At 53.9% G+C, this 57,671-nt stretch carries 40 protein-coding genes and 1 riboswitch (1 of these 41 running past the window's edge); of the genes, 30 read left to right on the top strand and 10 right to left on the bottom strand.

Annotation, left to right across the window (positions count from 1 at the left end; genetic code table 11):
• Positions 1-296: the start of a zinc transporter ZupT gene (gene zupT / locus GX030_03895; protein NLV91521.1), read on the bottom strand. It extends 529 nt beyond the left edge of the window; 296 of the gene's 825 nt are visible here — the first part of the coding sequence; it begins with the start codon at positions 294-296; its stop codon lies off the left edge, out of view.
• A 314-nt stretch (positions 297-610) separates the two neighbouring features.
• On the opposite strand from zupT, the gene GX030_03890 reads away from it, so the two are divergent.
• From GX030_03890 to truA, 9 genes are all read left to right on the top strand, one after another.
• Complete coding sequence (locus tag GX030_03890) at positions 611-2,272, top strand: glutamine--tRNA ligase/YqeY domain fusion protein (GenBank protein NLV91520.1); 1,662 nt, start codon at positions 611-613, stop codon at positions 2,270-2,272.
• A 410-nt stretch (positions 2,273-2,682) separates the two neighbouring features.
• Complete coding sequence (locus GX030_03885) at positions 2,683-4,002, top strand: hypothetical protein (protein NLV91519.1); 1,320 nt, start codon at positions 2,683-2,685, stop codon at positions 4,000-4,002.
• Positions 3,999-7,067 carry an SMC family ATPase gene (locus tag GX030_03880; protein ID NLV91518.1) on the top strand — a complete coding sequence of 1,023 codons (3,069 nt, stop codon included), beginning with the start codon at positions 3,999-4,001 and terminating at the stop codon, positions 7,065-7,067. The genes GX030_03885 and GX030_03880 overlap by 4 nt, the downstream gene beginning before the upstream one ends.
• 137 nt (positions 7,068-7,204) lie before the next feature.
• Positions 7,205-7,675, top strand: coding sequence for a SoxR reducing system RseC family protein (locus GX030_03875; protein NLV91517.1), 471 nt, complete (start codon positions 7,205-7,207; stop codon positions 7,673-7,675).
• Between the two features lie 119 nt (positions 7,676-7,794).
• Positions 7,795-8,982: a pyridoxal phosphate-dependent aminotransferase gene (locus tag GX030_03870; protein ID NLV91516.1), complete on the top strand. Its 1,188-nt coding sequence runs from the start codon at positions 7,795-7,797 to the stop codon at positions 8,980-8,982.
• 90 nt (positions 8,983-9,072) lie between these two features.
• Positions 9,073-10,173: a Gfo/Idh/MocA family oxidoreductase gene (locus GX030_03865; protein ID NLV91515.1), complete on the top strand. Its 1,101-nt coding sequence runs from the start codon at positions 9,073-9,075 to the stop codon at positions 10,171-10,173.
• A gap of 43 nt (positions 10,174-10,216) precedes the next feature.
• Positions 10,217-11,023 (top strand): sugar phosphate isomerase/epimerase, encoded by an 807-nt coding sequence (locus tag GX030_03860; protein NLV91514.1) that lies wholly within the window; start codon positions 10,217-10,219, stop codon positions 11,021-11,023.
• 199 nt (positions 11,024-11,222) lie between these two features.
• The gene (locus tag GX030_03855) at positions 11,223-12,206 is read left to right on the top strand and encodes a glycerophosphodiester phosphodiesterase (GenBank protein NLV91513.1); all 984 of its coding nucleotides are present in this window, start codon (positions 11,223-11,225) and stop codon (positions 12,204-12,206) included.
• A gap of 56 nt (positions 12,207-12,262) precedes the next feature.
• Positions 12,263-13,021, top strand: a complete 759-nt coding sequence (gene truA / locus GX030_03850; GenBank protein ID NLV91512.1) for a tRNA pseudouridine(38-40) synthase TruA — start codon at positions 12,263-12,265, stop codon at positions 13,019-13,021.
• Positions 13,022-13,054: 33 nt separating this feature from the next.
• On the opposite strand, the gene GX030_03845 is transcribed toward truA, so the two are convergent.
• Positions 13,055-14,917, bottom strand: a complete 1,863-nt coding sequence (locus GX030_03845; protein ID NLV91511.1) for a cell division protein — start codon at positions 14,915-14,917, stop codon at positions 13,055-13,057.
• A gap of 612 nt (positions 14,918-15,529) precedes the next feature.
• On the opposite strand from GX030_03845, the gene abc-f reads away from it, so the two are divergent.
• Positions 15,530-17,293 (top strand): ABC-F type ribosomal protection protein, encoded by a 1,764-nt coding sequence (gene abc-f / locus GX030_03840; protein ID NLV91510.1) that lies wholly within the window; start codon positions 15,530-15,532, stop codon positions 17,291-17,293.
• A 76-nt stretch (positions 17,294-17,369) separates the two neighbouring features.
• Here abc-f and GX030_03835 read toward each other — a convergent pair whose 3' ends face one another.
• Both GX030_03835 and GX030_03830 read right to left on the bottom strand, forming a co-directional pair.
• Positions 17,370-18,437 carry a Gfo/Idh/MocA family oxidoreductase gene (locus GX030_03835; protein ID NLV91509.1) on the bottom strand — a complete coding sequence of 356 codons (1,068 nt, stop codon included), beginning with the start codon at positions 18,435-18,437 and terminating at the stop codon, positions 17,370-17,372.
• Between the two features lie 163 nt (positions 18,438-18,600).
• Positions 18,601-19,188 (bottom strand): glycerol-3-phosphate acyltransferase, encoded by a 588-nt coding sequence (locus tag GX030_03830; GenBank protein NLV91508.1) that lies wholly within the window; start codon positions 19,186-19,188, stop codon positions 18,601-18,603.
• Positions 19,189-19,389: 201 nt separating this feature from the next.
• Between GX030_03830 and GX030_03825 the strand changes: the two genes are divergently transcribed.
• Positions 19,390-20,199 carry a hypothetical protein gene (locus GX030_03825; GenBank protein NLV91507.1) on the top strand — a complete coding sequence of 270 codons (810 nt, stop codon included), beginning with the start codon at positions 19,390-19,392 and terminating at the stop codon, positions 20,197-20,199.
• A gap of 12 nt (positions 20,200-20,211) precedes the next feature.
• Here the strand turns inward: GX030_03825 and sdaAA are convergent, their stop codons facing one another.
• Complete coding sequence (sdaAA, locus tag GX030_03820) at positions 20,212-21,090, bottom strand: L-serine ammonia-lyase, iron-sulfur-dependent, subunit alpha (GenBank protein NLV91506.1); 879 nt, start codon at positions 21,088-21,090, stop codon at positions 20,212-20,214.
• Between the two features lie 18 nt (positions 21,091-21,108).
• Positions 21,109-21,792 carry an L-serine ammonia-lyase, iron-sulfur-dependent, subunit beta gene (gene sdaAB / locus GX030_03815; protein ID NLV91505.1) on the bottom strand — a complete coding sequence of 228 codons (684 nt, stop codon included), beginning with the start codon at positions 21,790-21,792 and terminating at the stop codon, positions 21,109-21,111.
• Between the two features lie 210 nt (positions 21,793-22,002).
• On the opposite strand from sdaAB, the gene dgoD reads away from it, so the two are divergent.
• The 5 genes from dgoD to gndA all read left to right on the top strand — a co-directional run bounded on the left by dgoD (position 22,003) and on the right by gndA (position 28,134).
• Complete coding sequence (dgoD, locus tag GX030_03810) at positions 22,003-23,151, top strand: galactonate dehydratase (GenBank protein ID NLV91504.1); 1,149 nt, start codon at positions 22,003-22,005, stop codon at positions 23,149-23,151.
• Positions 23,152-24,052: 901 nt separating this feature from the next.
• Positions 24,053-24,943, top strand: coding sequence for a fumarylacetoacetate hydrolase family protein (locus GX030_03805; GenBank protein NLV91503.1), 891 nt, complete (start codon positions 24,053-24,055; stop codon positions 24,941-24,943).
• Between the two features lie 42 nt (positions 24,944-24,985).
• Positions 24,986-26,308 carry a xylose isomerase gene (xylA, locus tag GX030_03800; GenBank protein NLV91502.1) on the top strand — a complete coding sequence of 441 codons (1,323 nt, stop codon included), beginning with the start codon at positions 24,986-24,988 and terminating at the stop codon, positions 26,306-26,308.
• 56 nt (positions 26,309-26,364) lie between these two features.
• The gene (locus GX030_03795; protein NLV91501.1) at positions 26,365-26,550 is read left to right on the top strand and encodes an alpha/beta-type small acid-soluble spore protein; all 186 of its coding nucleotides are present in this window, start codon (positions 26,365-26,367) and stop codon (positions 26,548-26,550) included.
• Between the two features lie 168 nt (positions 26,551-26,718).
• Entirely contained in the window at positions 26,719-28,134 is a 1,416-nt protein-coding gene (gndA, locus tag GX030_03790; protein ID NLV91500.1) for an NADP-dependent phosphogluconate dehydrogenase, read from the top strand.
• 113 nt (positions 28,135-28,247) lie between these two features.
• On the opposite strand, the gene GX030_03785 is transcribed toward gndA, so the two are convergent.
• From GX030_03785 to GX030_03775, 3 genes are read right to left on the bottom strand one after another with little or no spacing between them, the layout of a single operon-like run.
• A complete protein-coding gene (locus tag GX030_03785; protein NLV91499.1) occupies positions 28,248-29,045 on the bottom strand; it encodes an ABC transporter ATP-binding protein in 798 nt (265 codons plus the stop codon).
• A 2-nt stretch (positions 29,046-29,047) separates the two neighbouring features.
• Positions 29,048-30,112 carry an iron chelate uptake ABC transporter family permease subunit gene (locus GX030_03780; protein NLV91498.1) on the bottom strand — a complete coding sequence of 355 codons (1,065 nt, stop codon included), beginning with the start codon at positions 30,110-30,112 and terminating at the stop codon, positions 29,048-29,050.
• A complete protein-coding gene (locus GX030_03775; protein ID NLV91497.1) occupies positions 30,105-30,998 on the bottom strand; it encodes a cobalamin-binding protein in 894 nt (297 codons plus the stop codon). Before GX030_03775 ends, GX030_03780 begins: the two co-directional genes overlap by 8 nt.
• A gap of 173 nt (positions 30,999-31,171) precedes the next feature.
• A riboswitch (cobalamin riboswitch) is annotated at positions 31,172-31,370 on the bottom strand.
• A 158-nt stretch (positions 31,371-31,528) separates the two neighbouring features.
• Here GX030_03775 and GX030_03770 point away from each other — a divergent pair.
• The 11 genes from GX030_03770 to GX030_03720 all read left to right on the top strand — a co-directional run bounded on the left by GX030_03770 (position 31,529) and on the right by GX030_03720 (position 45,658).
• Positions 31,529-32,404 carry a DegV family protein gene (locus GX030_03770; GenBank protein NLV91496.1) on the top strand — a complete coding sequence of 292 codons (876 nt, stop codon included), beginning with the start codon at positions 31,529-31,531 and terminating at the stop codon, positions 32,402-32,404.
• A 154-nt stretch (positions 32,405-32,558) separates the two neighbouring features.
• The gene (locus tag GX030_03765) at positions 32,559-33,710 is read left to right on the top strand and encodes a hypothetical protein (GenBank protein ID NLV91495.1); all 1,152 of its coding nucleotides are present in this window, start codon (positions 32,559-32,561) and stop codon (positions 33,708-33,710) included.
• Positions 33,711-33,811: 101 nt separating this feature from the next.
• Complete coding sequence (locus GX030_03760) at positions 33,812-35,308, top strand: sugar ABC transporter ATP-binding protein (GenBank protein NLV91494.1); 1,497 nt, start codon at positions 33,812-33,814, stop codon at positions 35,306-35,308.
• Positions 35,308-36,264 carry an ABC transporter permease gene (locus tag GX030_03755; GenBank protein ID NLV91493.1) on the top strand — a complete coding sequence of 319 codons (957 nt, stop codon included), beginning with the start codon at positions 35,308-35,310 and terminating at the stop codon, positions 36,262-36,264. Before GX030_03760 ends, GX030_03755 begins: the two co-directional genes overlap by 1 nt.
• A 107-nt stretch (positions 36,265-36,371) precedes the next feature.
• Positions 36,372-37,340 (top strand): ABC transporter substrate-binding protein, encoded by a 969-nt coding sequence (locus GX030_03750; GenBank protein NLV91492.1) that lies wholly within the window; start codon positions 36,372-36,374, stop codon positions 37,338-37,340.
• Between the two features lie 141 nt (positions 37,341-37,481).
• On the top strand, positions 37,482-39,023 hold the full coding sequence (locus GX030_03745) for an ABC transporter substrate-binding protein (protein ID NLV91491.1): 1,542 nt from the start codon (positions 37,482-37,484) through the stop codon (positions 39,021-39,023).
• Positions 39,024-39,106: 83 nt separating this feature from the next.
• Entirely contained in the window at positions 39,107-40,045 is a 939-nt protein-coding gene (locus GX030_03740) for an ABC transporter permease (GenBank protein NLV91490.1), read from the top strand.
• A gap of 64 nt (positions 40,046-40,109) precedes the next feature.
• Positions 40,110-41,114 (top strand): ABC transporter permease, encoded by a 1,005-nt coding sequence (locus GX030_03735; GenBank protein NLV91489.1) that lies wholly within the window; start codon positions 40,110-40,112, stop codon positions 41,112-41,114.
• 72 nt (positions 41,115-41,186) lie between these two features.
• Positions 41,187-42,104: an AEC family transporter gene (locus GX030_03730; GenBank protein NLV91488.1), complete on the top strand. Its 918-nt coding sequence runs from the start codon at positions 41,187-41,189 to the stop codon at positions 42,102-42,104.
• 45 nt (positions 42,105-42,149) lie between these two features.
• Positions 42,150-43,124, top strand: a complete 975-nt coding sequence (locus tag GX030_03725; GenBank protein ID NLV91487.1) for an ROK family protein — start codon at positions 42,150-42,152, stop codon at positions 43,122-43,124.
• A gap of 101 nt (positions 43,125-43,225) precedes the next feature.
• Positions 43,226-45,658, top strand: a complete 2,433-nt coding sequence (locus tag GX030_03720; GenBank protein ID NLV91486.1) for an alpha-mannosidase — start codon at positions 43,226-43,228, stop codon at positions 45,656-45,658.
• A 134-nt stretch (positions 45,659-45,792) separates the two neighbouring features.
• Here the strand turns inward: GX030_03720 and nifJ are convergent, their stop codons facing one another.
• Positions 45,793-49,311 (bottom strand): pyruvate:ferredoxin (flavodoxin) oxidoreductase, encoded by a 3,519-nt coding sequence (nifJ, locus tag GX030_03715; protein NLV91485.1) that lies wholly within the window; start codon positions 49,309-49,311, stop codon positions 45,793-45,795.
• 465 nt (positions 49,312-49,776) lie between these two features.
• On the opposite strand from nifJ, the gene GX030_03710 reads away from it, so the two are divergent.
• The 3 genes from GX030_03710 (at position 49,777) to GX030_03700 (ending at position 57,484) form a co-directional block, all read left to right on the top strand.
• Complete coding sequence (locus GX030_03710) at positions 49,777-53,181, top strand: hypothetical protein (GenBank protein NLV91484.1); 3,405 nt, start codon at positions 49,777-49,779, stop codon at positions 53,179-53,181.
• On the top strand, positions 53,168-56,902 hold the full coding sequence (addA, locus tag GX030_03705; GenBank protein NLV91483.1) for a helicase-exonuclease AddAB subunit AddA: 3,735 nt from the start codon (positions 53,168-53,170) through the stop codon (positions 56,900-56,902). Before GX030_03710 ends, addA begins: the two co-directional genes overlap by 14 nt.
• A 162-nt stretch (positions 56,903-57,064) precedes the next feature.
• A complete protein-coding gene (locus GX030_03700; GenBank protein NLV91482.1) occupies positions 57,065-57,484 on the top strand; it encodes an MBL fold metallo-hydrolase in 420 nt (139 codons plus the stop codon).
• The last annotated feature ends 187 nt before the right edge of the window (positions 57,485-57,671 follow it).

Raw genomic sequence — 57,671 nt, 5'->3', positions numbered from 1 at the left:
TGTTCCGGGACAAACCGGTCGATCAGGGCAATTAGTGCCATCCCACCAAAAAACGCGGCAACGTTGACCCAACGCCCGACCACCGGTCCCAGTTCACTGATTAGTGCGGTCTCGGCCTTGACAAAGATTTCGATCATAGATACATAGATCATCACGCCGGCGGAAAAACCCAGCGCAACGGAGAGAAGAGCGGTATTAGTACGTTTGGTAAAAAAGGCCAAGGCACTGCCAATCCCCGTGGAGACACCGGCAAAGAGGGTAAGGGCAAAGGCAAGTAACGCATTATCTAGTTCCAAGGCAGCAGCCACCTCCAGGTTAGTAGTGTGGTATTTCCAATATTTTCTACCTCAAAATGCCGGGAGTTAAACCCCTAACGGCGTAGTGGGCAGGTAAATGCCAAGATGGTAAAGAAAACCTATTTATAGACGCACAGTGGGAAAATATGGGGTTGGAATGGCAATGGTCTTCATCCCCCCGGAGGCGCGTAGACACGGCAAGGTTTGGGTCTTTTACTCTCCGAGAGTTGTCGATAGAAGGGCAACGGGGACTAATATAAGTATATCGCAGGCGGGGAAAAGAAAGTCTAATAGAAATAGAAAGGTGAGCGCAGATGACAGAGAAGCCGACACCGTCTAACTTTATTCGGAACATCATGATTGAAGATCTCGAGTCCGGCAAACACGACCAGATCATTACCCGTTTTCCTCCAGAGCCCAACGGGTATCTTCACATCGGACATGCGAAGGCCTTGTCTGTAAACTTCGAGTTGGCAGATGAGTTTGGTGGCAAGACCTACTTACGCTTCGATGACACCAATCCCTTGAAGGAAGATCAAAAGTACGTAGAGGCGATCAAGGAAGATATTCAATGGCTTGGTTTTGAGTGGGATGCTCTATATTTTGCATCCGACTATTTCCATGAGATGTATGAACGGGCCAAGCTGTTGATCAGAAAGGGGAAAGCCTACGTCTGTGATCTCAGTCCCGATGAGATTCGGGAGTATCGCGGTACCCCAACGGAACCGGGCAAGGATAGTCCCTACCGAAACCGATCGGTGGAGGAAAACCTGGATCTTTTCGAGCGGATGAAGAAGGGCGAGTTTCCCGATGGGAGCCGAGTGCTCAGGGCGAAGATTGACATGAGTTCGCCGAATCTGAACATGCGAGATCCAGTACTGTACAGGATCCTCCACGCCACCCATCACAACACCGGCGATGAGTGGTGCATTTATCCGATGTACGACTATGCCCATCCTTTGGAGGATGCCATTGAGGGAATTACCCATTCTCTGTGCTCCTTGGAGTTTCAGGAGCATCGTCCCTTGTATGATTGGGTAGTTCAGGAATGCGAAATGGAAAGTGTTCCCCAGCAGATTGAGTTCGCCCGCCTGAACTTGACTAACACCGTCATGAGCAAGAGATACCTGCGGCAGCTAATCGAGGCTGGGGTAGTGGACGGATGGGATGATCCCCGTCTGCCCACTCTACGGGGATTGCGACGTAGAGGCTACACCCCCGAGGCCATTCGTGAGTTCTGCCGAGCTATTGGTCTGTCGAAGAACGAAAGCGTAGTCGACGTTCAGATGTTGGAGCATTTCGTGCGGGAGGATCTCAAGCTCAGGGTTCCACGAATGATGGCAGTCTTGCGCCCCCTGAAGGTAGTAATCACCAACTACCCCGAGGGTAAGGTGGAGATGTTAGAAATTGAGAACAATCGGGAGAACCCAGAGATGGGAACTCGCCAGATTCCCTTTTCCCGGGAGCTCTACATCGAGCAGGAGGACTTCATGGAAAATCCACCGAAGAAGTACTTCCGATTGTCGCCGGGTGCAGAAGTGCGGTTAATGCAGGCCTACATCATCAAGTGTGAAGAGGTCATCAAGGATGAGGCCGGCAATGTCGTTGAACTGCGCTGCACCTATGATCCCGAGACCAAGAGCGGTTCTGGCCAATCCACTCGCCGAGTGAAGGGAACGCTGCACTGGGTGGAAGCAAACAGTGCTGTGCCGGCACAGGTTCGATTGATTCAGTCCTTGTTGCTGGATGAATCCGAGGATGAGGAAGCTTCCGCGGAAGACTTCATGTCTCGAGTTAATCCCAACTCCATGGAAGTTTTGGAGGCCTTGGTGGAGCCGCAGCTGGGCGAGGCCAAACCCTACGATCGCTTCCAATTCATGCGCCAGGGATATTTCAGCGTCGATCCCAAGCTCAGTACCAGCGACAAACTGGTGTTTAATGAGATTGTTCCGCTAAAAAGCTCCTTTAAGCTATGAGGCAGCGACGATAAGCTGGGAGATACATCCAAAAAGAGAAAAGAGCCTTCGCTAACGGGCGCAGGCTCTTTTCCTTTTAGGGGTCAGGCTATTTCCGGTCTATCACTAACAGGGAGCGGGATAGACAGGCGGTAATCTTCTTGACCCGTTGGCGTTGCCGCCACCGAGCCAGGAACTTGAGCTTCATCGCTAGCACCTCTTTGCGTCAAGTTGTGAACTTGTCCTTCCAAGCCGCGGAATAATCACCAATGACTGGTATTTCAAGATATGCAACAGCTAAAGAAAAAAGAACGAACAAAATCGAAAAACCACGAAGGGTAAGCCTCGCTGCCCCTAGGCAGGAGGAGGCTCTGGCTGAAGCGAAGTTTGACTAGGCTTGTCACCAAGGGGAGAAGGGGAGTCTGTGCCAATTGATTAGCTTTGTTCACTGCAGTGATCTGCATCTGGGGTTTGCCCAGTACGGAGAAGAAACTCGGTTTGCCGACTTTGGGCGGGTCTTTGCCGATATTATTGATTACGCGATTTGCCACCAAGTAGACTATTTTCTCATTGCGGGAGACTTGTTTAATAAGCGAAACATTAACTCTCGCACCCTAAACCAAGCGATAACCTTGCTCCGGCGCCTGCGGGACGCGGGGATTTCGGTGATTGCCATCGAGGGAAACCACGATAAGGCTCCCTACGGTGAACAAGACTCATGGATGTGGTTTTTGAATCAGCAGGGATATTTGCATCTGCTCCAACCGGATTTTGTCGACGGTTGTCTGACCCTCACGCCCTACGATCATATCCGTGGTTCGGGTAGTGTGCTGGAGTTTCCGGGAATTCGGTTTGTTGGGTTGGGATATCAGGGCTCAATGATGCCCCGGCGGTTGCAGGAGCTAAGTGAGCAGCTGGAGGAGTTCCCGGGAATTACCGTTCTGCTGTTACATTCCGCCCTGGCCCGAATGATGCATTTGGGCGGGATTGCCTGGGAAGATATCGCGCCTTTGCGCTCCCGGGTGGATTATGTTGCTATGGGACATATTCATCGTCGCTACGAAGAGGATGGCTGGATATTCAACCCTGGGGCCCCGGAGTGCTGGGATTTGGGGGAAAGCCAGGCGGAAAAGGGATTTTACCATGTGATCTGGCCTGAGGAGAGCAAGGCAGCTCAGGTACGATTTATACCCAGCCGGAGAAGGCTGGCTAAGACCATCACCGTCGAGGTGGCTAGTTGTCAGTCGCCGGAAGAGGTCTATGAACGCTGCATAGGGGCAGCGGCGCAGCTGGCTCTGCCAGCGGAATCCGGGGCCATGCTCCGGTTAACTCTGCAGGGAAGCTTACCCTTTAACCCCTTGGCGCTCGATTTAGCCCATATTGAGTCCAAGGTACGGGCGCTGACTTGCTGCCTCGTGGTAGAGATTGAAAACAACTGTTGGGCAGAGCAGGTCAGCTTCAGCGGCAGTGAAGGCAGCCAATTGAGCCGAGAGGTTCTAGAGCGCCAGGTGCTGGCCGGTCTCTTTGCCCAGGATCCCCACCTCAAAGGTGCTCAGTCGACCTTGGTGGACTTGGCCCTGACCCTGAAGGAAGCAACGGCTAGCCAGGCCGATGATGCTGAATTGGCTAGAGCCATCGAGGAATTGGCCCAGCAATTGGTAGCGAAAGAGGAGGCAGGCCTAGTGGCGGTGCAGCAAGGCCAGGCGCAGACTGCCGCGGGGATCGAGGTGGAGGGGGAGAAGCAGGATTGAGAATTCTATCGGTGCGCTTGATCAACGTCAAGAGCTATGGGGATGAAACCATCACCTTTCAGCCCGGTGTTAACTTCATCTCCGGTGTGAATGGAGCCGGTAAGACAACGGTAATCGAAAGCATTGGCTTTGCGCTCTTTGACTATCTTCCATATTCCGCTCGGCAGTTTGTGCGAGAGGGGGCGCAAAGCGGTGAGATTCAGGTGGTCTTTGAGGCTAAGGATGAGCGGGTGTATCGGGTGATCCGCAAGTTTAGCCGCACCGCCAGAAGTGTCAAATGGGAAGTGTACGATGAGGAAACCAAGGCGGAGTTAAGTCAGTTGCATGGGGCGGCGGATGTATCTTTGTGGATCAAAGAGCACATCGGAATTGACCCCAGCGATGACCTAGGCAAGGTCTTTAGCCAGGTGATCGCGGTGGAGCAGGGACTCTTTTCTGCCCCTTTCTTGGAAACTCCAGCCAAGCGCCGGGATGTCTTTGAAGATATTCTCAAGGTAGAGGCCTATCGCCGGGCCTTTTCCCAAACCCTCTCACTAGTTCGGTATATCGAAGGGGAGATCAATGGGCTGCAGGCAGAGATCGCTGGTCTGGAGGAGACCGTCGCCCGGTTGCCCCAAGTGGAAGAGGAGTTGACTTTGGCTAAGGCAAGGCTGAAGGATGAAAGGGAGACCTTGGCCCGGCTGCAAAGGGAATTTGCAGGCCATAGGCAGGCAGAGACAAGACTGGCTCAACTGGAAACTGCCTTGCTGGCTAGGCGCGGTGAAAGGGAGCGGTTGCAGTCTACTATCGCCGGGCAAGAGAGGATGATAGCCAGTCTTGCCAAGCAAGCCGAGGAAGCCCATCGGGCTCGCCAGATAGTGGAGGCCAATTTGCCTGCCTTTCAAACCTATAAGCAGGCCTCGGATCGGCTGCAGCGGGTGGAAAGGGAGAAGGCCAAGCAAGAACAGGTGCAGCGGCGGTTGCAGGAAGTGAGAACCAGACAGGCTAGTTTGCAGGCCACCATCGAGACCGCCGAAAAGGACTGGATCCAGTCCCAAACTCAGCTTCAACAAGAAATCGAGGCAGCCACTAAGGCCTTAAGGACAGCGGATGAGAAGGCGACCGCCTTGGTGGAGGACGCCAAGCAGCTGGATAGTTGGCGCCAAGATCTGAGGGAGGCAGCGGTGCCCTTTCAACAGGCTGTGACCCTGATTGATACCTGGGAACGCTCTGCCTTTGAGGTATCTAGAGTTTTGTCCGATGCCGTCAATCGTTTGCGGCAGCTTGAAACTCGCAGGACCCAGCTGTTGGAGATTGTCAAGGGGCAAGGAGCACTAGAGACCGCCGAAAAGGAGCTGCAGTTAGAGGAAGTCTTAAGTGAGAAGGCCGCGGTTATAGCCAGCAGGCAAGCCCTCTTGCAGAATGCAGCCCACCTGCGGCAGGGGATTTGTCCCATTGTGCAGGATACCTGCCCCAGCAAGAAAGTAGCCGGTGATCTGAATCAGTTTCTGTCCCAACAGCTGGCTGAGTTTGAACAACAAATCGCGGAAATTGAGGTACGAGAGCGCCGAGAACGGGAAAAGCAGGACCGCTGGCAGCGGTTGCGAGAGGAAATTCAAGGTGCTCAGTTAGGCCTTACCGAGATCGAAGGGGAGCACGTCCGCTGTCATCAAGCTCTGCAGGCGGCGGCCCAGACCGCGGCCCAGTTTCCGGTTAAGACCCTCCGTGCATTGCTGGCAGCTGGCCAGAAGGTAAAGGGGTCAGCTGGAGATATTCTTTCAGCCGCAGGCAGCTGGATGAAAGAAAGACCCTGGGCAAGTGAGGAGGTAACCTGCCCACAGGTCGGCAACACCGACGTCCCAAGGGTGCTGTCAGGGGAAGCCCCGTCCCAGGAAGGGGAGGCAATCATCCACTGGCTTACTCAGTGGATGGGCCAATGGGAAGTAACGGCTGCCGGGGTGAAGGCCTGGGCCCAAGGGGCGGTGTCGGATCTTGAAGGGGTGCAGGCCTGGTTTGACCAATGCCTGCAGACCTTGAGTCTGCAGCGCAAAGAGGTACAGACCCAGGCAAAGACCGCCCAGGAGCAGCTGCGCCATTGTCAAGTGCGCCAGAAGAGTTTAGCCACCCGGAGGCAGGAGATAGAGAACTGGCGCCGTCAGTTACAGGACAGTGAGGCCAAGGCGATTGAGTTGACTCAGGCTTTGCAGCAATGGCAGGATCTAGACCAGCAACTGGCTCAGCTGCGATCCGCCTTGCAGACAACCCAAGCCGGTTACGAAGCCTATAGCGCCCATCTCCAGGCGGCACAGAAACTAGAGGGAATCACCGAGGAGCTGCGTCAGCTCCAGGCAGAGATGGAGGCTAATCAGCAGCATCTGAAGACTTTGCAAGGTGAAATTGCGCAGCTGGAAAAGGAGTATGACCCTAAGGTCCATGCTGAGGTGAAGGCGCAACTGCAGGAAGTCTATGGACAGGCCCAGTCCGTTGGGGTGAGCATCAAACATCTGGCCGATGACGTTGAGCGGTTGACCCAAGCACGCAAGGAACTGCAGGAAAAAGAGGAGGCGCTGGCAATCGTCCGGCGCAACCTACGGGTGAAGGAAAAGACCAGGGAGTTGGCTGTCAGTATCCGGCAGGTTCTTCGGGAGGCAGCGGATCCCATCGCTCAAGTTTACCGAGCCCACTTATCGGATTTGGCCAACCAAATTTTTCGGCAAATCACCAATGAGAATGTCCGCTTGGATTGGGCCGAGGAATACGATATTCAGTTGACAGACATGTTCCAGGGTAGGGAGCGGGTGAGAGTCTTCAAGCAATTGTCCGGCGGTGAACAGATGGCGGCAGCGCTAGCCGTCCGTCTGGCTTTGATGCAGGTTCTGTCCGACGTCAAGATTGGTTTTTTTGACGAACCTACCACCAATCTTGATGAAGAAAGACGCCACAGTTTGGCCCAGGCCATCGGAGAGTGTACCAAAGGATTCAATCAGTTGTTTGTGATCAGTCATGATGACGCCTTTGATGCCTTGGCCCAAAATACTATCACCGTTCATAAGGATCGGGGTGAGGGAGCGAAGGCCCAGCAATAGGGAGCTTGCTCCCTCATATTGCCGCCCCAAGAAAAAAGCTGCTCTTGGGCTTGTGGGCTAGGATTACGGGCATCGATACAGAAGTATTATAGGAGTGCGATGAAGACAACAGATTATGTATATATGGAGTGAACTTGATGGCGCAAAGAAAGACGGGACAGATCGTATCCCTAGAACCGACGGGGCATGTATTGGTGCAAATCTACCGTCAGGGGGGTTGTGGGGGTAACTGCGCCCACGGCCAAATCTTTGGACCGACCAACAGTGAGTTGACTTTGACAGCCACCAATGATATTAACGCTGCCGTGGGGGACTGGGTGGATATTGAGTACGACAGTAGTCTAGCTCTCAAGGCAGCCTTTGGCATCTACCTCTTTCCCTTGTTGGCGGGTCTGGCAGCCTATCTGATTAGTAATAGTCTGCTGGCTGCCGATAGCTCCTGGTGGGCTTATATCATCGCTGGCTTTGTCATTGCTGTCTCCTTTAACTACTGTACGAAATACTTTGGGGCACAGGACTACACCTACTCTGTGGTGGCCTACGCTGATGCCCAGGAATTGACCATTGCTCCAGGATGTCAGGGATGCCAATTTGTCCACGAGAAATAAGGTCAAGCCGGACCTGCTGCCGGGAGTGCCTGGGCCATAGCTGAGCTAGAAGGGAGCTGTTTCGGATGTACCGAGACAGCTCTTGCTATAATATACCTAGATGAGGTGGAGGTTTGGAGATGGAGTTCAATTTCGACCAGGTTATTGAACGCGTTGGAACTCGGTGCGTCAAGTGGGATTCTCCTCGGCAGCTTTACGGACGGGAGGACCTGATCCCCCTATCGGTAGCTGACATGGATTTTGTGGCGCCACCGGAAGTGACCCGGGCGCTGCTCAAGAGAATCCAACATCCAGTCTACGGGTATTCACTGGCGCCGACAGAGGCGATTGCTGCCCTGGTGGACTGGATCTGGAAAAGACATCAGTGGAAGGTTGAAGCCGAGTGGGTGCAGCTCTTGGGCGGTGTCGTGGATGGACTAGCCTTAGCCGTTATGGCCTTTACCAACCCCGGAGACAAGGTCATTGTCCAATCCCCGGTGTACAGGCCCTTTTACCAGGCGATTACCACTAACGGCTGTCATGTGGTGACCAATCCCCTCAAACTCGAGGCGGGTCGCTACGTGATGGACTTGGAGGACCTGGAGAAAAAGATTGACGGAAGAACCAAATTGCTGTTTCTCTGCAACCCCCACAATCCCGGCGGTCGGGTCTGGACCAAGAGGGAACTGGAAGCCTTGGCCCAGCTGTGTGCAAAGCATGGAGTAATTATTGTGTCCGACGACATTCATTCCGATTTTGTCTACACAGGTCATAGCTACACTCCCATTGCCTCCTTGTCCGAGGAAATCTCGCAGTTTACCGTCACCTGTATGGCGCCCAGTAAGACCTTTAACCTTGCCGGCCTGTCGACGGCAGCGGTAATTATTGAAAACCCAAAGCTTCGACAGACCTTTGCCAATAGGATGGAAGCCGTTGGCGCGCCCACCAATCTCTTTGGCATTGTGGCCATGGAGGCGGCCTATCGCCATGGCGAGCCTTGGCTGGAGGCATTGCTGAAGTATCTACAGGAAAACCGAGATTTCGTCGCAGCTTACATAGAAGAGTACATCCCTGGGATCAAGGTCATGCAGCCCGAGGGAACCTACTTAAGTTGGCTGGAGTGCAGTCAATTGAGCTTGGCCCCGGATAAACTTCATCGTTATTTTGTCGAGGAGGCCGGTGTGGTATTGAATGATGGTCAGTACTTTGGGCCCGGCGGGGATAATTACCTGCGACTTAACTTTGCTTGCCCCCGTCCGATCCTGCAGGAAGCTTTGGAGAGAATGGCAGCAGCGGCAAAGAAAGTGGACAATCAACAAGGAGACTGACCAAGACTGTCTAAATTAGACAATGGTTGCAACAACGTTACAGTCAAATGCAGTCCGAAGCTACTTAATACATCAAGGAGTTGATCAGTTGTGAGCAACAAGTACCGGGTGGGGGTAATAGGATTTGCCCACATGCACGTTAACGGGTTAATTGATTCCTTTGCCAAGAGGGATGACGTAGAATGGGTGGCCTGTGCCGATACAGTGCCCCTAGTTCCTTCATTGTCCGTTGAGCCGGGCACTCGTCGCGCTAACCTGGAGCGGGCCCTGGAGGACACCGGAATTCCCAAGGCCTATGACGACTACCGGGAGATGTTGGAAAAGGAAGAGTTTGATATCATCATTTTCTGTCCCGAGAACGCGCGGCACGGGGAAGTTGCCGAGGCCATCGCTGCCAAGGGGATCCACATGTTGACGGAAAAACCCATGGCTGCTAGTTTGTCTGAGGCGCTGCGGATGGTTCGCGCCGCTAAGAATGCTGGCGTCAAATTGGTGGTCAACTGGCCCGCTACCTGGTGGCCGGCAGTTCGCAAAGCGAAGGAATTAATCGACGCTGGCGAGATCGGCACCGTTTGGGAGGTCAAGTGGCGTAATGGCCCCTCCATGGGACCCCTGTCCTACGGTCAGCAGGTCACCGACGAGGAGAAGGGCGCCGAGTGGTGGCATCAACGCAAGCCCGGTGGTGGAGCACTTTTGGACTACTGCTGCTATGGTGCTTGCTTGTCCAGCTGGTTCCTAGGTGAGCGGGCAGTGGCGGCCACTGGTATTCGGGCTAATCTGCTCTCCCACTATGGCGATGCCGATGATAATGCAGTCATCACCGCACGTTTTTCTCGGGCCATCGCGATCCTGGAGGGTACCTGGACCACCTTCCATACCGGAATTCCAACAGGACCCATCATCTATGGTGAAAAGGGTACCTTAGTTATCGATGGTGGCAATCGGCTCTTGGTTTACACTGAGCGAGGCAGCAAGGAGCCCACACAAGTATTCGAAGATATGACCCTACCGGAGGGCCGGGCTGACATTGCCGAGGAAATGCTTCACCACTTGAGGACCGGTGAGCCCTTGCATCCTACCTTGGATCTGCCCCTTAACCTCGATGCCATGGCTCTGTTGGATGCGGGAATTCGCTCCGCAGATTCTGGAAAGGTCGAGTTGGTTAACGACATCAATTGGTGCATTGGCTAACTGCTAAGGAAGGCGATAAGTACGGGCAAAGGAGGGCCTGAGGATGGTTAAGTTAGGCTTGGTGCATTACAACTTTCCCGGTGACTTGGAGACATTCTTGACCTATGCCTCTGAGACTGGGTTTGAGTACACGGAACTGATGGCCTCAGATATTTGGGCCGGGGATGCATCCTATGCCGAGGCGGAGGCTCAAGCCCGTCGAGTCAAGGAAATGCTGGCGGAACGAGGGATGAGGTGTTCCGCCCTTGCCGCCCAAAACGATTTCCTCGTTACCAGCCCAGAGGAGATGACCCGCCAAGTAGAGCGGATGGAGCAAGTGGGGGCTTTAGCTTCGCTTCTCGAGGTGAAGATCCTGCGGGTCGACGGTGGTTGGCCCAAGGAAGGCGTTGAGGAATCCCAGTGGTTTGATCTGATGCTGGAGGGATTTTCTCGGAGTTTGCCGGCGGCCGAGAGGCAGGGCTTGCTCATGGCTTTGGATAACCATGGTTTGGTTACCAATGACGCGGACTTGCAGGTCAGGCTCTTTCAAGAGCTGGGCAGCGACAGTATCGGTGCCAACTTGGATACAATGAACTATCGCTGGGCTGGTCACTCCTTAGACAAGGTTAATGAGTTCTATGCCACCATCGCTCCCTACGTGCTGCACTGTCACTTAAAAGACGGACGGGGCAGTTTAGCAGACTACGTGGGCACTGCCCTCGGTGAAGGTGAAATAGACCTTCACTGGGCCGTCAAGTGTCTGCAGGATGTTGGGTATGATGGGGTTTGGTGTGTGGAGTATGAAGGTAAGACCGACTCCGCGGAAGGGTACCGCAAGGGCCTGGAGTGGGTCCGGCAGCACATCAAGTAGGCTTGAGAGCTTAACGTCCCCTCAAATCCAATGGGGACTTTGGTTGGTGGAGCACGAAGGGGGCCCATTCCTTCGTGCTCTCTCCGTTTGTGCAATCTGAAGGAACTAGCACTTCCCCGCAAGAATCCATGGTCCTGCAGACAATTAGGTAGGTGCTTAAGTCGAGGCACCGTCGGAAGTCTAGTCCTGTAAAGGCGGGATGAAGTTGAAGTATTTTCGGCGCTTAATTGCTCGGAAGAGGTTTTGGGTAATCCTCTCCCTAATTTTAGTGATCTACCTCATCAATGCTTCTTGGTTGGTGAGAACGGGGGACAAGAAGCCCTTCCTGTTGGCCCATCGGGGACTGGCGCAGACCTTTCCCATGGCTGGTATTACCAATGAAACTTGTACTGCCAAAGGCATCTATCCACCGGAGCATCCGTACCTGGAAAATACTATTGCATCTATGCAAGCAGCCTTTGACCATGGTGCAGACATCGTCGAGCTTGATATCCAGCTGACAGCGGACAATGAGTTTGCAGTGTTTCACGACTGGACCTTGGAGTGTCGAACCGATGGTCAGGGGGTTACCCGGGAGCACACTCTGGCGGAGCTGAAGGAGTTAGACATTGGCTACGGCTATACTGCCGATGGAGGCCAAACCTACCCCTTTCGAGGAAAGGGCGTGGGGCTGCTTCCTTCCTTGTCAGAGGTTCTAGATGCCTTCCCCGATCGGCAGTTGCTGCTTAACATTAAGAGCAATGATCCGGAGGAAGGAGCTAGATTGGCAGAGTTCTTGCTTCAACTGCCCTCGGAGCGGTTGGAAACTTTGGCGGTCTATGGTGGCGATGAACCCATTGCCGCTCTCAAAGAGGCGATACCCCAGCTGCGGGTGATGTCCATGGCCACGCTAAAGCGGGCTTTGTTATCATATCTGGCCGTTGGGTGGAGTGGGTATGTTCCCGCCGCGATGAGAAATACCCAACTGCACATTCCTGAGAAATTTGCGCCCTTTCTTTGGGGCTGGCCCCATCGGTTTCTTCAGCGGATGGAGGCCGTCGATACTCGAATAATTCTGGTGGCCGGGAGCGGTAAATTCTCGGAAGGCTTTGATAGTGCCGAGGATCTGGCCCGGATTCCCAAGGGTTATAGCGGAGGAATTTGGACTAACCGCATTGATAGGCTGGCTCCCTTGGTGAAATAGCAAGCAAGGATGTCTCCCGGTTCTGGGATGGAAAGGATTAGGGGTGGAGGGCTGGTATGCGCAATCTGAAATTGATCATCGAATACGATGGCGGAAGATATTTGGGGTGGCAGCGCCAGAACAAAACGGAGCGAACTATCCAGGGGAAAATAGAAGCTGTCCTGTCGAGAATGGTGGGAGTCCCGGTTGAGGTCGTTGGCTCGGGACGCACCGACGCTGGAGTCCATGCCCTGGGTCAGGTGGCCAATTGCCGGCTGGACACCGATTGGACCTTGGAGGAGATCCAGGAATATCTCAATCACTACTTGCCCGAGGATATCGTAGTGAAGGAGTTAGAAGAGGCTGAGGACCGGTTTCACGCACGCCACAACGCCCAGGGTCGCAGGTATGTTTACCGCATCTGGAATCACCGGGTGCCATCGGCTCTCGAGCGGCGCTATAGCTACCACGTGCCTCAACGCCTTGACCTTGATTCAATGCGCCAGGCTGCCGCCAAGCTGGTGGGAACCCATGACTTTATCGCCTTTTCCTCCCTAAAAAAGCGGAGAAAGTCCACAATTCGCCACATTGACCGCGTTGACATTGAACGGGAGGGCCCTTGGGTGACAATCAGCATTGTTGGTAACGGGTTCTTACGCCACATGGTAAGGATTATCGTAGGTACCTTGCTGGAGGTGGGGTTGGGCAAGGAGCCTCCCGAGTATGTCGACGAAATCTTTCTCGCGGGACATAGGCGGGAGGCGGGGTTTACCGTACCGCCGCAAGGGCTATTTCTGGCGGAAGTCTACTATCATGATCAGCTAGAGAAGGGATAGGCGTCACGAAGGGGATGTCAGGTCCCTTGCAAGCTATCTCCAGAGAAAGCGAATATCGTCGCCGTCAACTATTGGAGTGACAAATCCAGCAATCTCCCCGTTTACCTGGATGGTCAAGGTGCCGTTCTTGCGCCGCTGCTCCGCGGGATTGTGATGGGGGAAGATGTCACTGACGATAAAACGATGTTTCCGCTGCGAGGTCTTGGCCTCCAAGATCAAGGGGGTACCGTTGACGGTAACGGTGATGGAATGCAGCTGCTTTTGTGGTTCCGACTTCCTCTCCCTTTCCCTTGGCGCCTCGATGAGAATCTCTTCGCCATTTTGCAACCTCGTTGAGGGACCCGCGGGTCTGCCATTGACCAGCACTTGAGCATCGGGCTGCAACGCAGGCTCCTCTCGTAATAGATCGGCGACGGTGACTTCCCGTGGGGAGCCGTTAATGGGCTCGGAGATCTCCAGGTGATCCCCTGAAGCGACGGGATCCTGTAGACTGCACTCGATGCCATTCTTGGTGATTTGGGCTGGCTGTCCCATACTGCCGGGAAAGACCCGTTTCTTGCCATTGATGGTCACCGTTAAGGATTCCCCGGGGATTCCCAACAGTCGCGTCAGGCTGATTCCAGCGCCGATGACGGCATCCTTCACAGTACGAGTAGCGCTTTTTAGTAACTTGTACTCTTGGCGGCCATTAATGGTGAGATCAAGAAAGGGCGAAGCATTCTCACTGCTGGCCAGCAGGGCAATGCCCAAGGGGGTAACGGAGGCGGGACCAAAGAGCTCTTCTTCGCATCCCGCAATCTTCGACACCCCGGTGCGGTCTCGAAGGGCCACGCGATTTTCGGGCAGGCCCAGGTGCTTGGCCAGCTGCTTCGTTAACCCGGGGGTGAGTGATCCTCCACCGACACACATCACCGCTTGGGGACAGGTGTCATGGTTGAGCCTCAGGATTTCCTGGGCCAGTTGCTCCGCCAATTGGTTCACCACTGGGGCAATTTCTCGGCAGAGCTCCGTGGCCGGTAGGGAATGGGTTAGCCCGAGGACATCGACAAACTCAATTACCTCTGTCGCTACCAGCTGCCTTTTTACCCGCTCCGCTTCGGGAAAATCCAGGAGGTATCGCTCCATAATCAGGGAGGTAATTTCATCGCCTGCCGCAGTGACCATTCCATAGGCGACGATGGACTTATTTTTGGTGATGGCGATGTCCGAGGTACCGGCACCGACGTCCACCAAGGCCAAGTTCAGGGCCCGCATACTGGGGGGAATGGCGACGTGCAAGGCAGCGATGGGTTCCAGAGTCAAGGAGCTCATCTTTAGGCCGGCAGCGGCTAAGGACGCCGATAGGGAGTCCACCACCACTCGGGGCAGAAAGGTGGCGATCACCTCGACACCGATTCGGTTCCCCCGCTGGCCAACTAGGGACGCAATGCGATCTCCGTCAAGCTCATATTTGGTGACGGAGTAGGCAACAAACATATAGGGGTTGGGGCCGACGGTAAAGGAGGTCCGATTTTGTTGCCGCAGTTGGTTTCTGGCGTCCATCACTGCTTCCATTTCAAGACTGTGGATCAGTTCTTGATCAATGGGATCCAGCGGTGATACCTCCAAAGAAGCCGTTCCTAACTGCGTACGCAGGGCTCTACCGGCAGCTGCTACGGCGGCGGAGGTGAGCTTGAGGCCCCTTTGGTTCTCAATCTTCTGCGTAACCTCTTTGATTACGTTGCTGACCCCGGAAATGTCGTGGATTTGACCATCTTCCATGGAACCTACGCCTTGCTCAAGCACTACGGCATCGACAATCTCCGGTGCTTCAGCGGCGTTGCCTAGGAGAATTCCTGCCACTTTCCGAGTCCCGATATCCAAAGCGTAGATGTAGTTGGTGTCACGTCCATTCATTTCCCTTCACACCTCCCAGGGTAAGCCTGTCCTGCATATTTCTTCCACACAAGGGGGGATTGGCCCTGCCAAGAAGTTAGGTGATCACCTGGGGCATGAAGGTATTTGCCATTGCGGTCCTTTTTTAATCAGGATTGTAGGTTCGGGCTCCAAGGAGAACAAGAGCTAGGGATAGATGATTGGCCCTAGGCCGTGTGCCTCGAATTCATCCTTAAGACCAAAGTACTCATGGAACTTGTGATGAGGCGGAAAATCCGGTATACTAAGGGTGCAGCAGGGAGATATTGTTCTTTGCTGGGCTTTACAGCCATTTCCGAAGGGATTCTTGAAAGGAGACGAACATGCGAATTCAGACTGCGACCGATAACCTAGTTACATGCTAAGGTGAGACTGACAGGTTGCCGTCTATCTACGCGCATGCGGTTCTCGCGAAGGGGCGGGAAAACCCTCCTTCGAACTATTGACAACTGCTAATTTTTTCGTGGGCTTTGCCCGTTGGTGGCGCGGTGACTGGCGTTAGTCAGCGCGCTTTTTGTGTTTGTCGTTACCGGCAGGACGGCTCTGTCTCAATCGGTATGTCTCACCCCCAATTTGTCTGAAGGGGGATTTTTTGTGTCCAGACCATTAGTGCAAATTACCGGCTTATCCAAGGATTTTGGCTACCATCAGATTTTTACCAATGTAGATTGGCTCATTAGAGAAGGGGAGAAGATTGGATTTGTCGGTGCCAATGGCGTCGGCAAGAGCACAGTGCTCAAAATTATCGCTGGAGAAGATACACCCTCTAAAGGGTCTATCATCTATTACCAAGATTTGCTGCAGATTGAATACGTTCCCCAAAACCCGGTTTTTCCCGGTGAGCTAACACCGCAGCAATTACTGACTCACCGCTGTGAGAGGCTGGGTGCGGCGGCACAGGCTGGGGTCCTAGAAACCCTAAGTCGTTTTGGCTTTGCTGAGAGTGAAAAGGCTCTTTTGATCGCCAATCTCAGCGGCGGACAAAGAACCAGGCTGAGCCTGGCTCAAGCGTGGTTGTCCTGTCCTGGACTCCTGTTGCTTGACGAGCCCACCAATCACTTGGATCAGGAGGGACTAGCCTGGCTGGAGGGATTTGTCAAGGACTACCCCGGTACAGTGGTAGTAGTCTCCCATGACCGCTACTTTCTAGATCAGGTAGTTGACAGAATCGTGGAGTTAACCCCTAAGGGTGCCAAGGAGTTTGTCGGAACCTACAGTGATTACCGCCAGGCAAAGGCAGCTGCCTATCAGCAGCAGTTGGCCAGATACGAGGCGGCGCAAAAGGAAGTTAAGCGGATTGAGGCCGCCATCTCGCGGCAGATGGAATGGGCTGATCGGGCTCACCGTGATTCCCGGAAAAAAGGCGAGGGTCGGATGGGAGTCAAGGAATACTATCGCAAGAAGGCCAAGGGGATGGCCCGGAGGGCAAAATCTACCATCAAGAGGCTGGAAGCGATGAAGGAGACCCAAGTGGAGAAGCCCCAAAGAGAAAGGTCCATTGCTGCACTGAATTTTCAAGAGAGTGCCGGGGGCAGAAGAATGATCCTGGGCAGAGGGTTGGCAAAGTCCTTTGCCAAGGAATTGTTCACCGCCAGCGACTTCACTATCCTGCGGGGGGACAAGGTAGGCGTGGTTGGCGCCAACGGCGCCGGTAAGACTACCCTGGCTAAGATGATTCTAGGAGAAGAACAGCAGACCGAGGGAGAGTTGTGGGTGTCGCCGGGGGCTCACATCGGGTACTTGGACCAGGAACTGGAGACCCTCGATCCCACGGCTACCATTCTGGAAGGGGTGCTGGAGGTGTTTCCCCAGCAGACTCCGGAGACTATCACTTGGGTAAGAACGATGCTGGCTGGATTCCTGTTTGCTGCGCAGGATCTGGAAAAATCCATCGCGATCTTAAGTACCGGAGAGAGGAAACGGGTGGCGCTGCTGCGCTTGCTGCTGTCGGAGTATAACCTCCTCATCCTCGATGAACCAACGGAGCACCTGGATTTACCTTCACGGGAAAGGCTCGAGGATGCCCTGGTGGACTACTCCGGAACCTTAGTGTTGATCTCCCATGATCGCTATCTGCTCCGCCGAGTTGCCACCAAGATCCTAGCCATCGAGAGCGGCAGGATCCATACCTATGATCAAGGATTTGAGCAGTACCATGCCAGCCGGAACAGGACAGAGGAGCCAAAGGGTAATGGCGGTGAGTCGGATCCTGAGATCTCTGTCGAGGAGAGGCTGTTGTGGCAGAACCGCCTGGCAACCCTGAATTCTCAGTTGGCCTTTATGGATAGGGCAGATCCGGAGTATTCGCAGCTGGAGGCAGAATTTCTGGAGCTATCGAGGAAGCTGAGAAAAGGGTAAGAACAGGAAGGGAAGCCCAAGGGGGTTGCCCGGCAAGATTAGGTTAATTCCTTGCTGGGCAACCCTTTAGATTCTCTTAGAGGATGGGAAGGGGGTTTTGCCGGTGACATTCCTCCATCACTGCGATTTGCTGCCGTACTTCCTGGGGTGTGATCTCCAAGGGGACATTTTCCGTCAGGGTTTTGTACAACATCTCGTAGAAGGATTGGGCCATGGTATGGAATAGGTCTCGTTGTTGCTCCTGGGGAACATCCCAGCAATCTTCATGCAAGATCAATTCCTCTCGGCAATATGCCGGGGTGCCATCGGGTTTGGAGATGGGCTCCCGAATAAGGCGCTGTTCCGGCGCTTCTGAGGGTAGGTAATATTTCCACTCTAAGTGAGTAGTGGTGCCCTTGAGCCCACCATAGGTTCCCTGCACATTATAGGTGAAGCTGGGGTAGGCACAGCAGGAGGAGATCTCGACGTCGATGGTGGGCCGGCCATGACCGTGAAGCAGGAGCTTGACATAATCCTCGGCATCACCGAAGGTGTTGGCCCGATCCATAATACAGGTCACCTGTGGCATGATGTCGGTTCCAAAGAGCTGCAGAGCCTGATCGACGGGGTGGGGACCGGTGTTGAGCAGATTGCCACCGTTATACTCCTGGAGGGTTTGCCAGTCCCAGCGGCGGGCAAAGCCGTTGTAGGCAATACTAATCTGGACGATTCTACCCAAGACCCCGGAATCGATTACTTCCCTTAGCTTTCGAAAGGCAGGGGCATAGCGAGACTGTTGAAAGATCGCCAAGATTTTGTCGTTTTCTTGGGCGGCGGCAATTAGTGTATCGACCTCTGCCGCCCTTCGAGCTAGGGGTTTTTCACACAGGACATGGTATCCGTGGTTGAGACAGTCGAGGGTAATGGGAACATGCATGTGGCTATAGCTGGCGTTGATGATCAGATCGATGTCGTCCCGCTGGAAAAGCTCTCTGTAGTCAGCGTAGACGTCACATCCCAGTTCCTCTTTAGCCCGAATTCGCCGTTCCTCGAGGAGGTCGACTACAGCGACAACCTGGTATTTGTCCGGCATTTTTCCCAGGGAATAGGCATGGATATCCCGTCCGCTGCGTCCTTGCCCAATGATCGCCACCCTTTGTACCATGGTAACCACCTCTCAATTGATCAATCTGAATCCTAATACATGGTTACCCACGGAAGGGAAGATACCTTTGCAAATCCGCTGACCCTTCTAGCGAAAAACAAAGGGGACAGCAGCTCGCTAGGCCGCTGTCCCGGATCCAATCTAAATTCAACCTATGGTATAGCTACACAGGCACCTGTCTCTGCCTCCGATGGCTGAATCGCTTCTCTAGGATGCTTTGGATCCTGCGGGCGCCGATGGCCACACTGGAAGTTCCGTAGAACACTAAAGAGGGGCTGGAGACACCCAACAGCAAAAAAGCTAGGGGAGCGGCAATACAGGCCACCAAGGCACTACGATCATGGTCCTTGATCAGTAGGAAGGATAGGCCCCAAATCAGGACGGCAATAATTGTTCCCGAGAAATTCCTGGTAGCCAAACTACCACCGATGAAGGTAGCTAAGCCTCCACCGCCCTTGAATTTGAGCCAAATGGGCCAATTGTGACCGACGATGGCCACCGCAGGCATTAGGGCTCGCACCCAGCGAATGGGGCACAGATCGGCAAGTAGCCCAACGGCTACCCCTTTGCCAACGTCGCCAATCATGGTCAGCAATCCAGGCAACCAGCCAACATTGAGCATTACGTTAGTGGTGCCAACGTTTTGGGAAGCGATCCGGCGAATGTCGGAGCCGGAGCTCAGTTTAGTGAACACATATGCGAAGGGAATTGAGCCTACTAAATAGCTAAGCAATAGATAGTAGAGAGCCATCCCTTTCCCCCTCTCACTCAGCCGAGAGTCGACTGCCTGCAAAGTACTTGTCAGCCAGGCAACAGGGAATTGCCTTGTCCACGTTGAAAAATAGAAGGACTCGAGGACATTGTGTAGGCATATTCTCCTGCTATAATAATTCGGCATTGAGTGAAGGGGTTCCTCCTAAGGGCCAAATGACGCAGAAGGACTGATGGACGAGTGCAACTGGGAATAGACGTAGGTGGCTCTTTGACTAAGGTTGTTTTGGTAGATGAAAGGGATAATCAGTACTTTACCTTTGAACCGCAGCAAGACGAGGGTCTGGATCAGCTGCTGGAGCAGTATCCCAACACGCCTATTTGCGCCACAGGCTGCGGCGCACCGCTACTTCAAGCTAAGTACCCCGACAGGGTAACTATCACCGATGAACTGGTGAGCTTCTGCACCGGTTCTCGCTACTATGCTGGTCAGCTGGCTTGGAAGCAGCCCTATATCCTGACCAGTCTTGGGACCGGCACATCCATTTTCTTGGTCTCTGATGAGGGAAGTCATCGAGTTACCGGCACAGCGGTGGGCGGCGGAACCATCACTGGTCTGGCCTCCTTACTCCTTGGAACCAGGGATTTTGCCCAAGTTGTGGAGATGGCCAGGAGGGGAGACCGGCGCCGGGTGGACTTGATGGTGTCAGACTTGTATCCCGACGCGCAGGATTCGCCGGTACTAAGCTCCCTGACCGCGGCTAATTTCGGTAACACAGCAATTGCTGCCGCAACACCGCCAGACCTTGCCGCGGCAATCCTGCAGCTTGTAATGGAGACGGTGTCCCTGTTGTCAATCCAAGCAGCCAAGACCTGTGGCACTGAACATATACTTATCGCCGGATCTCCTACAAAGAATCCGCTGATCAAGGATGGACTAGTGGGAGTGGGGCGGCAACTGGGGCACGACTTCACTATCCTCGACCATGGCCCCTATTTCGGAGCCATGGGTGCAATCCTGTTGTGTAACCAGCCCCAGGACAGGCTGTGAGCCTACCTTGGGCTATCTGTCGCCAAAAACTTCCTGAGCGATTCTTCGACCCGTTGGCGTAGCGGCCAGTCCACCTTCTGCCGTTTCCCGCAGAGCCGCGGACATTAATTGGCCCACGGAGCCCATGGCATCGATGACTTCATCAACGGGGATAACACTGGTAATGCCGGCTAGGGCTAGATCCGTTGCCACCAAAGCGTTGGCAACACCGATGGTGTTGCGTTTGATACAGGGAGCCTCTACCAGGCCGGCTACTGGATCACAGACTGAGCCCAGGATGTTCTTCAAGGCGATGGCACAGGCATGTCCCGCTTGGGTTGGGGTTCCACCCATCATTTCCACCAATGCCGCTGCGGCCATGGCAGCGGCACTGCCGCATTCAGCCTGGCATCCGCCTTCCGCGCCGGAAATAGTGGCTCGGGAGGCGATGACCATGCCAATTCCTCCCGCGGTAAACAGGCCCATTACTCCTTTTTCTAGCGGCAAATCCTGCTCCTCAAGGATAGTCAAGATGGACGCGGGTAGAATGCCGCAGGCTCCGGCGGTGGGCGAAGCGACAATTCGCCCCATACAGGCGTTAACCTCCGTTACTGCCAGAGCAGTGACCAATGCCTTTCCCAGCACCCTCCCGCCGACGGTCTTCCCGGCCCGCAGGGCCGCGTCCATCTTGTTGGCATCGCCGCCGCTCAGTCCGCTGGGTGAGCGCTGTGTCAGGGCTTTTCCCTCGCTGGCCGCCTGGCGCATGGTAGCCAATTTACCTGCCATCCGCTGATAGATCTCCTCCGAGGAGCTTCCGAGTTCTTCGACTTGCTGGGCCAAAACGATCTGGCCAATTGTCTGCTGTGAATTTTCTGCTAATTCGATGAGTTCCTGTACAGAAGTAAATTGCACTTTGAGATTACCCCCTAATCAAACGGGATTGACTACCACTGATCTAGTGACGTGTTCGAGCCTGTCAATCTGTTCCTGCAAAGTATTGTCGATCCCCTCATCGGTTTCCAGTACGATCATTGCCTGTTTGCCCCGTCCGGCCCGGTAGACCTTCATCTGGGCAATGTTGATTCGGTGTTGGGACAACAAACTGGTGACAGCGGCCACTACCCCGGGAGCATCACGATGGGGAACCAACAGGGTAGTATATTCTCCGGTAAAGTCTACATCAAGGTCGTTAACCCGGAGGATCCGCACCTTGCCGCCGCCCACGGAGGAACCAAGGACTCGGACGGATTTCCCCCCTCTACCAGTTAGCTCAATTAGGGCAGTATTGGGATGGAAGTCCCCTAGATCCGTCGGTTCAAAGTGGTATTCTAATCCCGCATCCTGGGCTGCCCTTAGGCTGTCCCGGATCCGTAGATCATCGGAGTCGTAGCCCAAAAGACCACCGATGAGAGCTTTGTCGGTACCGTGTCCCCGATAGGTGCGGGCAAAGGAACCGTGTAAGCGAATATGGGCCACCGCTGGTATGTCGGCTAAAATCACCCGCGCTATTTTCCCCAGCCTCGCTGCGCCGGCCGTATGGGAGCTGGAGGGACCAACCATAGTGGGCCCAATGATTTCAAAGATATTGGCCAATGACACAACCTCCCCGACCATGGATCATACCCATGGCATAACTTCTCCAACAGCTACCATGTTCATTGTACCGTTTATTGGGGCATTGCACCAGGCTTGGGCCCCGTTCCCTGACTTTTTAGACAAGATGGGATCCCTGTCGCCAATGAAGAGGCTATCGGGGAAAGGAGAGCAGCAACAAACAGCGAAGCTAGAGGATATTCCACTAGTTGGCAGGAGGCGTGCTTTTCGATGAAAATCACCAAAATGGAAACCTTCTTGGTTAAGCCCCGTTGGTTGTTCTTGCGGATTGAGACAGATACCGGGTTAGTGGGATGGGGGGAACCCGTCGTTGAAGGGAGAGCGGCGACGGTGGAAACTGCGGTTCAGGAGCTGTCGGAGTACTTAATTGGTAAGGACCCGCGGCCTATTGAAGATCACTGGCAGGTGTTGTATCGAGGAGGGTTCTACCGTGGTGGACCGATACTGACCAGCGCCCTGTCGGGGATAGAGCAGGCCCTGTGGGATATTAAGGGAAAGTTCTACAACGCCCCCATTTACGAGCTTTTGGGAGGCAAAGCTCGGGACAAAATACAAGTATACAATTGGATCGGTGGGGATCGTCCCTCGGCAGTGGCGAAGGAAGCCCAAGAACAAATTGCCGCGGGATTCACCGCGGTGAAGATGAATGCGACAGAAGAGATGCATTATGTCGATTCCTTCGCCAAGGTGCAGGAGGTAGTAGATCGGGTAGCAGCGGTTAGGGAGGTTGGTGGAAAGGATCTGGGGATCGGCATCGACTTTCATGGTCGGGTGACTAAGACGATGGCGAAGGTATTGGCCAAAGAGCTTGAACCTCTGCACCCGATGTTCATTGAGGAGCCCGTACTTCCAGAAAACAACGAGGCGCTGAGGGATATCGCCAACTTGACTTCCATTCCTATCGCTACCGGTGAGCGGATGTTTACCCGGTGGGATTTCAAGCATTTGTTGGCCCAAGGATATGTCGATATCATTCAACCGGACGTGTCCCATGCCGGAGGAATCCTAGAAGTGCGAAAGATTGCTGCTATGGCCGAAGCCTACGACGTGGCCTTGGCCCCTCACTGTCCCTTGGGGCCCATTGCCCTTGCCGCCTGTCTCCAAGTGGATGCTTGCAGCCCCAATGCCTTCATTCAGGAACAGAGCTTGGGTATTCACTATAATGAGGGCAGCGACCTATTAGATTACCTAATGGATCCCGCGGTATTCCGTTACAGTGGTGGATATGTGCAAATCCCAGAAGGTCCTGGCCTGGGGATCGAGGTCAATGAAGAGCGAGTCAGGGCCGCAGCCAAGGAAGGGCACAATTGGAGAAACCCCGTATGGCGGCGTCACGACGGTACCGTCGCCGAGTGGTAAAGTTGGGCAGTAGGACAAACAAAAAGCGGCCTCACATTGTGAGGCGCGCCGGAGGTGTTTAGTAGTAAGCAAACGTGCCCAACAGGAGCAGAATTAGAATCAAGAAGATGATAAAGGTAAACCCGTCGTAGATGCCCTTGCCCTTGGCTTCTACCACAGCGCACACCTCCCTGTGTCAAGAGTAACTGTATCACTGTTACGATATGCCTGGGCGGGTAGGTTGATATAGTCTCTTGTTCCTATTTTCCGTGGGCAAGGGCGAAATCGGCAGAAAGCTCATCGAGGGCAAAAAAAGAGGCCAGATCCGGTAATTTGGCACTCATTTCGGTCTTCACATCCTTGTGAAAACCGATCATCCGTCAATGGGAGTAACCACGATACCGCCGGAAGTGGCGGCAGAACCCTAATTCCGTGGTTACCTGTGTTCGGATATGCTTCCAAAGGACTGGACTTTGGAAGGAGTTTGCCGGATCTGACCTCACTGGTATTGTGCCCGGCGGCTTCGCTAGTATGCAGCCGATGGGCTGGTAAGTACTGCCTTTTTCCTAATTTGCTTGGGGTAAGGGTGGAGTCGGAAGGAAGCTCATCGAGGGCAAAAAAGAGGCCAGATCCGGTGATTTGGCACTCATCTCGGTTCACATCCTTGTGAAAACCGATCATCCGTCAGTGGGCGTAACCACGATACCGCCGGAAGTGGCGGCAGAACCCTAATTCCGTGGTTACCTGTGTTCGGATACGCTTCCAAAGGACTGGACTTTGGAAGGAGTTTGCCGGATCTGACCTCACTGGTATTGTGCCCGGCAACTTCGTTACTATCCAACTAAGTCGCTGGTAATTACTCCCGATCTTGCAGATGCTGGGCTCGGGTCCTGGGCCACAATATTGGTGGGGAGGTCACAAGTTGTATTTCTTGACATATCGGTACGAAGGCAGTGAGCGCATTGGGGTGTATTGTCCCCAGCGGCAGAAAATACTTCCCTTGACGGCGGTATCTGAGCTGGATATTCCTGAGGGGATGCTGGATTTTATTCGCGGCTTTAACAGTGACGCCATCGGTATCATCAATGCATATTTGACCAAGGGGGAATCCCAGAATCAATTCCTGTCGCTATCGGAGGTGGAGTTGTGCGCTCCCATCCCGAGACCCTTGCGAAACATTATTTGTTTGGGATTAAACTACAAGGAGCATGTGGCAGAATCTCAGTCTGTGGCTGATAAGTCAAAACTACCGTCAGCTCCGGTGTTTTTCACCAAATTGGCCACCAAGATCATCGGGCCCGATGGGGAAATCGACAGCCACAGGGATATCACTTCCGAACTGGATTACGAGGTGGAACTGGCGATTGTCATCGGTAAGTCCGGGAGCAATATTCCCAAGGAAGAGGCTGCCGATTACATTTTCGGATACTCCGTGTTTAATGACATCACAGCTAGGGATTTGCAGCGGCGACATGGACAATGGCTAAAAGGAAAGAGCCTGGATACCTTCGCAGCCATGGGGCCTTACATTCTCCATAGTTCCGCCGTGCCCTTGCCCCTGGAGCTTGAGATCTGCAGCAAAGTTAACGGCGAGCTGCGCCAGCATTCGAATACTAGACACCTAATCTTTGACATTCCCACTCTGATCAGCGAGCTGTCGGCGGGATTGACCCTAGAGGCTGGGGACATCATTGCCACCGGCACCCCTGCAGGAGTGGGCATGGGAATGGATCCCCCCACATACTTAAGACCCGGCGATGTTGTTGAGTGCAGCATTGAAGGGCTGGGAACCCTGCGTAACGTTGTGAAGTAATAGGCCCAATTGGTCGGAAAAATACTAGAGAGGTGAGGACAAATGACTGAGTTTTTCCCGGAGGTCCCACAGAAGATTCGGTACGAAGGAAAGGATTCCACTAACCCATTGGCCTTTAAGTACTACAACCCCGACGAGGTGATTGGCGGGGAGACTATGCGGGAGCATCTCCGGTTTTCCGTAGCCTATTGGCACACCTTTACCGCCGAGGGAGTGGACCCCTTTGGTGCCGGCACGATGCTTCGTCCCTGGAGCGATGTGACATCTCCCATGGAAAGGGCGAAGACGGTGGCCAGAGCTGCCTTTGAGTTCATGGATAAGCTTGATGTTCCTTACTTTTGTTTCCATGACCGGGACATTGCGCCGGAAGGCGCCACCTTGGAGGAAACCAACGCTAACCTCGATGAGATTGTCGCCCTAATCCAAGAGTTGATGGAGGAAACGGGAATCAAGCTGTTGTGGGGAACGGCAAATCTCTTTAACCATCCCCGCTTTGTTCACGGCGCTGCCACCTCACCTAACGCCGATGTTTTCGCCTACGCTGCTGCTCAGGTGAAAAAGGCGATGGAAGTGACCAAGCAGCTAGGCGGGGAAAATTACGTGTTCTGGGGCGGCAGAGAGGGCTATGAGACCCTGCTAAACACCGACATGGAACTGGAACTGGACAATTTTGCCCGGTTTCTCCACATGGCGGTAGATTATGCCAAGGAGATTGGGTTTACCGGTCAGTTCTTGATTGAACCCAAGCCCAAGGAGCCTACCAAGCACCAGTATGACTTTGATGTTGCCAGTGTCTTGGCTTTCCTGCGCAAGTACAAGCTTGATCCCTACTTCAAGATCAACATTGAAGCAAACCATGCCACTTTGGCAGGTCATACCTTCCAGCATGAACTGGCGATGGCCAGGATCAACGGGATGTTGGGTAGCGTGGACGCCAATCAAGGGGATATGCTCCTGGGTTGGGACACCGACCAATTTCCCACCAACCTGTACACCACAACCTTGGCCATGTACGAGATCCTCAAGGCCGGTGGCCTGGCACCGGGTGGTCTAAACTTCGATGCCAAGGTGCGGCGAGGCTCCTTTGAACCCATCGATCTGTTCTACGGCCACATCGCCGGTATGGATAGCTTTGCCCGGGGTCTGAAGGTGGCCCACAAACTCTTGGAGAGCGGAGAACTGGAAGAGTTTGTTGCTAAACGATACTCCAGCTATTCTACGGGCATCGGTCAGAGAATCGTCAATGGAGAGGTTGGCTTTAGTGAACTAGAGGAATATGCGCTGCAAAATGATCAGATTTCCAACGCCTCTGGACGACAGGAGCTGTTGGAGATCATTCTCAACCGGTATCTCCTGGAGGTCTAGGATTGGGCAGTTAGTTATCCCTCTCAGAGGGGACACTAGACCTGGGAGTGATGTTCATGCCGCGGAGGCGTAAAGTCATGTCTGACCGATTGAAGTACGAGTTGGCCCAAGAACTCGGGTTCTATGACAAGGTCAAGGACGGTGACTGGGGTAACATCACAACCAGAGAGGCAGGCTCCTTGGTTCGGGCTGCGATTCAGCGGGCTGAACGTATGCTAGCAGGGGAGACTGACTCTAGTTAGTGAAAACGGACGGGTTCTCCCGTCCGTTTCCGGTAGAGGATTTTGCTTTCTCGACCTAGAAATGGTGTCAGGGTTTCTAGGGAAATCCTGGATAGAATGTTATTTTTGCAACCCTTGGGGTATATTGCATGTGATCGGGGTCGGGATTTTAGAATGGAGAGGATTACTATGGTCGAAAAAGCAGATATTGGCTTAGCCGGATTGGCGGTGATGGGGCAAAATCTGGCGCTAAACATGATGAACAAAGGCTACAGTGTGGCGGTGTGGAACCGCAGCCAGGGCACTATGGAGCAATTTGTCGCCGAGAGGGCGGCAGGTAAGCCCGTAATCGGGGCAAAAACTTTGGAAGAGCTGGTGCAATCCTTGAAGCGGCCGCGCAAGATCATGTTGATGATTAAAGCCGGTGCCCCCGTCGACGGCGTCATCGAGCAACTGGTGCCCCTTTTGGATGAAGGAGATTTGATTATCGACGGTGGTAACTCCTATTTTGAGGACTCTATCCGTCGTGACCGAAAGCTGCGGGAAAAGGGAATTCTGTACATGGGGGTCGGAGTTTCCGGGGGAGAAGAGGGGGCGTTACATGGTCCCAGTATCATGCCCGGGGGTCCTAAGGAAGCCTGGGATATGGTGGGCCAGATTTTCCTCGACATTTCAGCCAAGACCGCTGATGGTTCGCCCTGCTGCACCTATCTAGGCACCGATGGGGTGGGTCACTTTGTGAAAACGGTGCACAATGGGATTGAGTACGGTGATATGCAGCTGATCGGAGAGGCCTATTATCTGATGCAGCAGCTTCTGGGGATGTCGGCTCCGGAGATGGCTGAGGTTTTCCAACAGTGGAATGAGCGGGAATTAGAGTCCTATTTGATTGAGATCACCGCTGACATCTTGACCCGGATGGACCCGGAAACCAATCGTCCCTTGGTAGATCTCATCGTTGATGAAGCGGGACAAAAGGGTACCGGCAAATGGACGGCCCAAGAGGCTTTAGAACTAGGGATTCCTGCTCCGACCATTGCCGAAGCTGTCTTTGCCCGGTCCATGTCCGCGATCCGGCAGGAGCGAATTGCCGCATCCTCGATCCTTACTGGACCGGAGCCCAGTTATTCTGGCGATCCACAACAGTTGATTGAGTGGATCTTTGATGCTTTGTACGCCTCCAAGATTTGCTCCTACGCTCAAGGTTTTGCGCTCCTGAGGGAAGCTGGTCAGGAATATGGCTGGAAGGACATGGATCTAGGGAAGATTGCCCTGATTTGGAGAGGTGGCTGTATTATTCGGGCCCAATTCCTCAATCGGATCAACGAAGCCTATGAGCTCAACCCAGATTTGGCTAACTTGATGCTGGATCCCTACTTCAAAACCGCTTTAGAAGAAGCTCAAACAGGATGGCGCAAGGTAGTAAGTCTTGCCGCTGAAGCGGGGATTCCAGTCCCAGGCTTTAGCTCGTCCCTGGCTTACTACGACTCCTATCGTCGCGGGAGACTGCCGGCCAACCTGCTTCAGGCGCAGCGAGATTATTTCGGTGCCCATACTTACCGGCGGTTGGATAAAGACGGGGATTTCCATACGGAATGGGTGTAGTGTCAACGATCCAAGCTGTGGGACTGTGGTGCCTAGCGAGGGGATCAAAATAGGTTAGGACATAGTGAGGGCGCCTTTGGCAAAATAGATTGCCAAAGGCGCCTACTGCATTACTACGAAGGATTTGTCAGAGCATAACGGGGAACGGGCTGAACCTGAGGCTTTCCGGTCAGTTGGTGGCGACCCATTACCAAGGGACAGCCATAGGCCTGTTGCAAAACCGGAAGCTGGTACACATCCTCCACGCTGCCATGGGCCTGCAGCCGGCCCTGCCTTAACAGGATCACCCGGTCGCAATATAACGCTGCCAGGTTCAGGTCGTGGAGAACAGAGACAACGGTCAAATTACTTTCTTGATTCAGCTGCTTGATCACGTCCATAATTTGGATTTGGTGGTTGATATCCAGATGATTGGTGGGCTCGTCCAAGAGCAGCAGCTTGGGCTCCTGGGCCAAGGCTCTCGCGATGGCTGCCAGCTGTTGCTGACCGCCGCTGAGGGTGCGAAAGCTGCGGCGGGCCAAGTCCTTGGTCCCCGTCAGGCTCAAAGCGTGGTCCACGATGGCCAGATCCCTTTTCGTTTCCCGGGCAAAGCGCCCCAGGTGGGGAAGCCGTCCCATCAGGACAAAGTCCGCCACCGTGAAGTCGAAGGATAGTATTGTCTGTTGGGGAACGACGGCCATCATCTGGGCCGAGGTGCCGGCAGTCATCTCTCTGTATAGATCCCGGTGATTGACCACCACTTGACCGGCCCGGGGAGGCAGTGCCCGGGATATTGTTCGCAACAGGCTGGTTTTTCCGGCTCCATTGGGACCGATAATCCCCAGCCACTGGCCCTGGGGCATGGCGAAATTAACTTCCTTCAGGACTAGGGCTTCACCTAGTTCTACCGTCAGATCCGTTACCTGCAGCATATTCAATCTCCTTCGACAAAACTACGCCGACGTTGCCGGAGAATAAAGAGGAAGAAGGGTCCGCCAAAGAAAGCGGTCACCACTCCCACGGGGATCTCCACAGGCGCCAGCAGGGAGCGGGCCAAGGTGTCGGCAAGGATTAGGAAGGCGGCTCCTGCCACTAGGGCCGCGGGCACCAGTCGGCGGTGATCCGGTCCCTGCAGCAGCCGCACCATGTGGGGGATAATCAGTCCGACAAATCCAATCATTCCACTGACTGCCACGGCACAGGCCGCCAGTAAAGAACTGATGGTCAAAAACAGCACCTTTCTAGACTCCACGGGCACTCCCAGATGGAGGGCAGCTTCCTCCCCGAGAAGGAGGGCGTTTAAGTCTCGAGCAAAGACAAGGGCTAGGCCGGCAGCGATGGTCACATAGGGGGCTACCAATTTCACATAGCTCCAACTGGCATGGGAAAGTCCACCCATCATCCAGAACATGATACCCCTTAGCCTCTCCTCGCTAAATAGGACCAACGCCGAGACCAGGGCTGACAAGAACGCGGAAACGGCAATCCCAGTCAAGAGGAGGGGCAGGATGGGTAAACGACCGTTGACTCCTGCCACCTTATAGACCAAAAGCATCGTGGCAATGCCTCCGGCAAAGGCCATTGGCACTATCGGTCCCATCCCAAAAAAGGGAAGCCGCAGGGATAGCATCATCGCAGCCACGGCGCCGAGGGCAGCCCCAGAGCTGACTCCAATCACATAGGGATCAGCCATTGGGTTCCGGAAAATCCCTTGATACACGGTCCCCGACAGGGCAAGGCAGGCACCGATTAGGCCTGCCAAGAGAACACGGGGCAACCGTACCTGGAGAAGGATCACCTCGTGCCAGGCCGGCCAGGTCGGTTCTCCCTGGATGCCGGGTATGGTATTTAGCAGAATCTTGACTATCTCGTCAAGGGGTAAGTAGACGGAACCGATGGCCAGTCCCAGGGCCATCGAGATTGCCAACACAATTAGCAAGACTGCCAGACTATGGGAGCGAAACAAGGTTACTAGGTTGAAATTGATTGATTTACTCATGAGCCTCCAACGCCTTTGGATGGATCATAGCTGCAATGGCTTCGAGGCCGTCGACGATGCGAGGTCCAGGCCGGCCGATAATGTCGGGATCGATGAGATAATACCTTCCGTTTCTAACCGCAGAAAGGGTCTGCCATTGGGGGCGGGCCCCGCTGTCCAGGTCCGCAATAGTTTGCTCAAAGGAAGTAATGATCACCTGGGGATCTCGCTGGATCAGGCTTTCAAGACTGAAGGTGGGCCAGGCACTGGCTGCATCCTCGGCGATGTTGCGGCCACCGGCCAGCTCAATCAATTCCTGAATAAAGCTACCGGGACCCGCGGTCATTAGGGGATCGTGCCACACTTCATAAAACACGGGAACCGCTGGCAGACCACTGGTTGCCTCGATGACCGCGGCAACTCTGGCTTGCATCTGCGAAATCAGCTCTTCTGCCTGGGCATCGCATCCGGTAACGGTTCCCAAAGTCGCAATAGTCTCGTAGGTCTCTGCCATGCTCTGGGCTTCCAGGGCCAGCACCGGAATCCCTAGATCCGTTAAGCGCTCAATTACCCCTTGGTTCTGATGACTGGTAAGGACCAGAACCAGATCCGCCTGCAGAGCTAAGATCATTTCATAGTTGATACCGTTAAGATTTCCCACCTGAGGCTTGCTTTGTGCGGCCTTTGGCCAATTACTGTACTCATCAACGCCCACGACTTGGTCATCGGCTCCCAGGGCAAACAAGATCTCGGTATGACTGGGTACCAGACTGACGATTCTTGTTGCGGGGCGCGGCAGGATCACCTCTCGATTCAGGTCATCGACGATTCTGATTGAAGCGGGACTGCCAGCAGCAATCGTCGCTGGGAAAAGGACTAGGATTGCCAGTAACAGCAGGAACTTCATCCAAGGATTTTTCATAGTCAGCGGCACGGTAACGGGTGAGCGTGCCTATCCTCCCCTCAATTCATTCTGCACTGTTGGGACAAAAAATACCTCCCGCCTATAGGCAAGGAGGTAGAGTTCAAGGAACATTGAACCTTGAAATAAGGAAACTTCACCTCTCTTTCACCCGAAGAGCGTGGTGCCCATCCGCCGGCAGGTCTCCTGACTTACAGCCGAAGCAACCCTCCCTTTCCTTCCCATCGCTTTGGCGACAGTGGATTGTCTTAGAGAGGGCCAGACTGATCACAGTGGCGGGACCGTTTCGGATTTGCACCGAATTCCCTATTCTCCCCATGGTTGAAAACCTGGGGCACCGGCGGACCAATAATATGATATTGTGATTTCGGGAAACCCGTTAGTTAAGCTTGATGTTCCTTCCACAAAAATGGGGAGTTTCCCTGCCTGACAATTTGAAATAAAGAATCCTCGCTTTGGTTGATAATGGGGAAAAAAGCAGTTAAACTATCGATAGATAAAGGAGGAGAGCTAGTATGGCTAATTTCGTACTGATCACCGATTCTGGTTGTGATTTACCGGCCGGTTTTATTGAGTCCAACGATATCGCAACGGTGAGTCTGGTCTACGCCCTCGATGATCAAGAGTACTTTGATGATTTTGGTCGCTCCCAGGATCACAGATCCTTCTACGATGCCATGAGGAATGGGGCGATGACCCGCACTTCTCAAGCCAGTGCATCTACCCTCATTGATCTGTTTCGCTCTTACGCTGCCGATGGACAGGAGGTATTATACCTGTGTTTATCCTCGGGCCTAAGTGGTACATATAATACTGCCTTGTTGGCTCGGCAGACGGTCTTAGAGGAATATCCAGATGCCGGGATCAGCGTGGTCGATTCTCTCTCGGCGTCCTTAGGTCAGGGCTTGTTGGTGAAGGAGGCCCAGCGGCTGAGAATGGAGGGTAAGTCTCGGGAAGAGACGGCCCAGTGGCTGACGGAGCACCGACTAAAACTTAATCACTGGTTTACGGTCGAGGATTTGGAGTATCTCCGGAGAGGAGGCCGGTTGTCGGCTCTGAAGGCTGCAGTTGGCGCTATACTCAACGTCAAACCTATCCTTCATGTGGATGACGCAGGACACTTGATTCCGGTATCCAAAGTCAGGGGTCGGAAGAAGTCTATCTCGGCTCTAGCCGATGAGGTGGTGGCTCGAGGCGTCGATCTTGCGGGACAGGAGATTGGCATTAGCCATGCCGATTGCCCCGATGATGCCCAGCAGCTGGCTGCCTTGATCCAAGAAAAGGCCCAAGTGGACAGAGTGTTTATCAGCCAGATCGGTCCCGTTATTGGCGCTCATGCTGGACCAGGCACCCTGGCAGTGTTCTTCTATGGGCAGGATCGTCAGGCCTAGGGAGTTGTTGTTGAGATAGTCGAAGGGGCCAAAGAGGAGCCGCCTCCTGTGAGGTAGCTCTTTTTTGCTGTGGGCAGGATTTTGTTTTAGAGGTAATGAACTCTATTTAGGTTTCTAGGCAAGACTCTTCTGCTTATCGTATGGAGAGCAATCTTTGGCAGCTTGCTACTGCTTGGAGTTTTTGGAGGGATTGACGCTGACGGAGTCATCGATACAATTGTGGCAACGAATAAATAGCTGTGAGAAAAGAGAGCGAACCGCTATCCTTGACGAGATTCTCCGGCGGGGTGATGAGGTTCGACCTGTCCTAGATAAAGCTTTACAGGAAGAAAAATGGTATGTCAGGGAGATGGCAGCAACGGCCCTGGGGCAAATCGGGCAGCTGGCTGATTTATCTGCCCTGTATCCTTTACTGTCCGATAGCAACGCAGAGGTGCGTAAGGCTGCCATCAAGGGCTCTGTGGCAATTCTGCTGCGCAATGAAAACATGGCCAGTGACCAGCTGCCAATTACCATGTCGGATTTAGTATTTGGCTGCTTGCCCCAGACCAATGTCTCAGCCCGGGAATGGCTGGAGGAGCATGCCAGCCCAAAGGAACCCATGGATTGGGTGGTGCTGGGCGCGCTGTATCTGGAAGAGTCCTTGGCAGAAGAGGCCTTTGATGCAATGTATTGTGCCTATCGCCTGGAACCAGGGGTTTTTGCCGACGATCGGTACTATTACCTGTGGGAGCAGATTCACTACCTGGCAGGTCTGACCCACGAATGGACAGGGGAGGAGCGGGATATTGCCGGTGCAGCACTGCAGATTATGCTGGAGCTGCGGCCCGATGACGGGATGGTGTTGCTCAACTACGGCTCCTATTTGGCCTCAATCGGTGATTTCAGCGGAGCCTATTTGATCTATCGTCGGGCCCTGGTGTTAAATCCCAACGACCATTTTGTGTCCGCTAATTTGAGGGCCTTGTCATTGCCGGCGGCGGAGCGGCGCCGACTTGATCGCTTGATTTTCGGAGACAATGTCCGATTCTTTCCGCCTCGGCCAAACCTAGGTTCCGATGGGGTGATGTCTTATCGGGGATATCTCATTCAAATTCAAATCCCCAACCCACCCTTCGACCATACTCCGGAAACCGATGACGAGTTGCTAGGCCGGGTGATAGTGAATTTCCTGCGGAATCAGGGTATTGCCCCCACGGAGTTTGAAATCTACCAGGTTCAATTAATCGATCTATCGGAGGGGGCTCCATCGCTGCTGGTGGATGTGGTCCTGCGGGAAGAGCCTACACCCAAGGGCTCCATCTAGAAAAGGATGATGCTGGGCAATCTTGCCAATTGTGGAGGTTTTCCTCTTTGAGTGTGGTAGTACTATGGTGGCTATGATCTGCCGGAAGAGAGGTAAGGTCTGTGGCAGAAGTATTGGTGAAAACTCAGGGAATCAGTAAGGAGTTCTCGGGAGTCCGGGTCCTCAATAATGTTAGTGTCGAGATTTACCGGGGAGAGATTTTCGGACTGATCGGTGAGAACGGAGCGGGAAAATCAACCTTCATCAAGATTCTCAATGGAACCCATCGCCCCACGGAAGGTGAGGTTTTCTTTGAGGGGAAAAGGGTAAATATCAGTGGTGCCGCAATGGCCCAGGCCATTGGCATCAGCACGATTCCCCAGGAATTCAACCTAATCAACCACCTTACTGTGTACGAGAATATCTTTTTGGGCAAGGAGTATCGCAAGGGGTGGTTCCTGGACAAGAAAGCAATGGTTCGCCGTACCCAGGAGCTGATGCAGGAGCTGAACACAGTCATTGATCCCGAAGAGAGGATCGAGAATCTCAGCGTCGCCCAGAAGCAGATGGTGGAAATTGCCAAGGCGATAGCCTATGACTCAAAGCTTCTAATTATGGATGAGCCTACGACCGTTTTGACCCCTGTCGAAATCGAGATCCTATTTAGGTTGATGAAAAGGCTGCGGGATGCAGGAGTTACTATTATTTATATCTCCCACAAGCTCGATGAGGTCAAGGAGATCTGTGATAGGGTGATGATCCTGCGGGATGGCGAGGTAGTCAGTATTGATTCCACGAAATCCCTTACGGAACACGAGATGGCTACCAGAATGGTGGGGCGAGAACTCTCGCAGATTTTCCCCGCTAAAGGTACACCGGGTCAGGAAGAGGCATTGTCCGTTGCAGGGCTGACCGTTCCAGGAGTTATCGAGGACATTTCCTTTACCCTGCATCGAGGCGAAGTCCTGGGCTTTGCTGGGTTGGTGGGAGCGGGACGGACGGAGATGGCTGAGGCCTTGATGGGGCTGCGGCGAGTATCAAAGGGTCGCATCGTCATCGACGGTAGGGAGAGGGTGATTCACTCACCGGCTCAGGCTGTCAGCAACGGATTAGCCTACCTATCGGAGGACCGGCAGGGAACGGGGATTCTCACCGGTTTTGATGTCACCAGTAACACCACCTTGGCGTCCCTGGAAAAGTATGTCAAGGTGCTGATCAATCACCGGAAGGAAAGGGAAACGGCACAATCTTATGTCGATACCTTCAATATCCGGATTAATTCCCTGCGGGACAAATTGGAGCACCTCAGCGGCGGGAACCAACAGAAGGTATCCTTGGCCAAGTGCCTTGATACCGACCCGCAGATTCTGATTATCGATGAGCCAACCCGGGGCATCGACGTCAATGCCAAACGGGAGATTTATCGATTTATCGCTGAATTGGTCGCTACCGGAATTTCCTGTATTCTCATTTCTTCGGAAATGGAGGAGATTCTGGGACTGTGTCACCGGGTGGTGGTGATGCGATCGGGGAAAATCGCCGGTATCTTAGACCGAGACGAACTCAGTGAAGAGAATATCATGCTCTATGCCACGGGTTTGAAGGAGGGAGTTGCCTAATGGAAAAGGCTCGCAGCTTTCTTCGCAGAATCGACGTGGAGAAGTATGGAGCGTTATTTGCTTTAGCAGTCTTATTTATCATCTCAGCACTAGCGAGTCCATACTTTCTTCGAACCCGAAATCTCCTGAACATTCTGCGACAGGTTTCTTATACCGGTATTATTGGATTGGGTATGACCTTTGTGATTATCTCCGGGGGCATAGACCTGTCAGTGGGGTCAATGACCGCGCTGGTGGGTGGAGTGATCATTCTCGCTCTCAACCATTTTGGGGGCGGGGTGTCGGCAATTGTTCTTGCCGGTATCATTGGACTGCTCTTTGGAGCAGTGTTGGGAGCGATCAATGGACTGATCATCACCAAGGGTAAAGTGGCTCCCTTTATCGTCACTCTGGGAACGATGTCGCTGTTTCGTTCCATCACCCTGTACATCAGTGGTGCCGGGGAATTTCGTTCTACCAGTAATCTCTATCCCCAATTGGGGATGGGATACATATGGGGTCTACCGGTTCCTGTTTGGATCTTTCTTCTGCTAGCTGTTTTGTATGCTGTAATTCTGAACAAGACCCGGTACGGGCGGTATGTCTGTGCCGTGGGATCCAATGAGAGGGTGGCCCAATACGCCGCGATCAACGTTGATCGGGTCAAATTGATTTCATATATCATTACCGGAATCAGTGTGGGGATCACCGCCATCTTACTGAGTTCACGGCTTAACTCAGTGAGCTCCTCTAACGCAGGTCTCAACTATGAGCTGGATGCCATCGCTGCGGTGGTCATCGGCGGCACCGCCATGTCTGGAGGTGTCGGTACCATCAGTGGCACGGTGATCGGTGCTGTTATCTTGGGGATTATCAACAACATGCTCAACATGTTGGGAGTTTCTCCCTACCTCCAAGGCGCAGTCAAGGGCTTGGTGATCATCGGCGCTGTCTTGATCCAGCGTAAGAAACGCTGAGCCTTGTCAAGAAATATCTCACCTAAAGGAGGCGATGGATTCACTCTGCGGAGAGATCTTAAAACCGGGTTCTACGAGTAATTGAAAAGTACGGGAGGCGGATTAGAATGAGAAGATTTAGCTCTGTATTAGTTCTCTTCCTAGTAGTATTTCTCACGTTGAGTGCTGGAGCCTTTGCCAAAGGTCTGCACATCGGGGTCGCGATCCCATCGGCTGACCACGGATGGACCGGAGGCGTGGTCTATTGGGCACAGAAGGCCATTGCAGATTGGGAAGCGAAGAACCCAGATCTGCGGTTCTCGCTGGTTACTGCCAACTCTGCCGCTGAGCAGGTTGGTCAAGTGGAGGACTTGATGGTTAAGGGTATCGATGCCCTAGTCATCCTGGCCCATGAATCGGCTGCCTTGACTCCAATTGTTGAGGAAGTCAGAAAAGAGGGTATCTACGTTGTTTCCGTTGACCGAGGTCTAACCAAGGATGTGCAGAACGTTTATATTGCCGGTGACAATCCGGGAATGGGACGGAATGCGGCACAATGGCTGGCCCAAAAGCTTAACGGCAAGGGCAAAATCGTGGTTTTGGAAGGGATTCCTGGCGTAATTAACAGTGAGCGCGTTGATGCCTTCAACGCGGTCATGGCTGATTATCCCGGAATCGAGATCCTAGACTCGCAGCCGGCATACTGGTCGACCCAGCGGGGTCTAGAAGTGATGGAGAACTACCTGCAGAAGTATCCTGAGATCGACGCGGTATGGACCGGTGACGACGACGTGCTCAAGGGAGCACTCCAAGCTTACCGTGAGTCTGGTCGCAGAGATATCAAGTACTTCTTTGGCGGTGCCGGGTCGAAGGATATCGTCAAGATGATTCTCGATGGTGATGAGTTGGTCCAAGCCAACGTTACCTATCCACCCTCAATGATCGCCTCTGGTATTTCTCTAGCGGTATATGGGGCTTCCGGGGAGCCGCTGCCAGGCTTCTATCAGCAGGAAATTCCAGCTCGGATTATCCTGGCTGCTGAGTTGATTACCCAGGAAAATGCAGAAGATTACTACTTCCCAGATTCCGTTTTCTAAGGGTAGCCCTACGTGCTAGGAGGATTGGGAACGGGTCTGGCGTCTGCCAGGCCCGTATTCCTTATTTATCGTGTACACGGTGTAGTTTGTAGCCCCAGGTAGGTTTGACTTATCAGGTACCAAAATCTTGGGAGGGGTATTGTGCGAAAGCGATTTTTGACCTTAATGGTATTGACGCTGGTTGCTATTGTGACCATGGGAGTTACCGCAGTCAACGCTAAGACCCTAACTATTGCACTCCAAGATGAACTCAGTGATTTGGACCCTGGTTTTGGTTCCACCATCGCGGTCAACGAAAAGGTGATCAACCTGATCTTCGATGGCCTGGTGGAGTACGGTGAAGGTTTAGAGCTAATTCCTGGGGTGGCTAAGTCCTGGGAGATCAGTGAAGATGGCACCATCTACACCTTTTATCTCCGTGAGGGAATTACCTTTCACAACGGACAGCCCCTAAGGGCAGAGGATGTTAAGTTTACCTTTGAACGAATCCTTGATCCCGATGCCGGCTCCGGACAGCGAGCCAAGGTGCAGTTGATTGACAGGATCGAAGTGATTGACCAGTACACCGTCCGCTTCTACCTGCAGGAGCCCTATTCTCCGTTCCTGTTGGCGATGACCTTTGGGATCGTCCCCAAGGACTATGTGACTGAAGTGGGCAGAGACTACTTTGCTCGCAACCCCATTGGTTCCGGACCCTTCAAACTGACGGAATGGCGCTCAGGGGATCGAGTGGTTCTGGCGGCTAACCCCGATTACTACTTGGGTAAGCCCAATTTGGATACCGTAGTCATTCGACCCATTTCCGAGCCCACGGTCCAGGCCATCGAACTGAAAAGCGGTGGAATTGATGTCGCCACCCACCTGGGAGTGCCTCAGCTTGAGGAGTTGTCAGCGGATTCGAGGTTTGAGGTCGTCTCGGCTCCAGGAACCTCCCTGGATTTCATCGGGTTTATGAACACGCTGCCTCCCTATGACAACGTAGATCTGAGGCGTGTTCTTTATATGGCAACCCCCTTCACTCAAGCTGTGCCCTCGATGTACAACAACATTGGGGTTCGGGGCTATTCTTGGATTTCCCCAATGCTTTGGCCCGATGACTCGGAGTATATGAAGGCCCACGCGCTGGAGTATAATCCCGGGGAAGCAAAGCGATTGTATGAGCAGTTGAAGGCCGAAGGGGTTGTGGCCGATGATTTTGTGGTAGACGTTTGGGTGGCATCCTCCTCAGGACCGCAACTGCGGTTGGCGGAAATCATGGTCACCTCTTTGCAGCAAATTGGCATTAGAGCCAGGACCCAGGTCATTGAATTTGGCACCTTGATGGATAAGATGGCTGCAGAGGAGACCGGGGTCTATTTCTTCGGGTTTGGTTCCGATGCGGATCCAGATTTCTGGTTGTATCGCTGGTTCCATTCCGAAGGCTCCCTCAATTTCTCAAAGTATGCTGATCCCGATGTGGATCGGTGGTTAGATGAGGCCCGAGCGGTCACCGATCAAGAACAGCGGGGAGAGTTGTACAAACAGGTGTTGAGGCGGGCGTTGACCGAGGACTATATCCACATTCCCTACGCTTTCCTCAATGATACACTGGTGTACAACAAGCGAGTCACAGGACTGAGAGCCGGGTTCCCTGGACACATCCTGTTGATGAGCCCAATTGCCAATGTCGATGTAGTCGAATAACCCTAGGATTTAGTTGTGTTGAAGGCAATGGCCCTCCCGCGTAGTCGGCGAGGGTCACTGCCTATCTGGGGGGAGGTAAACCTGTGCTTAGGTATGCGCTAAAACGCTTGTTGTGGTTGATACCGGTGCTCTTAGGCATCTCGGTGATCCTGTTCATCGTCTTACAATTGACCCCAGGAGACGCCGCTACCCTTCTCTTGGGACAAAATCCCGATCAGGAAGTAGTGGCTAAGCTGAGGGAGATTTATGGGTTGAATGATCCCTTACACATTCAATACCTCCGCTTGATGCGCAACTTGTTTACGGGACAGCTCCAATCAATCTACTATAAGAGTTCAGTGCTCGACCAAATTAGCCAACGGATGCCGGCTACAATCGAGTTGGGACTCTTTGCTATGCTTATTGCCGCAGCTGTCTCCTTACCCATCGGGATTGTGGCTGCGGTCAAGAAAAATACCCCCTTGGATTACATCGGAATGATGCTGGCCCTGGTGGGAGTATCGGTACCGGTTTTTTTCACCGGAGTCATTTTGATGTATTTGTTGTCGGTTTACTGGAATCTCCTGCCGTCATCGGGATATGGGGGACGGATTTGGACCGCATCGGGTTTGCGCCACATCCTTTTGCCCGGTGTAGCCTTGAGTACTGTGTTGATGGCCAGCACCAGTCGGCTGACTCGCTCATCGATGCTGGAGGTATTGCAGTCCGACTACGTGCGCACGGCGAAAGCCAAGGGGCTAGCCGATAGAGTAGTGGTACTGAAACATGCCTTTCGCAATGCTTTGTTGCCGGTATTGACCAACTTGGGTAATCAATTGGCGGAAGTTCTCGGTGGTGCCGTGTTGACTGAGACGGTGTTTTCCTGGCCGGGAGTAGGGCGGTTGGCGGTGGATGCGGTGTTTCATCGAGATCACCCCTTGGTTTTTGGGACGGTACTCTTTCTGTCGGCGATCTATGTGATCACTAACCTCATCGTTGACCTTCTGTATGTGGTAGTTGACCCCAGGGTGACCTATCACTAGTGCCAGCGGGGCAGGGGGTCGGAAGAGGTGCTGACTAGTCTGTCAGGACAGGAGGCGAAGCCTATTGCTGTTTCCAGTATTTATCTTGTTCAACGTCGGTGCTCTGGCCTTGGCTCTTCTAGTGGATAAGCCCTACATTCTCCCCTGGGAACGAGTTGTGGGGGTGTGTGGGGTAGGACTGTTTACCATCATCGGCATTTGGATCTATCGGGCTAGCCGAAGGGATCCCCATACCAACTTCAATCTCATTCGCCGCAAACTTCTGGCCAGTAGGGGTGCTTGTCTAGGTCTCGTGGTTGTGGTTGCCACCTGCTATCTAGCGATTTTAGCTCCCATGCTGGCACCATACTCCCCCTATGAACTAGATTTTATGAGTCTTTCCCAAGCTCCCTCGGCAAAGCACTGGTTTGGCACCGATGAGATGGGACGGGATGTTCTCAGTCGGGTAATGTATGGCAGCCGTGAAGCTCTAGCTGTGGGAGTGGCGGCGGTATCGCTGAACATTTTCCTGGGCGTAACGCTGGGGATGATTGCCGGCTATTTCGGTGGCAAAGTCGATAATGTGATTATGCGGGGGATAGAGATTTACAGTTCGATCCCCTTCGTACTGATGGCAATTGCTCTTATCGCTGCCCTTGGCGCCAGTACCCTGAATCTGATTATCGTGGTGGGAATTACTGGACTGATGGACTTTACCCGGATCGTCCGCTCGGCGGTAATCGGTGAGAAAAACCAGGAATATGTCGAGGCGGCCAAGGCGGTGGGAGTGCGAGATGGGGTCATTATTGTCCGCCACATCCTGCCCAATTGTCTAGCTCCGGTCATTGTGCTAACCACCTTGCGGATTGGCTCAACCATTCTCACGGTGGCTGGTCTCAGCTACCTGGGGTTGGGAACTCAACCTCCTAATCCCAGTTGGGGAGTGATGCTCAACCGAGGTCAGGAGTACCTAGCCATCTCGCCCTGGATGGCGCTGTTTCCCGGGTTGGCTATCGTGATTACGGTAATGGCCTTTAATCTCCTGGGAGACGGCTTCAGGGATGCCCTTGACCCCAAGTTAGTTCGCTAGACCTGGCAGTAAGATGGGCAAGTGGTCTTAGTACTTACCGCCTAGAGAATTTCTACAGAGAGGAAATCCTTTGTGAATGCCAATACTGCAATTATTGAAGTGATGTTACCGATCCTCTTGGGGTTTGTGATGCAAAGGGCCAAGGTTTTTGGGGCGCGGGAAGAGGAGGTCCTCAGGGATTTTGTCGTCAAGTTTTCTGTACCCCTGATGATCTTCTATTCAATGTATACCAGCAACCTGAGTCAGTTACCCCAAATGATGACGATGGTAGTGGCCTTGTTCTTGATGACAGTGCTGATGGCGGTGCTGGCTCTCATCGGAACTCGCTGGCTCCCCTTGAGTGTAGCCAAGAAACGAGCGGTGGTCCTGGCCATCGCCTTTGGAAATTACGGTTGGATCGGCTGGGCAGTGGTGGAGAGCTTTCTCGGCACCGCGGGATTGACCCAGGCCATTTTCTTTACGTTGTTCTGGTGGCCTATCTTCTATTTGGTTGGTGCCTTTGTTGGCACCGATGGAAACTTGAAGTCCTTAGATCGGGGGATGCTCAGGAAAATTTCCCTGGGGACATTGCCAACCCTTGTTGCTGTCCTGGTGGGACTTGGGGTCAATTTGGCCCCTTGGAGTCTTCCCGGGCCGGTGGAGAAGACAGTGGCAGATTTCAGCGGTATGACGGTGCCTTTAATTCTCTTTTCCGTGGGGCTGCAGATGCGGCTGGATCGTCTGGGAGCCCTGTACAAGCTGGGGATTGGCATCTCCTTGGCTCGTTCTCTACTCGGGGCCATCGTCGGGTGGATTGTAGCGGTGGTCTTGAACCTGAATGAATTGTCAGCTGCGGTGGTCCGGATCGAAGGGGTTATGCCGGTGGCGACCGTTGTTCCTGTCTTAGCCAGCTATTTTGACTTCGACCAAGACACGGTAACCACCAGCATCGTGATTTCGACGATCTTGGCGATAGTGATGCTGCCCCTGTGGGCGAAGGTGCTGCTTTAGGAAAGCCCCTGGGGAGAGAAGTACTGCGATGGGGATGGTGAGGTAGTGGCGATCTTTGGAGTTGATATCGGGGGGACTAAGACCGCGGTGACCCTTGGCGATCACCAAGGCAATATTTTGGACAAAATCAGGTTTCCCACGGAGACCGACAAGGGCGTGGATCACACCCTGGAAAGGATCTACCAGGGTGTAGAGACTCTAGGAGCAGCCTATCCCGGGTCCCTAGCTGATCCCGTGTTTGGGATTTCCTGTGGCGGGCCCCTGGACAGCAAGCGGGGCTTGGTGCTGTCACCGCCAAATCTGCCAGGGTGGGATGGGATTCCCATCACAGAGCTCTTGGAGAAACGGTTTTCCGGCCGGGCCTTTTTGATGAACGACGCCAATGCCTGCGCTTTGGCAGAATGGCAATTTGGTGCGGCCCGGGGTTATGCCAATGCCATCTTCTTGACCTTCGGAACGGGTATGGGAGCAGGGCTGATCCTGAACAACCAGCTGTACACCGGCACCAATGATTTGGCTGGCGAGGTGGGTCATATCCGTTTGGCGGAATCAGGACCCATGGGGTATGGCAAGGCCGGCTCTTTCGAGGGTTTTTGCAGTGGAGGCGGACTGAAAAACCTAGCCACGACTTACATTCAAGAAGCCTGGGCCAAGGGGGAGCGGGTGGGATTTTGTCCCGATGAAGGGGCCCTTGTCGCGCTAGATGCCAGGGTAGTGTGCCAGGCTGCCAGTGAGGGCGATAGGCATGCCCTGGAGATTATTGGGACTTCGGCTAAATACCTGGGCAGGGGATTGGCCCTTTTGATTGATTTACTCAATCCCGAGATCATTGTGATCGGCAGTATCTACGCCCGCAATGAAGCGCTGTTTTACCCTGTGGTGAAGGAAGTATTGGAGGAGGAGTGTCTTCCTGGGGCCCTGGCGCAATGCCAAATCGTCCCGGCCAAATTAGGGGAGCAGGTGGGGGATATCGCCGCCATCGCCACGGCCTTCTACGGCCTGAAGCAGCTGGAGGCCTAGCTGTCTACCCTAGGCTAGTTTGGCCAAAGGGAAAGTGAACTGGGAGGCGAAGCTTGGGCGCAGGGGATTTCAATCTCAAGCAGGGGAGGGCTTCAACAGACATGAAGAAGGAAATCTTTGCCGTCGGAAATGCTCATTTGGATCCAGTGTGGCTGTGGCAGTGGGGAGAGGGACTGCAGGCAGCTAGGGCCACCTTTCAGTCGGCCTTAGATCGGATTGCTGAGCATGATGAATTTGTTTTCACCTGTGCCGGTTCCGGGATTTACCAGTGGATTGAGATCACCGATCCTCAGATGTTTCGGGAGATTCAAAGGGCGGTAGAAGAGGGACGTTGGGTTCTGGTGGGAGGATGGTGGCTGCAGCCAGATTGCAATATCCCTTCGGGAGAGAGTTTTGTTCGGCACAGCCTCTATGGGCAACGCTATCTCCTAGAGAAGTTCGGGCGTTGTGCCACCGTTGGTTATAACGTTGACAGCTTCGGCCACAGCTGGAGCCTGCCGCAGATTTTGCGCAAGAGCGGGATGGACAGTTATGTCTTTATGCGTCCTGGTCCCCATGAAAACCCTGACATTCCCGGACGCCTCTTTCGTTGGGAAGGTCTCGATGGCAGTAGCGTCTTAGCCTTTCAAATTCCCTACCAGTACAACCTAGAGGGCGAGAGACTGGCCCAACGCTGGGAGGATATCGTCGAGGAAGCCAATGACCAGCAACCGATGATGCTCTTCTATGGGGTGGGAAACCATGGGGGAGGTCCCACTAAGGCCAGCATCGCTTTCTTAGATGAGAAGAAAAAGGGCGATGAAGTATCCCTTCGGTTTAGCAGTCCCGAGGAGTACTTTGCTCGGGTCAGAAAACTAGGAATCACACCTCCGGTGTATCCCAACGAGCTGCAGCACCATGCCAGCGGGTGTTACTCTGTTCACTCCGAGATTAAGCGAGATAATCGCCAAGCTGAGGCGGCCTTAGAGGCGGCAGAAAAATGGGCTGTAATCGCGGCGGCCAATACAGAGTATGCCTATCCAGCTCAGGAGCTGACCCGCGCTTGGCAGGGTGTCCTGTTCAATCAGTTCCATGACATCATGGCCGGTACTTCGCTGGAATCGGCTTACATTCAGGCGAAGAATCTTCACGGTTATGCTTTGCAGTTGGGTGATGAAGTCGGGGAGTTTGCCCGACAGGCCATTGCGGGCCAGATCGATACCACCAGGCAAGAGGGAGTTCCTTTGATCCTGTGGAACAGCACCTCCTGGCCCCGAACCGAGGTGGTCACCGCAGAACTACAGTGGCGGGAGCAGGAAATTGAGGTTGTCGATCTAGAGGGTAACCCCATTCCCACGCAGGTGATGGCGCCAGAGGCAGCTATTGCCCCCGGCTCCCGGGTGAAAATAGCCTTTCCTGCCACCGTTCCCGCCTTGGGATATCGGGGCTATTGGGCTGTCCCCAAGGTGAGAACCACCGGCAATGACCCTTCTGCAGTAATAGTACGTACCAACGGGATGGAGAACCAGTATCTGCGGGTTGAGTTTGACGTTGCCACCGGAGCCCTCATAAGTCTCTTTGACAAGACGCTGGGTCTGGAAATGCTGGCCAGCCCCGGTCGGGCTGTGGTTTGTGACGATGACAGCGACACTTGGAGCCATGGAGTTTTCTCCTTCCCGAATCAGGTGGGGCAGTTTGACGGGGCGGAAGTGAGGATTATGGAGGCTGGTCCTGTTCGAGGTAGGATTCGTATCATCACCAAGTTCCAAAACTCCACTCTGCGCCAGGATTACATCCTCGCGGCGGGTTGTCGCTATCTGGACTGCCAGGCAACTATCGACTGGCGGGAACAACACCAGCTGATGAAACTAACCTTCCCGGTCAATGTCACTGAACCTACGGCTACCTATGAGATTGCCTACGGCCACATTACTCGCCCCTGTGATGGGGAAGAGGAGCCGGGCCAACGTTGGGTAGACTTGACGGGCACCCACAGGGCTAGTGGCACCACCTGTGGTCTGACCTTGGCCAATGACTGCAAGTACAGCTTTGATATCACCGATAGTGAGATTCGCATGACAGTATTGCGCAGTCCCGCTTACGCCCACCACATCCCCCGGCGGCTGGAGCCCGGCGATGAAGTGGAGTATATCGACCAGGGACAGCAGCGCTTCGCTTACCGGCTGTTGCCCCATCGGGGAGGAATTAGTTCCGGAGAATTCTCCGCACCAAGGGCCGGTGTTGAGCTAAACAGCCCCTTGGTGGTCAGGGAGGACTATCGTCACAGTGGTCCCTTGGCACCGGAAGCCTCCTTTGGCAGCACCTCGCAACCCCAGGTGCATCTGGCAGTGGTGAAGCAGGCGGAAGATGGCCAACAGGCCATTGTGATCCGGGCTTGGGAAACCAGCGGGCAGGACTTGGCGGAACCGGTTGCCATCTCGGTGATGGGATACCGGTTTACAGCGAAATTCCTGGCCCACGAAATCAAGACCTTCCTTCTATCCCAGGGATTAGTGACAGAGACAGACCTCTTGGAACGGCCCCTTACAGACTAACTAAGAAGCATTACAGAGCCCAGTATGGGTCATGAAATCTCATAGAAGTTCATCGATGAAAAAGCTGAGGCGTCGGGAAAACCCGACGCCTCATTATCTAAGGGTAAGACTATATCGTCATCCCTTGTTTTTGCTTACTCCTGGCCAGCCAACCGCTTGTAGTTCTCGTACCGGGCCAGAACTTCCTTTTCAGCCTTGGCGAACAACCGCTCAGATTCCTCTGGGAAGGTCTGAGTTAGGCTGCGGTACCGGACCTCACCCATGATGAAGTCACGGAACTTGCCGTTGGGTTCCTTGGAATCGAGGATAAAGGGATTCTTACCCTCTTCGGCCAGCAGCGGGTTGTAACGATACAGCGGCCAGTATCCGGAAGCCACCGCTTGCTTACCTTCCTCAGCACTCATCGACATGTTAATTCCGTGGTTGATACACGGTGCATAGGCGATGATCAGTGAGGGGCCACGATAGCTTTCGGCTTCGGACATAGCCTTAACCAGCTGGTTGTAGTTGGCTCCGCTGGACACAGAAGCGACATAGACATAGCCGTAGGACATGGCCATCATGCCTAGGTCCTTCTTCTTGGTCTTCTTACCGGAAGCAGCAAAGCGAGCTACCGAACCGGTCGGAGTTGCCTTGGAAGCTTGACCACCGGTGTTGGAGTAGACCTCGGTATCGAGCACCAGGACGTTGACATCTTCGCCGGAGGCTAGGACATGGTCCAAACCACCAAATCCGATGTCGTAGGCCCAGCCGTCTCCACCGATAATCCAGATGGACTTCTTGACCAATATGTCAGCGTTGTCCTGGATGTACTGGAGCGCGGTAGCGGTGTCGCCGGAAGCAGACTCAAGGGCGGCAGGCAGCAGCGCCTTGATCTTCTCGGCAGCGGCACGGGTGTTATCAGCACTCTCGGGATCCTCTAGCCAAGTGCCAAAGGCTTCCTTGAGCTCAGCGGAAATGTCTGCATTGAGCAGAGTCTCCATCTTAGCTGCCAAGGCGGCTCTTTGTGCCTTGTTGGCCATCAACATGCCATAGCCAAACTCAGCGTTGTCCTCAAAGAGGGAGTTACCCCAAGCAGGACCATGACCCTTCTCGTTGACGGTGTAGGGGCAAGTTGGGGCCGAACCACCGTAGATTGAGGAACAACCGGTAGCGTTGGCGATGATCATGCGGTCACCAAAGAGTTGGGTGGCCAACTTGATATAGGCAGTTTCGCCACAGCCAGCACAGGCACCGGAGAACTCAAAGAGCGGTTGCTTGAACTGACTACCCTTGACGGTATTGACGTTGAACTCGATGTCCGGGGTGGGAAGAGTCATTGCGTAATCCCAGTTATCGGCCTCAGCCTCAAGCCGAGCTGCGAAGGGCTCCATTGCCAGGGCCTTCTCCTTGGCCGGACATACCTGGACACAGACGCCACAACCGGTACAATCCAGAGGACTGACCTGGATGCGATACTGGTAACCGGCAAAATCACGGCCAACGGCCTTCTTCATCACAAAGCCCTCAGGGGCCTCGCCAGCTGCTTCATCCTTGACCAAGAAGGGACGAATGGCAGCATGGGGACAGACGAAGGAGCATTGGTTACATTGGATACAATTTTCCGGTATCCAGCGGGGAACGTCGATGGCGATTCCTCGCTTCTCATAGGCCGTAGTACCGGTGGGGAAGACACCGTCGGGAGTAAAGGCGCTAACCGGTAGGTCATCACCCTTCTGGGCAGCCATGGGCTGAACGATATCCCGCACAAAATCCGGAACCTCAGCGGTAGCCGCTGCTTCTTCAGTGGCGTTGATCCAGCTGGCCGGATAGTCGATCTGGACAACTTCCTCTACGCCACGCTCGACAGCCGCATAGTTGGCCTGAACGATCTTTTCGCCTCGACGGCCGTAGGTGTCCTTGATTGCCTGTTTCATATAGTCAATGGCATCGTCGACGGGAATAACGTTGGCAATCTTGAAGAAGGCTGCCTGCAATACGGTATTGATCCGACGACCCAGGCCAATCTCAGTGGCAATCTTGACGGCATCGATGTTATAGAAGCGCAGCTTCTTCTCGGCAATGGTTCTGCGCAGCGAGGCCGGGAGGTGGGTCTCCATTTCCTCTACCGTCCAAGGAGAGTTCAGGAGGAACACGCCGCCCTCTTTAATGCCATCGAGCATATCGTAGCGAGTCACATAGGACGGATTGTGACAGGCAACGAAGTCCGGTTGATCGATGAGATAAGGTGACTGAATGGGCTTTGGCCCAAACCGTAGGTTGGAAATGGTAATTCCGCCAGACTTCTTGGAGTCATAGACGAAATAACCCTGGGCGTACAGGTCGGTATGGTCACCAATGATCTTAATGCTGTTCTTATTAGCACCAACGGTACCGTCGGAACCCAAGCCCCAGAACTTACCCTGGAACAGGCCTTCGTAGGAGGTGTCAACGGGCTCACCGATGGGTAGAGAAGTGAAGGTGACATCGTCAACGATTCCTACGGTAAAGTGGTTCTTCGGCTCTTCAGCGGCAGCATTCTCGTAAATGGGCACGATCATGGTCGGGTTGAATTCCTTAGAACTCAGACCATATCGGCCACCGAGGACGCGGATATCCTTCTTGCCGGCCTCGGCCAAGACAGTCTGGACGTCTTGATACAAGGGCTCGCCGGCTGCACCGGGTTCCTTGGTGCGATCCATGACCACCACGGTCTTGACGGTCTCGGGCAAGACATCAAGGAAGTACTTAGCGGAGAAGGGTCGATACAAGCGAACGGTGATGACACCGACCTTCTCGCCCTTCGCGAGGAGATAGTCAACGGTTTCCTCGACGGCCTCGGCGCCGGAGCCCATGATCACGATGACGCGATCTGCGTCGGGGGCACCGTAGTAGTCAAAGGGCTTATACTGACGACCGGTAATCTTGCCAACCTCAGCCATTACCTCGGCAACGATGTCCGGAACAGCGTCATAGTAACGGTTGGCGGCTTCGCGGTTCTGGAAGAAGATGTCAGGGTTCTGAGCTGTACCCCGCATGTGGGGCCGCTCGGGATTGAGGGCACGCTTGCGGAACTTGGCAATAGCCTCGTGGTCGACCAAGGGTGCCATTTCCTCGTAATCGATGACATCGATCTTTTGAATCTCGTGAGAGGTTCTAAAACCGTCAAAGAAGTGGAGGAAGGGGATGCTGGACCGTAGAGTAGCCACGTGGGCCACCAAGGCTAGGTCCATAGCCTCTTGCACCGAGGCAGAAGCCAGCATTGCCCACCCAGTCTGACGGGCGGCCATCACATCAGAGTGATCGCCAAAGATCGACAGGGCATGGGTAGCTACTGTCCGGGCAGTCACGTGAAAGACCGTTGGCAGCAGCTCACCGGCAATCTTGTACATGTTAGGGATCATGAGTAGTAGACCCTGCGATGCGGTAAAGGTTGTGGTCAACGCGCCAGCGGCTAGGGAACCGTGAACGGCTCCGGCAGCTCCAGCTTCGGACTGCAACTCTGCTACCCGAACAGTCTGGCCAAAGAGGTTCTTGCGGCCGTTAGCTGCCCAGTCATCGCAGACTTCTCCCATGGGAGAAGATGGAGTGATGGGATAAATAGCAGCTACATCGCTCCACGCATAGGCAACGTGGGCCGCAGCGGTATTCCCATCGATAGTCATCTTCCGCATGATAATATAACGCCTCCTTCAGACAAGTTATTGACAAAATCACATACGAACATAGAAACAAACCCGAAAGGGGTTAATTTGTGACACCCTTCCCCAATTTACTACTATCTGGCGGGCCTGTCAAATTTTGCCGCGGTCAAGCCCCGGCGGGTTGTCTGACTAGCCGGGGAATCGTCACAAACTGCTTGATTAATTGGGTCTGCTCCCTAAGACAGGTTCGCTTTTTTGCTGCCATGTTCCTGCCGCTACTTGGGGTTACTTTGTAAAGAACCCAATTAATTCTGTGCCGGCGCTCTAGTTAATAAAGGCTTTCACCGGAGGCTTCTTCCCTAGAAGCAAAGGGACCCTTGACAGGGAATAGCCACGGAAAGGGAGAAGAATCGAGGAGAACCGATATGAGGGAAAGAGATTGGCACCTTCAGCCAATTTCAAGGTAGGGAATGGGGTCCCAGGGGAGGGTAAGTCATGAAGCTGCGAGTCTTAGTGGGTGGAACCGATAGAGAAAGGGCCAGGAGCTGCTACCAAGAGATCATTTCGGCCCTCGATGGGGCCAGCAGACAACCCTTGTACCTGATTACCGCCAGCCATTTGGTCGGTCGGGCCGAGCGGGAAATCTTGGCTCAATGTGCCGGATTTGACCGGCTTCGGATCGTGACCTTGCCCCAGCTGGCCTTGGAGATTTTGCGACAACAGGGTCACTGCGTCCAAGTGGCCTCTGGGCTTGAAAGCCGTCTGCTGCTGCGGGCTGCCATTGACGATGTGGCAGACCAGCTTTTCTATCTCAAAGAAGCAGCCCATCGCCAGGGATTTGCCAATGCCGTAGGTGAAACTTTGGCGGAGATCCGATCCTTAGGGATCAGTCTAGAGGAATTTATTGAGTTGGTGGGCACCGAGGGCTTTACCAGTGGACTTCATAGGGATTTGGCCCTGGTTGCCCAAAGCTATCAGCAGCGAATGCAGGAAAAAGATGACAGCCTCAGTCTTCTTGCTCGCGCTCGTCTGGTGTTAAATCGCTTGGAGAGGGATAATCAGTCAGAGATTTCTCCTTCCTGGGAGAGCAGCTGGAGACAGGCTAGGGTATGGATCCTGGGTTTGTCACTTCCAACTCCCTTGGAACTTGCCCTCCTCGAGGAAGTCGCGTTGACCTGTTTTGAGACGACCATTGTCTTGAGTGACGGGGAGACTAGCCAAGATCCACCCACAGCCCTCAAGCAGTGGATGGGGCGATTGCAGGAGAAGGGTTGTTCCGTCTGCAAGGTGCCGTCGGTCAAGGCAAGCTTAGAACCTGCTTTGCTGCCCGCGGTGAAGATCAGGGTTTATGAGGGAGAGCGGGAGGAGATAGCTCACACGGCAGCGCTGATCACAACCTTGGTGCGAGATCAGAAGGTCCGCTGGAAAGACATCAGTGTAGTTGTAGGTGATGAGGCGACCTACAGCCGTGAAATTGCTGAGACCTTTGCCAGCTATGGAATTCCCCATAGTCTGCTAACCTACCGTCGAGGTGGATTTCACCCGCTTATCCAAGGGGCTTTGTTGTTGTTGGAAGCTGTAGATAGTAGATTGGGCCAAGGGCCAGTACTGGACTTGATCAAGTCCCCCCTGTGGCCGGGAACCTTTGACAACAAGTCCCTTCTTGAGCTTTATGCCCGGGCCAATGGAATTTCCGGTGAGTTGTGGATATCGCCGGAGCCCTGGCCCTATCGGCAAACTCTGGAACTGGAAGAGGAACCATGGCAAGCCAAGAACGAAGCTCAGTTGCAGGCACAGGTGGAGAAGGCCAGAGAAATCTTAACTCCCTTGGAAGGACTGTATCGGCGCCTGGCCCCGATTTTCACCGGCGATTCCTCCGTCCAGGGATTGGCAAGGGAAGAGATTCTGGGAGCCCTCTGGGCAGTATTGGAGGAGCTGGATTATTCCCAGTGCCTGCTGGCTGATCAGGAAACAGGTGATGGGATCGACAGGGGAGCAATCAACCATCTGCTATCGGAATCGGTCTTTACAGCCCTTTGGACCCAATTGGTGGAAGCCTTTGATCTGGTGAGGCAGCTGCTGCCGGAAACCGTTAAGGACTGGCGGCAGGTGTCGACCCTATTGCGAGGAGCTATCGACGAGATCCAAATTCCCACCCCCCAGGCCATGGTTGACGAGGTACAGATTCTGTCCCCGGCGCAGACTTTAGAGGTGTCCCACCCTTTCAGCTTTGTCCTTGGGTGCATCGAGGGCGGAATTGATCCTCTTCCCGAGGCCAGGGGCTTGCTTCCCGGTAGCGATCTAATTCGCCTACGTCAAAGGGCCGGGGTTTCCTATCCCGCCAGGATTGAACAGTGGAGGCAGACCCGTGATCTGTACCGCCACCATGTGATTACCTCTGCGACAGAGAAACTGTGGATCAGCTATCCAAAGCAAAGGGGAGATACCGACTGTTACCCCCATGCCTTGGTGACGATGGTTGACCAGAGCTGCTTCGATTGTCAGTGGGAATTTGTCCAGGGGCCAATACCGGTGGAGCAGTTAACGAACTTCGAGGCCGCGGCCCATTCCATTGAGGTTGCCCTGGAGGCCTCAGACCCAGAGACGCTGGCCCCTCGTCTTGATCTGTATCGGTGGATGCTGGAAGATGAGCGGGGACGAAGGGCACTAACCAGGCAGATCATTCCCTTGGCCGATCCTGGAAAATACCGCTTTGATGCCACCTTGGCCCGGCAGTTGTATCGCTATCCCCTGGTAACCAGTATCAGCCAATTGGAGCAGCATTCCCGCTGTCCCTTGGCCCATTGGCTGAGGTACGGACTCAGGGTGCAGAAGCCGACTCAGTACCAGTTGGAGATGATGGACTTTGGCACAATTATCCACCATGGGCTCAAGGAGGTTCTTTTGGAGATTGAGCAACGGGGAGATTCTGTAGGTGGGGAAGAGGTCAGACAGATCGTTGATCGGGTATTGGAGAGGATTTTAACCAACATCAAGGGGGGAATTCTTCACTCCGATGGCCGGCACCGGCAACTGCAGTCCCGATTGCGCACTCGGCTCATCGATGCTGTGGACATCCTATTGACTGAGATGCGCCGATCCCAGTTTAAACCCCTGGCCTTGGAGCTGGAGTTTGGATTCCATCGATCGATACCGGCGCTGCAATTGGACCTTGGTGCAGGAGAGTGTGCCTACCTTCGCGGCAAGATCGACCGTGTAGATGTGGCTGAAATTCCTGGAATTGATGCCAAAGTGGTTCGGGTCTGGGACTATAAGCTGGGAAGCCGAAGGCTAGATCTGATGGATATTGCCGATGGTCTGGCTCTGCAGCTGCTGGGATATCTGCTGTTATTAGTCGAACATGGTCTTGATGGGAAGCCCCTGCTGCCAGGAGCGGTGCAGTACTTCCGGGTGGCCGATGGATTCCTGCCCAGTGACAGCGGCCCGGTATCCGAGGACAAGCGGGCCAAGGAGTGGGAAAAACAGTATCAGCTTTCCGGTCTCTTTGCCGCCGATACCAGAGTCCTCATGGCCCTGGACTCCCAGCTAACCGAAGGGGGCCTTTATCCCTTACGGCTCAAGAAGGATGGGCAAGTGTACTCCCAGGATGAAACAAAGGTAGTGGACTTGTCGCAATGGCCCTTGCTGCTGGGTCAGATTCGCGGGCACATGGTTAATCTGGTCCGAGACATCCTTGCTGGGAATGCTTGTCCCCAGCCCTATCGCCGGGGTAGTCACACCGCCTGCGATTGGTGTGATTATCGGTGGGTTTGTCCCTTTGACCCCAATATCATCGGTTACGAATACCGTGAGGGACGGGTGTTGACGGGAAGGGCCGCTAAGGAATACCTATTTATGGAAGCCAATCACAGGGGAGGTGAGTCCCATGGGCGCCCCTAATTTCACCCCTGAACAGGCGGCAGTGATTTCTGCTCGCAGCGGGGGAGTATTGGTGGCGGCATCGGCGGGGACCGGCAAGACCTTTACTTTGACCTATCGCATTGTCAACCGGATTCTAGATCGTGACAACCCCTTGGACCTGGAGCGGCTCCTGGTAGTCACCTTTACCGATGCCGCTGCCAAGGAGATGCGGGATCGGATCCGGCAAAGTCTCGTCGCAGCCCTGGCAGATCAGCCAAGGAATCGCCACCTGCAGGAGCAATTGGATAAGGTTGGCACAGCTCAGATCTCCACGATTCACAGCTTTTGCCGCAGAATCATCCAGCAATACGCCTACCTGCTGGGTCAGGAGCCTTCGCCTCCGGTGATACCGGCAACCGAAGCTGCGGTGCTGCAAGCAGCGGTCCTGGAGGAGTTATTCGCCGCCCGTTATGAAGCCGACGATGCTCAGTTTATTGACCTTTTGGATAGTTACAGTCGAGGGCTAGGAGATCATCGCCTCAGAGATATAGTATTGAAGGTCTATGAGTTCACCACCAGTTTACCGGACCCAGAGGCCTGGATGGATCACGTGGTGGCTCTGTGGGAGGTAAGTGGGCGGGAACTGTCAGAGCACTTGTGGCTCCAGATTCTCAAGGAACAGGTTGAGGCTCAGTTGGAATGGGCTAAGGTGCAGACAGAGAAGGCAGTGGAGATCTGCCATCAGCCAGGAGGCCCGCAGCATTATTTGCCTCAGTTTACCCAGGATTGGACAGAGGTCCTGGCTGCGCTAGAGGCCGTTAAGGCCGGTAACTGGCAGCAGGTTCCTGGGCTTCTCCCGAGCTTTCCGACACTCAAGGGCAGTCGCAGCAAGGAGGTAGATCCAGAAGCTCAGGCGGCAGCCAAGCAGCTCAGGGATCAGGTAAAAAAAAGGATTAACGAACTAAGAAGCGGTGTTTTCTCCCGCAGCCTCGATAGCTTTGCTCAGGATCTGCCCGAGGACCGTAAGCGAGTTGTCGCGATCCTGGACTTGGTCAAGGCCTTTGCCCGGGACTACACCAGAAGGAAGCGGAGCCTAGGAGTGGTGGATTTTGCCGACCTGGAAAGATTGGCACTAGAGCTGTTGAACACGATCGTTGATGGTAAGGTCATTTTGGCTCAGCGCCTGAGGGACGAATATGATGAGATCTTGATCGATGAGTATCAAGACACCAGTCAAATTCAAGACGAAATCTTGTATCTAATCTCCCGGGATGCTGCGGAAGGCCCTCAGGAGGGATTACCCAATCGGATCCTAATTGGTGACGTGAAGCAGAGTATTTATCGGTTTCGGTTGGCAGATCCGACACTGTTTGTCAGCAAACTGGGAACCTATAGTCATCAACCCGATGCCAAATTGAGACAGATTTCCCTCACCCATAACTTCCGGTCTCGCAAAGAGGTCCTGGAGGCAGTTAACTATGTCTTTCAACAGGTGATGACCCGGCAGGCCGCAGAGATCGACTACACCGAAGGGGATTTCCTTACCGGCGGAGCCCAGTGGTATGAGGATGGACAGGCTCCTTCTTCGAAGAATCCCGTAGAATTGTATCTCTTGGATACCTCAGCTGCCCAGTCCACTGCCCTAGAGGATGAATCCAGCGATGTGGCCATCACTGCGATGGAGCAAGAGGCACGATTTATCGCCGGAAGAATCCATCAGCTGATCGAAGGCGGGTATCTTGTCTTTGATAACAAGACCAAGAAGTCCCGTCCCCTGGAGTATGGCGATATTGCGATTTTACTGCGCTCGCCCTCCAGAGCGGCCGAGACGGTGCGACAGGTACTGCAGCAACAGGGCATTCCTGCCCGATCCCTAGCTGGTGGTCAGCTCTTTGACGGCCCGGAAACCAGGTTACTGGTAGCTTTGTTAGAGCTGATCGATAACGGTCGTTTGGGCCCCCAGCTGGCCAGCGTGTTGCTAAGCCCCATCGGTGGCTTTAGTGTCGAAGAGATAGCCCAGATCAAAGCTGATCATCCTGAGGCAGAACTTGCCGACGCTCTCCAAGCCTATGGTGAGAGTGGATCTGCACTGGGAGAGAAGGTAAAGGACTTTCTCGATAAACTGGCTGACTGGCGCCGAGTTGGCCAGTTGGGGCCCTCCTACTTGATTCGCCATCTCCTGCGGGAGTTGGGACCGGGGGCATTTGTCCAGTACGCTCCCGATATCGATCTTAGGCTGCGTAAGCTGAGACAGGTGGTGCAGTTAGCCGAGGAGTTTGAAGGAACCCATCTGCCGGTGCTATCGGGTTTTATTCGGCATTTGACCAGGCTGCGCAGTGAAGGGGGCTTAGAGACGTCGCTCACGGATCTTGCCTCTAACGCGGTCAAGATTATGAGTATCCATAAGAGCAAGGGATTGGAGTTTCCTGTGGTGTTTGTCGCGGGGTTGGCAAAGCGCTTCAATCTCTCGGATGTTTACGGCGATCTTCAGTTTGACAGTGAAATTGGGATCGCGTTGCGGCATGTGGACACCAATGCCCGGCAGAAGTGGTCTACCCTTAGCTCTCTGGCAGCAGCCTATACCATCAAGGGGAAAATCTTAGCTGAAGAAATGCGGGTTCTCTATGTGGCTATGACCCGGGCCAGGGAGAAGTTAATCCTGGTGGGCAGCGGTGCCAATCCCGCCCAGATGTGTTCTCGGTGGACCGACGGGGTGACACATCCCCACAGGCAATTGCCTACACTGCAATTGCTGGAGGCTAGGTGTATGTTGGACTGGATCGGTATGGCGGTGATCCGGCATCGGGATGGTCACCCACTGCGCCAGTTGGCGGAGTGCAGCAGTGCTCCAGCTAACGTAGAGTTAGCTGGGTATCCCTGTCATTGGTATGTCGGTGTTGGCCCTGAGCCCCAGACACCTCAGGGCAGAGTCGATGTCTCGGCCGGCGACGATGACTCCCAGGATGATCTGGAGATCGCTGGCCATCTTCGCCGCCTACAGCCCCTTCCGAAGCCAGGGGAACTGCCGGATGCAGATTACAGCCAATTGCTAGACTGGCGGTACCCCGATCCAAAGTGGCAAAGGGTAAGAAGAAGTTACGCTGTAACGGACTTGGCACAAAGTGAGGACTTGTCCCCGGCTCAGCGGCAGAGTACCACAGCAGCCCCACGGGGCTCCAAGTTTTCACTACAGCTTCCTCGGCCCAGCTTTTTGGCCGGTGAGTTGGAACGGGGGCTAGGGGCAATGCGGGGTAACGCCGTACACCGCTTTTTGCACTTGGTTTCCCTGGAACAGGATCTGGCTGATTCCAGGATTGTAGCGGAGGTTATCACTGATCTGGCGGCTCAGGGTAGACTGCAACCGGCGGAAGCCAAGCTCATCAATCCTGAGGTGGTAGCTCGCTTCTTTGCTACAGACTTGGGCCAGATGATCCTCGCAGCCGGCACCCAAGTGGAGCGAGAGGTTCCCTTTGCTTTGGCCTTACCGGAGCAGACCGCTTGGGGTGACGAAGATCTCATCGTTGTCCGGGGGATTATAGACATGATCCTGCCATCGCCCCAGGGACTGGTGATTGTGGACTTTAAGACCGATAATGTGGCCCCAGAGGATGTTCCCTATTATGCCCAACGCTATCTTGCTCAAGTGAACTACTACGCACAAGGGTTAACCAGGATTCGCCAAAGCCCCGTAGCGGCAGGATATTTGGCCTTCTTGACTTCGGGAGTCAACTTCCCGGTGCCCATTCTTCCACGAACCTAAATCCTTGCGCCCGTCGCAGGCCTATTGCCTGCGACTATTTTTTTGCCGGAGATGACATCTATTGACATTTTCTTCTGGGCGGGTGATAATGGATATGCTAATGATAATCATTCTCAGGTGCGAGGGCGTTGCCAGCCGATGGCCAAGGAGAGGTGACACTAGATGCAGGTGACTGACACTGTCCTTTGGACCGGGGTATTGGACCCCGATCTGCGAGTTTTTGACGTAGTGATTCCCACGGAATATGGTACAACCTATAACTCGTATTTGATCAAAGCCAAGAAACCCACCCTGATTGATACCGTCAAAGGCAATTTCACCGAGGAGTTCCTGGAGAAATTGACGGCAGCCATCGATCTTGCCGATTTGCAATACTTAGTTGTCAATCACACGGAACCCGATCACTCTGGGGCTGTATCGGAATTGCTGCAGCGGGCTCCTCACCTGAAGGTGTATGGTTCTCCCGCGGCTTTGAGGTTCCTGCGGGCCCAGGTGGGCCGGGACTTTGACTCGGTGGCAGTGAAACATAACGATACCTTAGATTTGGGAGCTAGAAAATGGCGGTTTTGCGTGGTTCGGTGAAGTTCGGTAATGTCGTTTTGATGGGCTTTTCCGGGATTTGGGATTTTGTTCCATTAGGTGTTTTTGGGGCCAATTATGCGTTCTTTGACCCCAAAGTGGCCCCAAGAATCGCGTCCATAACTTCTGCGGCAGCCCTGTCCGCGCTACGTAATTCGTGAACGTAAACGTCTAGCGTCGTACTGGTGCG

This window comes from Bacillota bacterium (genome assembly GCA_012727955.1).
GTDB lineage: Bacteria > Bacillota > Limnochordia > DTU087 > JAAYGB01 > JAAYGB01.
This window is presented reverse-complemented; position numbering and strand designations above follow the sequence as displayed.

What these genes read in the sequence shown, in the direction of transcription:
- GX030_03890 (NLV91520.1), top strand. Translation starts at nt 611, where the DNA reads ATGACAGAGAAGCCGACACCGTCTAACTTTATTCGGAACATCATGATT.
- GX030_03875 (NLV91517.1), top strand. Translation starts at nt 7,205, where the DNA reads ATGGCGCAAAGAAAGACGGGACAGATCGTATCCCTAGAACCGACGGGG.
- GX030_03870 (NLV91516.1), top strand. Translation starts at nt 7,795, where the DNA reads ATGGAGTTCAATTTCGACCAGGTTATTGAACGCGTTGGAACTCGGTGC.
- GX030_03860 (NLV91514.1), top strand. Translation starts at nt 10,217, where the DNA reads ATGGTTAAGTTAGGCTTGGTGCATTACAACTTTCCCGGTGACTTGGAG.
- GX030_03855 (NLV91513.1), top strand. Translation starts at nt 11,223, where the DNA reads ATGAAGTTGAAGTATTTTCGGCGCTTAATTGCTCGGAAGAGGTTTTGG.
- truA (NLV91512.1), top strand. Translation starts at nt 12,263, where the DNA reads ATGCGCAATCTGAAATTGATCATCGAATACGATGGCGGAAGATATTTG.
- GX030_03845 (NLV91511.1), bottom strand. Translation starts at nt 14,917, where the DNA reads ATGAATGGACGTGACACCAACTACATCTACGCTTTGGATATCGGGACT.
- GX030_03835 (NLV91509.1), bottom strand. Translation starts at nt 18,437, where the DNA reads ATGGTACAAAGGGTGGCGATCATTGGGCAAGGACGCAGCGGACGGGAT.
- GX030_03830 (NLV91508.1), bottom strand. Translation starts at nt 19,188, where the DNA reads ATGGCTCTCTACTATCTATTGCTTAGCTATTTAGTAGGCTCAATTCCC.
- sdaAB (NLV91505.1), bottom strand. Translation starts at nt 21,792, where the DNA reads ATGGTCGGGGAGGTTGTGTCATTGGCCAATATCTTTGAAATCATTGGG.
- dgoD (NLV91504.1), top strand. Translation starts at nt 22,003, where the DNA reads ATGAAAATCACCAAAATGGAAACCTTCTTGGTTAAGCCCCGTTGGTTG.
- xylA (NLV91502.1), top strand. Translation starts at nt 24,986, where the DNA reads ATGACTGAGTTTTTCCCGGAGGTCCCACAGAAGATTCGGTACGAAGGA.
- GX030_03795 (NLV91501.1), top strand. Translation starts at nt 26,365, where the DNA reads ATGCCGCGGAGGCGTAAAGTCATGTCTGACCGATTGAAGTACGAGTTG.
- gndA (NLV91500.1), top strand. Translation starts at nt 26,719, where the DNA reads ATGGTCGAAAAAGCAGATATTGGCTTAGCCGGATTGGCGGTGATGGGG.
- GX030_03785 (NLV91499.1), bottom strand. Translation starts at nt 29,045, where the DNA reads ATGCTGCAGGTAACGGATCTGACGGTAGAACTAGGTGAAGCCCTAGTC.
- GX030_03780 (NLV91498.1), bottom strand. Translation starts at nt 30,112, where the DNA reads ATGAGTAAATCAATCAATTTCAACCTAGTAACCTTGTTTCGCTCCCAT.
- GX030_03775 (NLV91497.1), bottom strand. Translation starts at nt 30,998, where the DNA reads ATGAAGTTCCTGCTGTTACTGGCAATCCTAGTCCTTTTCCCAGCGACG.
- GX030_03770 (NLV91496.1), top strand. Translation starts at nt 31,529, where the DNA reads ATGGCTAATTTCGTACTGATCACCGATTCTGGTTGTGATTTACCGGCC.
- GX030_03755 (NLV91493.1), top strand. Translation starts at nt 35,308, where the DNA reads ATGGAAAAGGCTCGCAGCTTTCTTCGCAGAATCGACGTGGAGAAGTAT.
- GX030_03750 (NLV91492.1), top strand. Translation starts at nt 36,372, where the DNA reads ATGAGAAGATTTAGCTCTGTATTAGTTCTCTTCCTAGTAGTATTTCTC.
- GX030_03720 (NLV91486.1), top strand. Translation starts at nt 43,226, where the DNA reads ATGAAGAAGGAAATCTTTGCCGTCGGAAATGCTCATTTGGATCCAGTG.
- nifJ (NLV91485.1), bottom strand. Translation starts at nt 49,311, where the DNA reads ATGCGGAAGATGACTATCGATGGGAATACCGCTGCGGCCCACGTTGCC.
- GX030_03710 (NLV91484.1), top strand. Translation starts at nt 49,777, where the DNA reads ATGAAGCTGCGAGTCTTAGTGGGTGGAACCGATAGAGAAAGGGCCAGG.
- addA (NLV91483.1), top strand. Translation starts at nt 53,168, where the DNA reads ATGGGCGCCCCTAATTTCACCCCTGAACAGGCGGCAGTGATTTCTGCT.
- GX030_03700 (NLV91482.1), top strand. Translation starts at nt 57,065, where the DNA reads ATGCAGGTGACTGACACTGTCCTTTGGACCGGGGTATTGGACCCCGAT.